Raw genomic sequence first — 56,919 nt, 5'->3', positions numbered from 1 at the left:
GGCCGTGGCCTACCACTTCCATCCCAAGGACCGGCTGGCCGCCGAGCTCACCGCGCCCGCCGGCGACGACGTCCTGGTCCTGCTGGACACCGACTTCGCGGGCGACAGGCAGGCATTCGTCGAGGCACTGGCGACCTTCGTGGTACGGCACCGCACGGTGATCCGCCTGCTGATGGAGGACATCGTCGGCGCCGACGACGCGTTGCCGGGCTCGCGGGGCGAGGCCATCAGGCCGTTCAGGGACGAGATCTTCGCCCGGCTCGCCGGTCCTGACCCCGACGCCGCTGCCAGGATCCGTGGCTGGGCCGTGATCGGCGCCCTGCAGTGGGGCGTCGTGCAGACGATGGACCTGCCCGAGGAGACGGTACGCGACCTGCTGGTCCGCACCGCCCTGGCCATTTAGCGGCCCGTCACTCGCTTTCTCCCGCATCCTCGGCGGCCTGCGCCGCCTGCTCCCTGACGGCGATCGCTTCCTCCGCGTGCGCGGGTTCCCCGGCCTGCCGGGACCACATCTGCAGCGTGTCACTGAGGTAGATCAGGTACGTGACCCGGTCGGGGTCGTCGGCGGTGGCGGCCTGCACCGCCTGCCTTCCGGCGGCGACCGCCTCCTCCAGATCCGCCAGTTCCAGCGTGTCCCCGAACCGCAGCAACAGCGCGACCCTGAGGTTGTTCAGTGCCGAGGCCCGGTTGAGGTCGTCGGCGGGCATGACGGCCTCGATGCGTCGCCACGCGTCCACGGCCTGGTCGGCGAGGAGCGGATCGTCGGAGGTCACTGTCCGTTGCAAAAGGTCGGTGGCCAGATCCATGGCCTCGTCGAGCACATGCGGAACGATCCTCTGCGGCAAGGGATTGTCGTCATAGATCTGACAGCGGGCGAACGCCTTGACCGCTATTTCCTTCTCATCGGGGCTCTTCCCGTCGAGCGCGAGATACCGGAACCAGTGGAACCAGCCCACCGTTGAGAGAACCGCGATGTCGGGCTGTCCGTCATCGTGGGCCGCGAACAGGCGGCGGGCGTGTTCGAGCAGCGCCGGATCAAGCGTGCGAGAGACGTCCTGATCGGCACTGACGCGGTCCAGGCACTCGTTCAGCATGGCCAGCGATCCATTTGCCAAGGGTTCTCTCCTTTGTCGGCCGTTATCCCGCTATTTCATGATGCCTCGTTCGATGATCAGCGGCGGGTCACCGGCTAGAGGCCCAGCACCTCGCGTTCGACGTGATCGAGCGCCAGCCGTACCCCGCCAAGAGCGACGGACTCGTCGCCGAACGTCGAGGCGACCACCTCCGGCGCGCTCAGGCAGAGCTCGGCCAGGTGGCGGCGGAGCGGGCCGAGCAGCACGTCGCCCGCCCGCGAGTAGCCGCCGCCGATCACCAGCAGATCGGGATCCACTGCCAGCACGAGCGCCGCAGCGCCGATCGCCAGGTTCTCGGCGTAGCGGTCCACCCGGCGCGCCGCGAGCGCGTCACCCGCGCCCGCCGCCGCGAACACCTCCGCCGCGCCGCCCTCCTTGGCCAGCTCCGCCGCGGCGTCCTCCCAGCCGACCTGGCGCAGCGTGCCGATCTCCCCCGCGGCGCCCGACCGACCCCGATGCAGGCGCCCGCCGATGAGGATGCCCGCGCCCGGCCGGTGGCCGACGAGGATGTAGACGACGTCGGAGGCGTGCTGGGCGCTGCCCCGCCAGTGCTCGGCGAGCGCCGCCAGGTTCGCGTCGTTGGCGGCCAGCGCCGGGCAGCCGAACCACCGCCCGGCCACTCCCGCCAGGTCCACGCCCGTCCACCCCGGCAGCGTGATCGACAGCGACACTCGCCCCGAGCGGTCGACGATGCCCGGTGTGCCCACCGACACGGCCAGCACCCGCGCCCGCGAGACGCCCGCGCCGTCGACGCAGGCCAGCGCGGCGCGGCGGGCCGCCGCCAGCCGCTCGGGCGCGGCGGCCTCCTCGGAGACGGCGGCCCGCTCACAGGCGACGACCTCGCCGTTGAGGTCGGCCACCGAGACGACGATCCGCTCGCCGCCCACGTCGACGCCCACCACATAGCCGGCGTCCGCCCGGAACTCGAACCGGCGGGCGGGCCGTCCCATGACCCCCTCGTCGGGCGGCACCTCCCTGACCCAGCCCCGATCCTTCAGCTCCTCGAGCACCGTCTCGACGGTCTGCCTGGACAGCCCGGTGATCCGGCCGAGCCGGGTCAGCGTGGACACGCCCTCGCGCCGCAGGGCGCTGAGCGTCGCCTGGGTGTTGACCTTGCGCAACAGCGAAGCGTCTCCCGGCCGGAGCTCGGTCAACTTTCGTGACCCTCTCTCATAACTTCCCTATTGACGACCGAATCCGCGGATCCTAGCATCGGCCGACATGCGGTAACTAGTTACATAAGTGGAGGCGTACATGGTGACTCTCGCCATCGTCGGCGCGGGTTCTCGGGGCACCTCCTACGCTCGCCATGCCGTCGAGTCCGGCGGGGCGCGGGTGGTCGCGGTGGCCGATCCGGTCGAGAGCCGCCGGGCCAGGCACCCCGGCGCGACGCCGTACGCGGACTGGCGCGAGCTGGCGGCGCTCCCTCGGCAGGCGGACGCCGTGATCATCGCGACGCAGGACGCCGATCATGTCGAGCCCGCGGTGCGGTTCGCCGAGCTGGGCTACGACATCCTGCTGGAGAAGCCGATGGCCGTCTCCGAGGAGGATTGCCGGGCGATCGTGGCCGCCGCCGAGCGTTCCGACGCGATCTTCGCGGTCTGCCACGTACTGCGCTACACGCCGTACACCCGCGCGCTGAAGGCGCTGCTCGACGCCGGCCGGATCGGCGAGATCGTCAGCATCCAGCACCTGGAGCCGGTCGGGTGGTGGCATCAGGCGCACTCGTACGTACGCGGCAACTGGCGCAGGTCCGATGAGTCGACGTTCATGCTGCTCGCCAAGTCCTGCCACGACCTCGACTGGCTCGTACACCTCACGGGCAGGCAGGTCACCAAGGTGTCGTCGTTCGGCGGTCTCCAGCACTTCCGGCCGGAGCACCGGCCCGAGGGAGCGGCCGACCGCTGCCTCGACTGCACCGTCGAGGACACCTGCCCCTACTCGGCCAAGCGCATCTACCTGCCGCTGGCGGGCAAGGATGCCTGGCCGCTGAACGTGGTCACCGACGACGTCTCCGAGCGCGGCGTCCTCGAAGCGCTCAGGACCGGCCCCTACGGCAGGTGCGTGTACGCCTGCGACAACGACGTGGTCGACCACCAGGTGGTGAACCTGGAGTTCGAGGGCGGCGTCACCGTCGCGTTCACCATGACTGCCTTCACCCCGGCCGCGCACCGGCAGACCCGGATCTTCGGCACCCGCGGCTCGATCGAGGGCGACGGCGACCGCCTCACCGTCACCGACTTCCTCACCGGCGGCACCGATACCGTCGACACCCGCCCCACGGGCGACGGCACCGCCGGCGGTGGGCACGGCGGCGGTGACGAGGCGCTGGTGGAGGCGTTCCTGACGGCGGTACGCACCCGCGACCGCGCCCAGATCCTCTCCTCACCGAGCGAGAGCCTGCACAGCCATCTCATCGCCTGGGCGGCCGAGCGATCCCGCCTGCGGGGCGAGATCGCGGTAGTCACACCCGAGGCCGTCAGTCCGGCGGCGGGGTCTCCACGGTGACCGTCGGTGTGGGCTCGGTCGGATCGGGACCGCCCTGGCCTTCGACGCCGACGGTCACGACCACGGCGGCCCCCGCCTTGGCGCAGCTCCCGGCCGCGACGCTCTGCGAGAGTGCCACGTCCACCTGAGCGTCGTCCGTGACCACCTGCGTCTTGAAGCTCACGGCGAACCCGGCCCCCCGCAACGCCGCCCGAGCCGCCGCCTTGGACTGCCCGACGACGGACGGCACCGTCGCTCCGTTGCGGGCGACGACCAGCGTCACCTTCGTACCGCCCGAGACCCGCGTCCCCGCTCCTGGCTCGCTGGACAGCACCTGCCCCTCCGGCCGATCGGAGCAGGTGCTCTTCGTCCCGCCGACCACCAGCCCGGCATTGACCAGCGCCGCCTCAGCCTGCTCGCGCTCCACCCCGACGACCGCCGGCACCGCCAGCCCCGCCGACACCTGAAGCGAGACCGTGCTCCCCCGCGCCACCGTGGCCCCTCCGCTGGGACTGCTGCCCAGCACCTGGCCGATCTTCCGCCGCGAGTCGACCTGCGTGACCTCCCCCACCACGAACCCGGCCCGCTTGATCGCCGCGACCGCCGCCGACCGCCCCATCCCGGCCACCACCGGGACCCGCACCCCGGCGACGCCGACGGACGGTCCCTGGGTGGAGGGCACATGGCTCTCCCCCGCCTGCTCTCCCCGCTTGGTCGCCGCCCGGGTGGGCGGGGACGTGGTCGCGGGCGGCTCGGTCGTCACGACCGACGGCTGGACGGCCGCTGCCTGCGGACGGGCCTCCTTCTCGTCCCTGAACGTCGGCACCAGCACGCTGACCAGCACGGCGCCACTCACCAGGAGCGCGGCGGTGACCGCGAGCGCCGCCCGGCCCACCGCCTGACGGGTACCCTTCCGCCGCTCACCCGACAGCCCCACGGGACCGCCACCGGAAGAGACAGCGCCGTCATCGGGAGAGATGGCGCCGTCGTGGGGCGGACCGGCTTCCCCGGCACCATTCCGCCGGGCGTCCGACTCCCCGGCACCGTGCGGCCGGACGTCCGGTTCCCCGGCACCGTTCGGCTGGGCGTCCGGTTCCCCGGCACCGTTCGGCTGGGCGTCCGGTTCACCGGCACCGTTCGGCTGGGCGTCCGGTTCACCGGCGCCCTGCCGCGGGACCGTCGGCGACCAGGACGCGACGCCCTCCGACGCGACACCTTCCGCCGAGGCGCCCGGCCACCGGTAACCACCGGCCGCCCCCGTCGCCTCCGGTTCGGCCATCGGGTAGGGCGGCGGCAGCCGGTCCGGCACCCCGTTCGCCACCGACGGGGCGGGCGTCACCCGCAGAATGTGCGACGGCGGCGAGCGCAGCACCTCCGGCGGCGCGGAGCCGGCGTCACCCAGCAGCGCCAGCAGCAACTCCCGGCTGGTCGGCCGGTTCTTGGCGTCCTTGTCCAGGCACGCCACCACCAGCTCCCGCAACGACCCGTCCAGCCGTCCGAGCTCCGGCGGCGCGGTCAGGATGCGGTGCAGCACCGGCGCCACCGAGTCCTGCCCGAACGGCGCCGACGCGTTGGCCGCGAAGCACATCGTGGCGGCCCACGAGAACACGTCCGCCGCTCCCGTGAGCGCCGACGCGGTGATCTGCTCCGGCGCCATGTACGCGGGCGTGCCCACTCCCCGCCCGCTCACCGTGGCCGCCGCGTCCAGCGCCCTGGCCAGCCCGAAGTCGATCACCCGTGGCCCGTCCGGACCGAGCAGCACGTTCTGCGGCTTGAAGTCGCGGTGCACGATGCCCGCCCGGTGAATCGCCGCCAGCGCGGTGACCGTGCCCACGGCGAGCCGTTCGAGCGCCGATCCACGGCGCGGCCCGGTGAGCGCGACCTCACGCTGCAGCGACGGCCCGTCCACGTACTCGCTCACGATGTACGGCCGGCCGTCGTCGAACCCGGCGTCCATCACCTGGGCCGTGCAGAACCGCGCCACGTGCTTGGCCAGCTCCACCTCCCGCAGGAACGCCACCTTCTCGTCCCCCACGGGCCCGTGCAGCAGCTTGACCGCGTAGACGTCCTCGGCCCTCGTCCCGAGGTACACCACGCCCTGGCCGCCCTCGCCCAGACGCCCGGACAGCTCGTAGGCGCCGAGCCGCCGCGGATCCCCCGTTCTGAGTGGCTGTGCCGTTGGCACGGGGTTGCCTCCCCTCGCCGCCACCCACCTTCTGCATCCACTCTGCATCCAACTGAAGGCAACGGACGCCGGACAGTCAACGGTGATCGACGCAATGCCGCCTGACCGTGACACAGCCGGTCAAGAATGTCGTGAGAGCGTGCCTGAATAGGTAATGTCCGTGTCACCCTGACGTGTCATCTTGATGACCACCTGGTCGGGCTCCGGCGTCGGGAACACCCGCAGCGTCCCCGGAACACACCCTTCGCCCTTGACCCGATCGAGCGTGAACACGAGCCGGCCCCTGATCGGACTCAACCGCCCCGAACAACGCAGCCCCACACCCCATCGCAGGGCCGAGCCATCGTCCGCCAGCTCCATCGCCACCGGGAAGACCGGCCCCGTCCCGGCCGTCCCCGCGCGGACTGACGCCGTGCCGGCCGACCCGGTCCACTCTCCCACCAGCCCTGGGCTCTGCGCCCCCCGCAGCCAGAGCACGAACCCGGCCACCCCCATGACCAGCCCGGCACCGGCCACGGCCACCTGCCACACCCGTGCCCGCCGCATCGCCTCGACCTTGTTTGGGAGCCCCTGAGATTACGGCAGTCTCCGATCAACTGCCACCGGCTGAAGCCGGTGGTTCGCCCGACGAATCCGGGGCGCGAGGTGCGGTGGAGCTGTGGGATCGTGGAGGCTTTGACGCCACGTCCTGTCCGCCGTACCCGGGGATTTGTCATGGAATTTCGGATTATGGGGGCATTGTCGGTACGCGACGGCGCCGAGGATCGCACCCCTACTGCTCCGAAGCACCGTGACCTGCTGGCGATGTTCGTGCTCAACGCCCGCCGCCCGCTCACCGTCGAGCGACTGCGAAAGCTGCTGTGGCCGCTGGAGGAGGGCGACCGGTCAGACTCGCTGATCCGCGGCTACATCGGCCAGCTCCGGCAGCTGATCGGCAAGGACGTCATCACCACCGTGTCCGGCACATACACGCTGGCCATCAACGACGATCAGCTCGACGTCGGTCGCTTCCGCCGGCTCATACAGGAGGGGCTGGCCGGGCGTGACTACCGGAAGCTGCGAGAGGCGCTGGGCCTGTGGCGCGGGCCGGTTCTGGCGGACGTGGATCCTGACGCGAGGCGCTGGGCCGAGACCGGGCGGCTGCGCGAGGAGCTCGAAGAGCTTCGCCTGCTCGCCCTGGAGCGCCGGATCGAGCTCGACCTGGACGCGGGCCGGCACCGCGAGCTGCTGTCCGAGGTGCGGAGGCTGGTCGCGCAGCACCCGCTCTGGCAGGGTTTCCGCGGCCAGTTCATGCTGGCGCTCTATCGCAGCGGGCGGCGCGTGGAGGCGCTGGCCGCGTACACGGCGCTGCGCGACGAGCTCGACAGCGGGCACGCCATCGAGCCCGACGCCGAGCTGCAGCTGCTCTATCACCGCATGCTGCACGACGACGTCATGCTGCACGTCTCCGCGGGCCCGCCGGTGCTGTTGCCGCGGGACGTCGCCCACTTCACCGGCCGCGCCAACCTGCTCGACCAGGTGTTCTCCGGCCTGGTGGTCGTGCACGGCCCGGCCGGGGTGGGCAAGTCGGCGCTCGCCGTACGCGCCGCCTGGCGGCACAGAGAGCGCTTCCCCGACGGGATCCTGTACGCGGACCTGCGCGAGTCCACCCGGCCCGGCGCGATCCTGGAGGACTTCCTGCGCTGGCTCGGCTGCCCGGCCCAGGCGGTACCGGCATCGGAGGGCCAGCGGCAGCGGCTGCTGCGCACGTACACCGCCAACCGCCGCATGCTCGTCGTGCTGGACGACGCCGCCGACGAGTCCCAGGTACGGCCGCTGCTCACCTCATGCCCCACCGTGATCACCAGCCGGTCGGCGCTCGGCGGGCTGACCGGCGCCGTACGGCTACCGCTGGGCATCCTGGACGACGACGAGGCCCGTGAGCTGCTCGTCAAGCTCATCGGCGAGGAACGGGCGGACGACGGCGGGGTGCGGGAGCTGATGCGGTTCTGCGGCGGGCTGCCCATCGCGCTGCGCATCGCCGGCTCCCGCCTGGCCACCAGACCAGGCTGGACCCCTGGCTACCTCGCGGGCCTGCTGGAGGACGAGTGCGAGCGACTGGACCGCCTTCACTCGGGCGACCAGACGGTCCGCAGCGTGTACGCGGTCGGCTACGAGGGTCTGCCCACGCCGGCGCGCCGCATGCTGCGGCTGCTGGGCGCGCTGTCGGCCCCCGACGTCGGCGACTGGGCCGCCCAGGTCTTCGGCGACCAGGCCGACACGCTCGTGGACGCCGGCCTTCTGGAGGCGCACACCGTGGACGTGGCGGGCCAGGTCCGCTACCGCATGCACGACCTTACCCGGCTCTACGCCCGCGAGCGGCTGGTGGAGGAGGAGGGCGTGCATGCGGTACGGGACGCGCTCGCGCGGCTCCAGGCCGTGGTGATCGCCCGGGCGCAGGCGTCCCGGTTCCCGCTGGTCTCCGGTGAGCCGACCATGCGCAGCTTCGTGACCAGGGACATCAAGGAATCGGTCGAGTGGCTCGTCGCCGAGCGCGCGTTCCTCGTCGCCCTGGTCGAGGACCTGTACGGGGCCGGGCTCGACGAGGGCGCATGGCGGCTCGCGCATCTGCTGGGCCCGTTCTTGGAACGGCGGCGCTTCCTGGACGACTGGCGACCGGTCACCGAGACCGGCCTCGCGGCGGCGCGGCGCACGGGTGACGCTCGCGCCGAGGCCCTGCTCTTGCGCGACCAGGGCGACCTGTGCCGGGCCGAGGGCCGGTGGCCAGAGGCGCTGGATCTGCTCACCCAGGCGCTCGGGGCGTTCACGAGCCTCGGTACGTCCAGCGGCAAGGAGGCCGCGCAGATCCGGCGCAGGATCGGCCAGGTGTACCTGGAACAGGGCCGTCTGGACGAGGCAGAACGCCAGCTGACCTCCTCTCTGCACGCCTTCAGCGGTGGGAGGGCCGGCGCCGAGGCGCAGCAGGCGCTTGGCGCGGTGCTGCGGCGGGCCGATCGCCCCGACGAGGCAGCCGACCGGCTCGCCGCCGCCGCGGGCTTCTTCGATGCTCTGGGCGACCGGCACCGGCACGCCGATACCCTGCTGGAGCTGGCCGCGGCACGGCTGGCGCAGCGGCGGGTGCCCGACGCCAGGGACTGCGCGCAGCGGGCCAGGTCCATCGCCGTACGGCTCGGCGACCGGCTGCTGGACGCGCACGCGCTGCTGGCGCTGGCCCGGGTCAACCGGGCTGAGGGCGACCGCGACGCGGCGCGCAAGCTGGCCGAGGACGCGTTCAAGATCTTCGACGGCATCGCCGACGAAGCCGGCAGGGCGACCGCGCTGGACCTACTCGCCGCCCTGGTGCGAAGAACTGGTGTGACGCCCTGATGTGACGGCTTGCTCCGGCGGCTCAACACCGCCTCAACATCACCCGCACCAGACGTCTCACACTTGGTCGAGCGGATCAGTACCGTATGGAGCATGCTTGCCCCTCTGGCCCCTGAGGATCCTCCACGTCTGGGTGATTTCGAGCTGCTGGGCCGGCTCGGTGAGGGCGGCCAGGGGATCGTCTACCTGGCCCGCGATCCAGTTGGGCAGCGGGTGGCGGTGAAGGTGCTGATCAGGGCCGACGCCGAGGCCCGCGCCCGTCTGGCCCGCGAGCTGGCCGCGGTGGAGAGCGTGGCGCCTTTCTGCACCGCACGCGTGCTCACGGCCGTGCCGGACGGGCCGCGGCCGTACGTGGTGAGCGAGTTCGTGGACGGGCCGACGCTGGCGGAACGGGTGCACGAGCACGGCCCCCTGCACGGCGGCGAGCTGGAACGGCTGGCCGTCGGCACCACGACGGCCCTGGCCGCCATCCACGCGGCCGACGTCGTGCACCGCGACTTCAAACCGAGCAACGTGCTGCTCGGCCCGGACGGTCCCCGGGTGGTCGACTTCGGCATCGCCCGAGCGGACGGTGTCACGACCATGACCAGCGGACTCATCGGTACCCCTGCCTACCTCGCGCCCGAACAACTGAGCGGCGCCCCCGCCGCACCCGCCTCGGACGTCTTCGCCTGGGCAGGCACCATGGTCTTCGCCGCCACCGGCACCTCCCCGTTCGCCGCCGCGAGCATCGCGGACGTGCTGAACCGCATCGTCACCCACGAACCGGATCTGTCAGCGGTCCCGCCGCCGTTGCGCGACTCGATCGCCGCCGCCTTGGAGAAGGACCCTTCGCACCGGCCGGCGGCGGGCGAGCTGCTGTCCCACCTGATCGACCCGGTCTCCGGTGGCCGCGGCCGGTCGATCGTGGAGCTCACCAGCCTGGGCAGCCGCCTCGCCGCCGAACCGGCCGACGATCGGGGAACGTCGGCCGCGACCGGCGGTCGGGATCTTGCCGGGGCGGCCGGTCGTGGGGGCACCGCGGAACCCACCGGTCGTGGGGGCACCACGGGACCGGCTGGCCGTGAGGGCACCGCGGGACCGACCGGGGAGCCGGCGGCCCCGCCCTCCTCGCGGGCTCCGGTGCTCATGGGGTGGACCACTGGGCGGGGCCGCCGTGCCGCGCTCGCCGTGGCGGCGGCGCTGGTCGTGGTCGTGGTGGGGGCGCTCGCCTGGTTGCGGCCGGTCGGCGGGACGGGGTCTCAGGCGTCTTCAGGTACCGGTGAGCCGCGCTCCTCGGCCGCCTCACATCCCGACGCTTCCGCCCCCACCTCCGCCGAGCCCTCATCGGCCGCACCGTCGGGCTCACGGGAGGTCTCGCCCAGCGGGTCGGCGAGTCCGGGTGTGTCGGCGGTCCCGGGCGGGGGGCTGCGGGTGTCCGACACGTTCGGGCGCACGGTCAGCACCGGATTCGGTACGACGGACGACGGGGAGCGTCACTGGTCGGTCGGCGTTCCGGCGAGCGGCTACTCGGTGGACGGCAAGAAGGGCCGGATCACGATGCCCCCCGGAGCCGGCTCCAGCGCGTACCTGGACGGAGTGAAGGAGACCAGAACCGACCTCGGCTTCACCTTCGCCTGCGACAAGCCCCCCACCGGCGGCGGGATCTACGTGTCCGCCGTGGGACGCAGGATCCCGACAGTCGGGGGGTACCGGGCGCACGTGAGCCTGCGGCCCACCGGCAAGGTCCTGTTCCAGCTGATCCGCTCCGAGGCGGGCCGCAGTGAGATCGACCTCGCACAGCCGCTGCGGGTCCCCGGGCTGACCGCGGGCGCGGGCATCGCGATGCGGGTACGCGTCCAGGTCACCGGCACGTCGCCGACCACAATCCGCGGCAAGGTCTGGGCCATCGGCGCGCCCGAGCCGGACTGGCTGCTCTCCGTCACGGACGCGACCTCCGGGCTCCAGGTCCCGGGTGGGGCCGGCGTCCTGACCTACTTGTCCCGTACGGCCACCGACACCCCCGTCACGGTGACCGTGGACGACCTCTCCCTGACCGCAACCCCGGGGTGACGTGCCTGGTGACCTCCTGGCGCTTCCTCCCGCCCCTGAAGGATCGGGTTTCCGCGCCGCGATTCAGATGAGCCGGGCGTACTGGTCGAGCAGCGGCAGGATCTCGTCGGCCGATCCGCTGGGCAGGCTGGCCACCGACTCCTCGATGCCCAGTTCGGCGTAGTAGTCGAGCTTCTCCCTGGTCGGCAACGTCCCGAAGGGGATGACCTTGGCCATCGGCCGCCCGGCCTTGTCGCAGGCTTCGCGCAGGGCGGGCAGCGCGGCCTTGATCCCCTTGCCGCCGATCGGGATCCAGCCGTCGGCCCACTCGGCGACGTGCGCGAACAGCTTCGGGCCCGCCGCGCCGCCGATGTAGACGGGCGGCTCGGAGATCGGCTTGGGCCACGACCACGACGGCTCGAACCCCTCGAACTCGGCCACCTCGTCCCGCCACAGCTTCCGCATCGCCAGGACGTTGGCCCGCGCGACCTCGCGCCGCTGGTCGTACGGCACGCCGTGGTTCTCGATCTCCTCCACGTTCCAGCCGAAGCCGACGCCGACCACCACGCGCCCGCCGGAGAGCTGGTCGAGGGTGGCGATCGCCTTGGCGGTCACGATGGGGTCGCGCTGGGCGGCGAGCAGGATGCCGGTGCCGACGACCAGCCGCTCGGTGACGGCGGCGGCGAACGACAGCGCGACGAGCGGGTCCAGCACCCGCTTGTACTCGTCGGGCAGTTCGTCCATCCCCATCGGGTGCGGTGTGCGCCGCGAGATGGGGATATGGGTGTGCTCCGGTACGTAGAGCGAGTGGAACCCGCGTTCCTCGGCAGCCTTGGCCAGATCCACGACCGGCATGCCCAGATCCGTGGTGAACATGGTGACACCAAGCCGCATACGTCTCTCCTTGACGTCAACCAAGCGATTGCTCGGCTAAGATTTCTAGAGTAGCTTGCCGGTCAGAGAAGCGCCCCGCGGAAAGAGGTCTCCCGGTGAAGTTTTCCATCTTCCTGAATCCCCAGATTCCGGGCTCCGGATACGCGGCCGAGGAGAACGCCAAGGCCAAGCGGCCCATCGGACGTGACACGGAGTCGTACCAGAAGCTGCTGCACGAGGTACGGGAGATAGCCGTCCACGCCGACCAGATCGGCTTCGACGCGCTGATGATGACCGAGCACCACTTCCACTCGGAAGGCATGGAGTTCTCGGTCAATCCCCTGATGTTCCTCACCGACCTCGCGGCCAGGACCGAACGCATCCTGCTCGCCCCGCTCGGCATGGTGCTGCCGGCCTGGGACCCCATCCGGGCGGCGGAGGACGTGGCGCTGCTCGACCAGTTCTGCAAGGGACGGCTCCGGCTGGGCGTGGCCAGGGGCTACCAGAACCGGTGGATGAACGTACTGGGCCAGCGCTGGCACGCGGCGGCCGCCCGCTCCGACGGCTCGGCCTCCGACACGCGGAACTTCGACGTCTTCGGCGAGGTGCTGAAGATCATGAAGATGGCGTGGACCCAGGAGACAATCCGCTACAAGTCCGACGTACTTGACTACGAGGTGCCCTATCCGTTCGACGGCATCGAGGGCTGGCCCGCCTTGGAGTGGACCAAGACGTTCGGCGCCCCGGGTGAGATCTCGGACGACGACAAGGTGCAGGCCGTCTCGGTCTGCCCGCGGCCGTACCAGAACCCGCATCCCGAGCTGTGGCAGCCGTTCACGATCTCCGACCGCTCGGTCATCAGGGCCGCGCAGGAGAACATCCTGCCGTGGATGTTCACCCCGAACCCCGACGACCACGCCGCCAAGGCCAAGCTCTACCAGGAGGAGTCCGCCCGGCAGGGCCGTGACTACAAGCTGGGCGAGCACACCGGCATCCTCAAGATCGTCGGTATCGCGGACACGACCGAGGAGGCGATCAACACCTTCGGCCGGAGCATCCCCAAGGACTTCGCCGCCTTCTTCGGCCCGTTCGGCTACCTGGAGGTGCTGCGGAAGAAGGAGGACGAGAAGCACAAGCCCATCTCCCCCGAGAAGGGCGACGCCAAGCGCATGAACGACGTCGAGATGGCGCTGTTCGGCACCCCCGACGACGTCAAGCGCGGCATCCAGCGGATGCTCGACCGGATGCCCGACCTGGAGTGGTTCGGCCTCTACATGCAGGGACAGCAGGGCGTGCTGCCGCTCGACACGGTCAAGCGGAACCTGGAGATGTTCGCCACCAAGGTCATTCCGGAGTTCCAGTGAGATTCTGGCTGGGAGCCTCATTCGCGGACACCGACCAGTTCCTGGAGCTGGCCAGGACGGCTGAAAGGTGTGGGTTCGACACGCTCACCCTGTCGGACCACCTCTTCTACGCCGACTTCGCGACGCCGTACCCCTATTCCAAGTCCGGCCGGCCGCGCTGGACCGCCGAGACACACTGGCCGGACGTGTGGGTGACGATCGGCGCGATGTCCGCGGTGACCACCACGCTGCGCTTCGCCCCCAACGTCTACATCGCCCCGGCGCGCGACCTGTTCACCGTGGCCAAGCAGGTGTCCACGGCGGCGGTGCTGTCGCGGGACCGCGTCACGTTCGGGGTGGGCGTCGGGTGGTGCGCGGAGGAGTTCGCCGCCACCGGCCAGGACTTCCACACGCGTGGACGGCGGCTCAACGAGATGATCCCGGTGCTCCGGGACCTCTGGACCGGCGGTACCGTCACGATCGACGGCCTGCCCGAGCTGTCCATCTCACCCACCCCCGCCGAGCCGATCCCGGTCATGGTGGGCGGCGACAGCGAGGCGGCGCTGCGCCGGGCGGCCAAGCTGGGCGACGGCTGGATCGGCAACCGCATCTACACGGAGGAGCAGCTCGACACCGTGCTCGACTCCTTACGACGGTTGCTGGACGAGAACGGCAGGACCGGGCCGTTCGAGATCATCGCCCCGCTGGCGGTGCTGCCGGACGCCGACACGTACCGGCACTTCGCCGCCAAGGGCGTCACCGGGACGATGGCCGCCCCGTGGTGGCTGGCCACCCCTGAGGAGAAGCAGCGGTACGGCGAGGGCACCCTGGAGCTCAAGATCGCCACCATGGAACGCTTCGCGGAGGAGGTCATCGCGAAGATGTGACCCCTGCCGCGGCCGGCTGTCTGTGAAAGCAAGGCCCGGCCTGCTGGAGATCTCCGAAACGGGTGAGTCGCGGTGGGGGCATCAGGGGTGAACGAGAGGGCCGCGAGGTCGAGGTCACGACCCTCTCCGGTGGTCTGCCGGCTTAGCCGACCGTCGTCTGTGCTGCTCGAAGGAGTGCCGGATCCACATCGGGAACGGCGAGCCTCGGGTTGTGACCCGCCGCGACGACCCTCATGACGAATCCGGCGGCCTCCTCCAACTGCCGGGCGCAGTTGAGTCCACCGACCACCGCGGGCCGGGCACCAAGATCTTGGATAAGCGCCGCAGCGCGATCGAGAGCACCCGAGTCGTCGCCGCAGATCGCCACGACCGGTGCTGACTCCTGCGGACCCACGTACGGCCACGAGGCTCCCGCGAACAGGTGGAGCGCTTTCACCACGTGCGTCCCGGGAGCGGTGTGCGCCACGAGCGCCGCTGCCGAGCCGGATGTCGGCTTCAGCTCACAGGTTGAGTAGTCGACGGGGTTGGTGCAGTCGATTACGGCCTTGCCGGCCAGTGACCCCTCGGGGGCGCCGACGAGAGATAGCGCCGCCTCCAGCCCTTCCCATGGGACCGCAACCACGAGCGCGTCGACCCGGGTTGCGAGGTCCGTGGGATCGACAGCCTTCGCCGGAGGGCCGATCTGGTCGGCGGCCGCCTTGGCGTGCAGGGAGTTGCGCCCTGTCACCAGCAGCGAGTGACCGGCCGGAGCCCAGGCCCGGCCAAGCGTCACGGCCAGGTTTCCGGTCCCCAAGATTCCTATGTTCACAGCGATCTCCTCTGTCTCGAAGCTGTGCTCTTGGGACGCTACGAATGGAGCTCCTACCATTTGGTAGGAGAACGAGGCGATACTGGGTTTCGTGCTCAAGGGGTCCTGCCAGACATTCATCTCCGACTGCCAGGTGCGCGCGGCGGCCGAACTTATCAGCCACGCTTGGGATCCTGTCGTGCTCTCGGCGCTGCGCCTGGGGCCAACGCGACGCAAGGACCTGCTCACGAGGATCGCGGGAGTCAGCGACAAGGTGCTGACTCAGGCGCTAGATCGTCTCCTGGCACGCGGGCTCGTCGTGAGAGGCAGCAGCGCCGACCCAGCGTCAGCGCACACAGGCACGGTCTACCGGCTCTCCACGCTGGGGGAATCGTTCGCCAATGGGCCCCTCGCGCACCTCGCACAGTGGGCCGCCGACAACCAAGACGATCTCGTCGGCCGATCACCAACGTCATGACCATGGCGGCTTCCACCTGGTCGCATCCGCCCGGGGAACAGCCACAGGGTCGGCCGGGAGCAGTCCGCTCACTATTTTGCGACGCTGGCGGTCAAGCCGGGCTGACCCAGCCGTGGGCCGGCCGAGATGGCCGTGTCTCCGAATGGCCAAGTGGAGCGCTGTGCCGGCCCGACCCCCACTAACTTCGCTGGGCCGTCATGAGGGGGCGGCCGGGGGCAGGCCCAGCTCGGCCATGGCCAGGTCGACCAGGGACCCCGGCACCTCGTCGACCGCCCCGATGCGCACGAGGGCGGCCAGCCCGAGGTAACCGCTGTAAGCCGCCAGCACCCGCCTGCGCGCCTCCTCCTCCGGCTGGCCGAGCTCCCGCAGTACGTCCTGCATGAAGTCCAGGCGGCGTCGGCTCACCCGCCGCACCACCTCGCCGACCAGCGGATCGTCCACCTCGCTGATCAGCCGGAACGAGATCGCCGCGTTCTCCGCGTCACCGAAGGCCAGGTCCAGCAGGGTCCGCATGCGCGCCACGGGCTCGTCGAGCGACTCCAGCCGGGCGATGACCCGCTCGGTCCCGGCCTCCCAGTGCGCCAGGGCCGCCTCGACCAGTGCCCGGCGGTTGGCGAAGTGCCAGTAGAAGCTGCCCTTCGAGACGCCGAGGCGTACCGCGACGGGCTCCACCGCCACGGCGCCCAGGCCACCCTCCGCGAGCGCCGCCAGCGCGGCCCTCGCCCAGTCGTCGGGCCCCAACCGCTCCGCCACCGCACGTTTTCCTCGCTCAGCCACCCCACACCTCCCCTCGCTCGACCGCACCCCGCCGACGGACACCGTCCCGCTCCGACAGCCTGCCATACGGCGGCGTATAGTCGCCTCCATACGCAACCGTATGGAGGCCGCGAGCAGGCCCCGTGCACGAGGAGCCCCCCATGCCGACGCTGGTAGACGACTTCATCCCCCGCCCGGACGCGGCGGAACTGCACTCGATCGTGATCAACGCCTCCCGTGACCGCGTCTGGCAGGCACTCATCCACCTGGACTCGCGGGACATCCGCCTGGCCAAGCCGTTGTTCGCCATCCGGCGCCTGTTCTCCCGCTCCTCCGGTGACCGGCCGAAGCAGGAAGCGCCCCCCTTCACCCTGCTGGCCGTGGACCCGATGCGGGAGATCGTCCTGGGAACGATCGGGCAGTGGTGGCGTCTGGGCCGCGCCGAGCACGCCCCGGCGATCGGCGACGAGGACGACTTTCGCGCCTTCGACCGGCCCGGTTACGCCAAAGGGACGTTCAGCTTTCTGCTGGACGACGCGGGGCCGGGGCGCATCCGCCTGGTCACCGAGACCAGGGTGCTCGCCACCAGCCCCGACGCCCGCCGCGCATTCCTCCGCTACTGGATCGTCATCCGCCTCGGCAGCGGCCTGATCCGCCACATCATCCTGTTCGCCATCCGGGCCCGCTCCTGATCCGCCGCACCATCCGGCGCGTGTGACGGCGGGAGGCGGAAGTGCTCTGATCGGGCGATAGCCTCGTGTCGTGCTGGATAAGATCGCGGCGACCCGATATGTGACGCCGTTGCGCGAGGGCGGATCGTTGCCGGGCGTGGTCGAGGCGGATGATCTCGGCACCTACGTGGTGAAGTTCCGGGGAGCGGGCCAGGGCCGCCGCGTGCTCGTGGCGGAGATCATCTCGGGCGAGCTGGCCAGGCGGCTCGGACTTCGTACTCCCGAGATCAAGCTGATCGACCTCGACCCGCAGATCGCCATCCGGGAGCCCGACGAGGAGGTGCAGGACCTGCTCAAGGCGAGCACCGGCCTCAACCTGGCGATCGACTTCCTGCCCGGCTCCCTCGGGTTCGAGCCGCTGACGTGGACGCCCGACCGGATGTTCGCCTCGCGGGTGGTCTGGTTCGACGGCCTGATCCACAACGTCGACCGCAGCTGGCGCAACCCCAACCTGCTCGTCTGGCACCGCGACATCTGGCTGATCGACCATGGCGCAGCGCTCTGGTTCCACCACAACTGGCGGACCGCCGACCCGCGACGGCCGTTCGACGTGGGAGACCATGTGCTGGCGCCGTTCGCGACTCACCTTGAGGCCGCAGCGGCCGAGCTGTCCGCGAAGATCACTCCCGAGCTCCTGGAAACCGTCACCGCGCTGGTGCCCGACGAATGGCTCGACGACGAACCCGGCTTCGACTCGGCGCAGGCCGTCCGCGACGTCTATGTCGACCACCTGCTCCAGCGCGCGCGGGCACCGTACGAGTGGCTGAGACCGCCCGCCACCCCGGTCGGCGAACCCACGGGCCCGGCCTCCGTCGGCGAGTTCTGGCGGGGAGGCGACCGATGAGCAGGGACGTCTACGAGTACGCGGTGATCCGCGTGATGCCGCGCGTCGAGCGCGGCGAGCTGATCAACGCGGGCGTGCTGCTCTACTGCCAGCCGCGCTCCTACCTCTGCGCGCGGGTCGATCTCGACGCGACCCGGCTGCGCGCCCTCGACCCGGCGGTGGACATCGACGGTGTACGACAGGCGCTCAGTGCCTACGAGCTGGCCTGCGGCGAGGAGGCCGGACCGCTGGCCAAGGAGTCGCTCGGCGGCAGGTTCCGCTGGCTGACGGCACCGCGCAGCACGATCGTGCAGACCGGGCCGGTCCACGCCGGTCTCACCGCCGACCCGGACACCGAGCTGGCCAGACTCTTCGACAAACTGGTTCGGCCCTGACCCCAGACGGCCCTGACCCCAGACAGCCCTGACCCCAGACAGCCCTGACCCCAGACAGCCCTGACCCCAGACGGCCGCACCAGCAAGGTACACCGGACCGATATCCGTGCCTCACCGGATTTCGGGAGTGCGGCGTCGAGAATGGGCTCCGGCCGCGGTCAGGCTGGGTCGGGGGCGCAGGCGGTTTCGTGTGGCCGTCCGTCCTCGACCCTCGCGATGGGCTCGCCGACGAGATGTTGTAGCGCGCTCTGCAGAGAGTTCCGCGCCGAGGGGGCGAGGTCGGCCAAGAGCCGGTCCTCGATCGCCTCTATGTCGGCGCGGGCGGCTTTGAGGGCGTGGCTGCCTTCGGTGGTGACCTCGATGATGCGGGCCCTGCGGTCGGCGGGGTCCGGCCGGCGGCGCACCAGGCCAGCGCTTTCCAGTTCGTCGAGGATAAGGACCAGCTTGCTCTTGTCGACCGATACGGCCTGGGCGAGAGCGAGCTGGGAGCTGGCAGGGGCTTCAACGATGGCCATCAAGACCGTGTAGCCCCACAGGGTCATGCCGTGCTCACGTACGGCCGCGCTCTCGGCTGTGGCCAGACCCTGCTTGAGCCGCGCGAACAGCCAGTGCAGGTCCTGGTGCAACCAGCTGCCGGGCGAGCCTTCCGGGGCGGGAGCGTTGGCCATGCCCAGCATAATACCAAACTCATATGTTCTTGACTTGCAACTATCTTGCTCTATATTGATTGCGATTCCAGACCATCTTGAATGTGAGGCAATTTTGTGACGCATCTCCTGCATCTGGACGCCAGCGGACGCAGCGACTCGTTCTCGCGCAGGCTCGGCAGGACCTTCGTGACCGGGTGGCGGGCCACCCATCCCGACGGCATCTACACCTACCGCGACCTCGTGGCGGACCCGGTGCCACCCATCGACGAGAACCGGGTCCACCTCGCCACCCAGTCATCCGTGAACGGGGTGCGCGACATCGAGGCCATGGACAAGGTGGCCGCGACCGCCCCCGAACTGGCCAGGAGCTGGGCGGCCACCCGTCCGCTGGTGGAACAGCTCCTCGCGGCCGACGTCCTGCTGCTGGGCGTGCCGATGTACAACTTCACGGTGCCCGCCGCGCTCAAGGCGTGGATCGACCGCGTGACCCTGCCCTGGCTGCCGCTCAAGGGCAAGTCGGCCGTGGTGCTGAGCGCGCGCGGCGGGGGCTATGGGCCGGGCACACCCCGCGAGCAGTTCGACTTCCAGGAGCCCTACCTGCGCGCCTATTTCTCCGTGCTCGGGCTGGACGACGTGGAGTTCGTCCATGCCGAGCTCACCCACGCCACGGTCATGCCCTTCCTCGCCCAGTTCCGCGACCAGCACGAGGCCTCCCATGCCGCGGCGCTCGACGCGGTGCACGCCCTGGCGACCCGAGCCCGCGCCGAGATCCCGTCCGCAACCTGACTCGAGAGGAAATCGCATCATGAACACAGATCTCAACGGCCGCGTGGTCCTGATCACCGGCGCGTCGACCGGCATCGGAGCCGCGACCGCCCGCGCCTTCGGGCGCGAAGGCGCCCGGGTGGCGATCACCTACCGCAACAACCCCGACAGCGCCGAGAAGGTGGCCGCTGACGTGGAGTCCTCCGGCGGGCAGGCGCACGTCGTCCGACTCGACCTCGAAGACCTGCCCACCATCGACCAAGCTGTCGCGAGCGTCATAGAGCGCTGGGGAGGCATCGACGTCCTCATCGCCAATGCCGTGCGCTGGGGCGGCGACGGCCCGCCCGACCCCAGCCTTCGCTTCGAGGACGTCCCGCTGCAGGAGTGGGACGCGATGATCGGCGCCAACCTGATCGGAACCGCGGCCACGGTCCGCGCGGTCCTGTCCAGCATGCGCGCCAAGGGCTGGGGCCGTATCGTGCTGATCTCCTCGAGCGTCGCCGAGGAGGGCCTGCCCGGCCCGGGCCCCTACGGCACCGCCAAATCGGGCCTGTACGGGCTCGCCCGTAGCCTGGCCTGGAACGGCGGCCCGGACGGGATCCTGGTCAACGTCGTGGCACCGGGCTTCACCCTGACCGACAGCCGCCCCGACATCCCGGCTTTCGTCACCGACGCCCTCGCCGCCGCCACCCCCACCCGCAGGCTCTCCCACTCCGACGACGTGGCCAACCTCATCGTCTTCCTGGGCTCGGGAGCCAACGGCAACCTCACCGGCGAGGTGATCCGGGACGGCTCCGCCGCCGCACGCGCACCGCACATCGGCGGATAGCAGCCCCAACCCGCACCACACGAACGTGCTCCCCGCCCGGCCGGGCGGGCGGGGACTACCAGACGGCGGGGCGAGCTGGTTGGCCACATGCGCGCCGAGGTCACGGCGGACCAGGTGCGGGCACAGGTCGAGCCCGCCGCCGAGTCCCGCGGCGGCAAGGGCGAACGCGCCATTGCACTGACCGAGTCACCGTCACCCGCGGTCACACCTTGACCAGCGACTCCCAGATCCCCATCACCAAGATCATGGCTAGAACAGGACGGACATGAACGTGTCGACCTCGTGGAAGCCCACCTTCCGGTAGACCGCCCGGGCCGAGTGGTTGAAGTCGTTGACGTACAGCGAGACCACAGGGGCGAAGCAGTCCAGGGCGGCGTCCACGACCGCGGCCATCCCGGCCACCGCGTGTCCCTGGCCGCGCAACGCGGGGTCGACCCACACCCCCTGGATCTGGCAGGCATGGGGAGTGACCGCGCCGACCTCGGCCTTGAACACCACGCGGCCGTCGTCGATGCGCGCGTAGGACCTGCCGATGCGGATCAGCTCGGCAACCCTGGTCCGGTAGAGGGCGCCGCCGTCGCCGAGGTTGGGTGAGACCCCCACTTCCTCGGTGAACATCGAGACGCAGGCCGGCAGCAGCGTCTCGAACTGGTCCGGGCGGACCCGCCGGACCAGCGGGTCGGCGGGCACGGGCGACCTGCGCGAGGTGGCCATGACCGGCTGTGCCCAGCGGATCGTGCGGGCCCGGCCCCAGTACGGCTCCAGGCGTTCCCACAGCAGCGAGACCGCGTCGGCGGGACCCACGATGGACGAGCAGCGGCGGCCCTGCTTGCGGGCGCGGTCGGCGAAGGCGTGCACGGCTTCGGGACCGGCGTTGACCGGCACCATGTTTGCCCCCGCGTAGCAGAGCGAGACAAGCCCGCCGCGCGGCCCGAAGCCCCACATCTGCCCGCCCAGCCGCGCCGGATTGAGTCCGACGGTCCGCACCCGGGAGGAGACGAAGACGTTGGCGACCGGATCGAAGTCGAGCAAGGCAAGGGCTTCGTCCCGGTCGCTGTCATCGAGCACACGCGACGCCGATGTACGCAGCATCACATGGTCAGACTACGCGAACGACCACCGAATAGCTCATCTGGTGAGGAGCTCGGTGCGCCTTTCGTGACCAAGAGGACTAACGGCCGCCATATGGGCCGTGGGCTTGGGCGCCGGCAGCTTGTCACAGTTGGCGGTGTGCCGCGGCACCGTGCCGTCGACCAGGTACGCGATCAGGTGGCGGTCCACACACTGGTTCCCCGACAGCGAAGACCCGTGGTTGCCGCCCGCGTCGACGACCATGCGGGCGCTCGGGAACAGTTTGCGCATGTTCAGGGCGCCTTGGTACGGAGTCGCGGCGTCGTCCTTCGACTGGATCATCAGGATCGGAGGCAGCCGCTTGGACGCGTCGATCTTGACCGGAGTGCCGCCCGGCACGGACCAGAACGCGCACGGGGCGTTGTACCAGGCGTTGGACCAGGTGAGGAACGGCGCCTGCCGGTACACCCGGGTCATGTCCGTCCGCCACTTGTCCCAGGACCTGGGCCACTGGGCGTCGCGGCACTGCACGCTCAGGTAGATGGCGTAGCCGTTCTCCTCGTCGGCGTCCGGCTTGCCGTACTTGTTGTAGACGTCGACCAGGGCCTTCCCGTCGCCCTGCCGCACGTACCTGGACCAGGCGGCGGCCAGGTCGGGCCAGATCCGGTCGCTGTAGCCGGCCACGGTGAACGTGTCGTCGAGCTCGCTCGGGCCGACCACCCCGGCGGCCGGGCGGTCGTGCAGCCTGGAGCGCATCGCGTACCAGGCGAACGAGCTCTGGGTGAGCGAGCCGCCGAGCTTGTAGACGGCGTTGTTCTTGGCGGTCCAGGCCAGGAAGGCGCGGTGCCTGCGCTCGAAGGCGCGGTCCTGGGCCAGGTTGGCCTTGTACCAGACGCCGTCCGGGTCGACCGTGCTGTCCAGGACGAGGTGCTTGACCCGGTCGGGGAAGAGCGTGGCGTAGACGGCGCCGATGTAAGTGCCGTAGGAGTAGCCGAGGAAGCTGATCTGCGACTCGCCGAGGGCCGCGCGGATGCTGTCCATGTCGCGGGCGGTGTTCTCAGTGGTGAGGTGGGGCAGCAGCCAGGCGTACAGGTCGCCGCATCGGCTGGCGTATTCGCTGGCCCTGCCGAGCAGCACCTTCTCGTCTGCCTCATCGCGCGGCACCGCGTCGGGCCTGGGCGGGGCGTAGTAGACGGCGGGGTCGACGCAGTGCATGGCGGGCTCGCTGTTGCCCACGCCGCGCGGGTCGAAGCCGATGATGTCGTAACGGTCGGCGGCCTTCTGCGAGAGCGTCGCCGACACGTACTCGGCCAGCGACCGGCCCGAGGCGCCCGGCCCGCCGGGGTTGACCAGCAGCGGGCCCAGATAGTCGCCGCCGTCGCGCGACACTTTGGCCTTGATCCGGTTGAGCGCCAGCGTGATCGACTGCCCTGTCGGCTCGTTGTAGTCGAGCGGCACCCGCACGGAGGCGCACTCGACCCCGCTCACCCGAGGCGCGGACCGTCTGATGACCGTCCCAGAATCGGCCTCGTCCGTCTCCGTCTTCGATGATGACGACGCCACTGGACAGGCCCCCCAGTCCAGTCCCGAACTCACGGCGCGCCCGGCGGCCACGGCGCTGCTCGCTCCCCCGACCACCGGCACCAGCATCGCCATCCCGACGATCACTCTTACGACCCGCTTCACACGGCCTCCCATTCGATTGGCAGACCGATGGTCTCTGAGTAACCGAGTCATGACGCTGGGTATGGAAGAACGCTTACCATTCTGTAATCGCCCAATTGCCCGCCGTAATCCACTCCCGGGCGGCCGGGGTGCCCGGTTTGCCCCGCCACTGGCCAAGAGTGCGCACGTCACGGCGGCGCGCCACCTCCACCGGAGGAGCGTGCCCCTGGACAGAGCTCAGCCCGGTCGGCGTCTGGGGCCAACCGGGCTGAGCCGTAAAAAATATGAGTTTTAAATCAGCCGACGACAACCTCAGGCTCGCCGTCGAGCGCGATGCCCATCGAGTCGGCGATGCGCAGGGCCTCGTCGATCAGGGTCTCGACGATCTGCGACTCCGGGACCGTCTTGACGACCTCGCCCTTGACGAAGATCTGCCCCTTGCCGTTGCCCGAGGCCACGCCCAGGTCGGCCTCGCGGGCCTCCCCCGGCCCGTTGACGACACAGCCCATCACGGCCACCCGCAGCGGCACCTTCAGCCCCTCGAGCCCCGCCTGCACCTGCTCCGCCAGCGTGTAGACGTCGACCTGCGCCCGCCCGCACGACGGGCACGAGACGATCTCCAGCCCGCGCTCCCGCAGCCCGAGCGACTCCAGGATCTGCGTGCCGACCTTGACCTCCTCGACCGGCGGCGCCGACAGCGAGACGCGGATGGTGTCGCCGATGCCCTCCGCCAGCAGCGCGCCGAACGCGACCGCCGACTTGATGGTGCCCTGGAAGGCCGGACCCGCCTCGGTCACGCCCAGGTGCAGCGGGTAGTCGCACTGGGCGGCCAGCAGCCGGTACGCGTTGATCATGACGACGGGGTCGTTGTGCTTGACCGAGATCTTGATGTCGCGGAACCCGTGCTCCTCGAACAGCGAGCACTCCCACAGCGCCGACTCGGTCAGCGCCTCCGGGGTCGCCTTGCCGTACTTCTGCAGCAACCGGGGGTCGAGCGAGCCGGCGTTGACGCCGATGCGGATCGGCACGCCGTGATCGGCCGCGGCCCGCGCAATCTCGCCCACCTTGTCATCAAATTTCTTGATGTTGCCGGGGTTGACGCGCACCGCCGCGCAGCCCGCCTCGATGGCCGCGAACACGTACTTCGGCTGGAAGTGAATGTCGGCGATGACCGGGATCTGCGACTTGCGGGCAATGACGGGCAGCGCGTCGGCGTCGTCCTGCGACGGCACGGCCACCCGCACGATCTGGCACCCCGACGCGGTCAGCTCGGCGATCTGCTGCAAAGTGGCGTTGATGTCGGCGGTCACCGTGGTGGTCATCGACTGCACGGAGACCGGCGCGTCGCCACCGACCGGGACGCCGCCGACCATGATCTGGCGGGAGTGCCGGCGTTGGGCGAGCGGCTTGGGACGGACCGTGGGGATGCCGAGTGCTACAGAAGACATTTCAACCCTTGAGTTTCGGTAACGGTATCCAGTGTAGGTAGCCCGTGGGACTGCCGGGCTGTGAGCTCCGTCCCAGGTCTCATCCGCCGGCCGCGCCCCGTACGAACTCGCTCGCGCGGGTGCGAGCCCAGGCGTCGGCGGCGAGCACCTCCTCGACCGAGTCCGCGGGGGTCACCCGGTGCTCTTCGACGACCTTGGCGACCGTGTCGACGATAGCCGGGAACCGCAGGCCGCCGCCGATGAACGCCTCCAGGCACGCCTCGTTGGCCGCGTTGTAGACGGCGGGCGCGGTGCCGCCCTCGGTGCCGACGTGCCTGGCCAGCGCGACGGCGGGGAAGGCATCGTCGTCGAGCGGCTCGAAGGTCCACTCCTGGGCCCGGGTCCAGTCGATGGGGGCCGCGGCGCCCGCGATCCGCTCGGGGTGGCCGAGCGCGAGCGCGATGGGCAGCCGCATGTCGGGCGGGCTGGCCTGGGCGATGGTGGAGCCGTCGATGTACTCGACCATGGAGTGGATGATCGACTGAGGGTGCACCACGACCTCGATCCGGTCGAAGCCGATGTCGAACAGCAGGTGCGCCTCAATGACCTCCAGCCCCTTGTTGACCAGGGTGGCCGAGTTGATGGTGATCATGGGACCCATGGACCAGGTGGGGTGCGCGAGGGCCATTTCAGGCGTGACGTCGAACAGGTCGGTGCGCTTGCGCCCCCTGAACGGCCCGCCGCTCGCGGTGATGACCAGCCGCTTGACCGCCTCGGGCCGGTGACCGTCGGGACCACTGGCCCACAGGCACTGCTGGACGGCCGAGTGCTCGGAGTCGACGGGCAGGATCTGCCCCGGCGCGGCCAGCCGCTTGACCAGCGGCCCGCCGATGATCAGTGACTCCTTGTTGGCCAGGGCGAGTGTCCGGCCCGCCTTCAGCGCGACCAGCGTGGAGGTCAGGCCGAGCGCGCCGGTGATGCCGTTGAGCACCGTGTCGCACGGCCACGCCGCCGCCTCCGCGACCCCTTCGGGGCCGGCGAGCACCACCGGGCTCGCGCCGCGCGCCGCGAGCGCCTCCTTCAGCGCCGGTACGGCGTCGGCATCGGCCACGGCCACCACCTCGGCGCCGTGCTCGGCCGCCTGCTCGGCCAGCAGCTCGACCTTCCCGCCACCGGCCGCGAGCCCGGCGACCCTGAACCTGCCCGGATCGGTGCCGATGACATCTAGTGCCTGGGTGCCGACCGAGCCGGTGGAGCCGAGGACGACGACGGAGCGGAGGGTGTCTGCGTGCACCCGTCCATTGTCCCCGCTGCCGGAAGCGACCCGGCACGCGGCTCCCCCGTCCCTGAATATGGCAACGCCTGTGACTCCAGATATTCCAGTACATTAACGCCCAAATATCCCCATATCCGTATGCGCAAATCCCGAGAAATCGGGATATTGGGGCCGCTACCTTCCAACCTCAGATCCGGGATTTGGGAGGTACGTAATGCACCGCAGAGTCGCTCTGCTTTCCATCCTCGCCCTCACCGCCGGGGGCGCCCTGCTCCCGGCCGGGCTCGCGCAGGCCCAGTCGGGACCCAAGCCCGCCCAGAAGGCGGCCGCCGACTCCACCTCCGAGCAGCAGACCGTCCTGCGGTACTGGACCCCGCAGAAGATGGAGGCGGCCCAGCCGCTCGACGCCCCCGCGCCCAAGAAGCAGGCCAAACTGGCCATGAGCACCCCCGGCGAGCCCACCACGATCCCGCCCACCAGCGCGCCGGGCAATGCCGCACAGGCCGCCAACAGCGGCGGCTCCGCCTGGACCCGCGGCGGCGCGATCACGAAGACGACCGGCCGAGTCTTCTTCACCTACCAGGGACGCAACGCCTCCTGCTCCGGCTCGGCCGTGACCAGCGCCAACAAGAGCGTGGTGCTCACCGCGGGCCACTGCGTCAAGATGGGCGGCGCCTTCCACACCAACTGGGTGTTCGTCCCCGGATACGACAACGGCAGCCGCCCGAACGGCACCTGGGCGGCCACCAAGCTGCTGACCACCCCGCAGTGGAACGCCGGCGAGGACATCGACTTCGATGTCGCCGCCGCCGTGGTGGCGCCGCTGCAGGGCAAGGCGCTGACCGACGTCGTGGGCGGCCAGGGCGTGGCGTTCAACCAGGCGCGGCGCCAGCAGATGTACGCCTTCGGCTACCCGGCGGCGGCCCCGTACGACGGCTCGAAGCTGACCTACTGCAGCGGCCGCGCGTTCGACGATTTCCTGATGTCCAAGGATCAGGGTTTGACCTGCGACATGACTGGTGGTTCGAGCGGCGGTCCATGGTTCCAGAATTTCAATGAAACGACCGGCCTCGGCACGCAAAACTCCGTCAACAGCTTCAAATACAACTTCGCCGCTAAATGGATGTTCGGCCCTTATTTCGGGTCAGAGGCCCAAGCCGTCTACCAAGCCGCCCAGAGCACCAACGCCCTCTGAAGCCGTTCACCGAAAGTAGTCACAAGAACACATCTTGTGGTGCAGACTCGGGGGTCATGAGCCTGAGCATCCCCTTGCTGACAGCCGTACCGCTCGTCACGGGGCTGATGGGCCCCGCGCTCATCGGCGCCATGCCCGCCCAGCACCATGACCCCGCCCATCGCGTCGCCAAGCAGGTCGTGCACACGGCCAAGCGGACGGAGGTGGTCGAGCACGTGGCCGCCCGCAGCCCCGCCGAGCAGCGGCGCGTGCTCGACTACTGGACCCCGGCCCGGATGGCCGACGCCCTGCCGATCGACATGCTCGGCATCGTGACCAAGCGTGACGGCCTGCTGGGCGGCCTCGCCAAGAAGACGGGGATCGCCGCCGCACCCGGCCTGACCGGCGAGAAAGTGACCCGCGAGAGCGAGAAGGCCAGGATCCCCGTCCCCCGCCTCCAGTCGGCCCGGCCCCTGACCACCACGTCCGGCTCCCGCTGGCTGACCGGCGGCGCGGTCACCCGCACCACCGGCCGCGTCTTCCTGACCGTCAGCGGCATCGACTTCGTGTGCTCGGCGAGCACGGTCAAGAGCGCGAGCAGGGACCTCGTGGTCACCGCCGGCCACTGCGTCAAGGACGGCACCGGCGAGTGGGCGGCCAACTGGCAATTCGTGCCCGGCTACCGCGACGGCGGCGGCCACCCCTACGGCCAGTACGCCGCCCGCCGCATGTTCGTCACCGGCCCGTGGGCGCATTCCGCCGACGACAGCTACGACGTGGGCATGGTGGCCCTGACGACCGCGGAGAGCCAGCACGTCACCGACGTGGTCGGCGGCCAGCAGATCGCCTTCAACGGCGCGCGCGGCGGCCAGACGTTCGGCTTCGGCTTCCCGGCCGACCCGCCCTACGACGGCGAGCACCTGGTCTACTGCGCGGGCCGCCTGCACGGCGACCCCTACAAGCAGACCCGCGACCAGGGCCTGGGCTGCGACATGACGGCGGGCTCCAGCGGCGGCCCGTGGCTGTCCGGCTTCGACCCCGCCACGGGCACCGGCGAGATCACGTCGCTGAGCAGCTTCAAGTACAGCGACGACCAGCGCACCATGTACGGCCCGTACTTCGGCGACGCCGCCAAGGCCCTGTTCGACACGGCCCAGCGGGCGTAGCTAGAGCGACAGGCCAGTCAGCACCATGACCTTCTCGTAGGTGTAGTCCTGCATCGCCGAGTGCAGACCCTCGCGGCCGACGCCGGAGTCCTTCACGCCGCCGTACGGCATCTGGTCGGCCCGGTACGACGGCACGTCGCCGATGATCACGCCACCCACCTCCAGCTCCCGGTTGGCCCGGAAGGCCGCGTCCAGCGACCGCGTGAACACTCCGGCCTGGAGGCCGTACCTGGAGTCGTTGACCATCGCGTACGCCTCGTCGATGTTCGCGGCCGGCTGCAGGACCATGACCGGCCCGAAGACCTCCTCGCGCAGGACCTTGGCGTCGGAGGGCACGTCGGCCAGGACGGTGGGCGCGTACGTGGCGCCCTCGCGGGCGCCGCCCGCGAGCACGCGGGCGCCCCCGTAGACCGCCTCCTGGACCCACTGCTCGACGCGTTCGGCGGCGTGGACCGAGACCAGCGGTCCGACCTGCGTCTTCTCGTCGGCCGGATCGCCGGTCACGAGCCCGCCGACGGCCGGGAGCAGGCGCTCGACGAAGGCGTCGTAGACGGGCTGCTCGACGATCACCCGCTGCACGGCGATGCAGCTCTGACCGGCCTGGTAGTTGGAGAACAGGGCGACGCGCTGGGCCGCCCAGTCGAGGTCGGCGTCGCTCAGCACGACGGCCGCGGCGTTGCCGCCGAGTTCGAGCGTCACGTGCTTGCGCGGGATCTGGTCGGCGATCGCGTAGCCGACCGGCGCGGAGCCGGTGAACGACACCACCGGCAGCCTGGGATCCTCCACCAGAACGGAGGCGCGCTCGTTCTCGACCGGCAGCACGGAGAACATCCCGGCGGGCAGGTCGGTCTCGGCCAGGAGCTCGCCGAGCAGGAGCGAGGTGAGCGGCGTGGCGGGCGCCGGCTTGACGATGATGGGCGCGCCGACTGCGATGGCGGGCGCGACCTTGTGAGCGACCAGGTTCAGCGGGAAGTTGAACGGCGTGATCGCGAGCACCGGCCCGTACGGCAGACGGGAGACGTACGCCAGGCGCCCGGCGGCGGCGGGCTCGGTGTCGAGCCGCTGCACACCGCCCGACCAGCGGCGGGTCTCCTCGGCGGCGAAGCGGAAGGTGGCGATCGCGCGGGTGACCTCGCCACGAGCCCAGAAGATCGGCTTGCCGTTCTCGGCGGTGATCAGGTGGGCGATCTCATCGGCCCGCTCCGCGATGCGGCGCGAGACATGGGCCAGCGCCTCGGCGCGTACGTGCGCGGGGAGCGCGGCGGCCTGTCCGGCGACCGCGTGGGCGGCCGCGACGGCCTCCTCGACCTGGGCGTCGGTCGGCACGGAATAGCGGCCGACGTCGCGACCGTCGTGGGGATTGGTCACGGTGAGCTGGGAGTCGCCGGTGGCTGGCCGGCCCGCGAGCCAGAAGGTACGCACGTCCATGTTCTCGACGTTATGCCAAGGCCACGATCGGGGACGTACACCACCGTGCACAAGACCCCCACCAGACCTCACCGTTAAGTACAACCTCCCTTGCCTACCCAGGATGTAACAGAAGTAGACCTAATTCGGGATGTTTACCATGCAGGGCGGTTTGAACTTTCTCCCGGCTGGCTAAGTCATCGTGTGCGGGTCCTCAGCGCGGCGGGCCCCCGACGCAGAAAGGCGTGGCCCCATGACCTCCTCGGCGCCTCTCGGGCTCCAAGGCGCCTACTTGCTCGGTGAGCGGGCCACCCATGACGAACTGCGTTCCCGGCTTCTCGACGTCGCGGTCAACCTGCTGCTCAGCGACGGCCCCGAGAGCTTGACCATGCGCAGGATCGCCACGGAGGCCGGCTGCACGACGACGGTCATCTACACGATGTTCGGCAACAGGGAAGGGCTGGCGGAGGCCCTCTACCTGGAGGGATTCGAGCGCTTCCGGCGCTTTCTGGACGCGGTCCCGCAGCGGCGGGACGCCCTCGAGAACCTCACCGCGCTCGGCCCCGCCTACCGTCAGGCGTGTCTGGCCGAGCCCGGCTACTACAGCTTGATGTTCGAGCGGGCGATCCCCGGTTTCGAACCCAGCGAGCGGGCCAGGACATTGGCCCGCGCGGCGCTCAACATCCTCGACCGGGTGATCGCCGACTGCATCTCCGCCGGGTACCTCGTCCCGACCCAGCCCCGCAAGATCGCCGACGCGCTGTGGGCCGCCGCCCAGGGCGCGATCAGCCTGGAGCGGGCCGGTCACCTGCGCGACGGCCGCACCTACGAGGCGGTCACGACGGCGACGATCTGCTGCTACCTGGTGGACAGGCAGAAGAAGTAGCCGCCAGCGCGATCCAGAGCTCGGCACGCACTCCGGGATCGTCCAGGTCCCGGCCCAGCAGTTCGGTGACCCGCTTCATGCGGTAGCGGAGCGTGTGGCGGTGGATGCCGAGCCGCTGGGCCGCCGCGTCCCAGTGGCCATTGCTGCCGATGTAGGCGCGCAGCGACTCGACCAGGTCGGCCCGCGAGCCGTACCTGGCGAGGGGCGCGAGCAGCGCCGCCGCGAACGCCTGGGCGGCGGCGGGGTCGAGCAGGGTCAGCAGCCCCTGGCCGGCGAGGTCGGCGAACCTGACGAGGCCGTCACGGCCGCTCTCGAACGCCCGCCGGGCCTGGTCGAGCGCGCCGGGCAGCTCACCGTACGCGCTGGGCGCGCTCATCCCGACGGTCCCCTCGGCGAGCGCGGCCACCTTCTCGGCCTCCGCCGCGGCCACCAGCACCACGACCGGCGACTCGAGCGGAGCGGCATCAGGGAGGCGGGCGGCTTCGTTAGTGCGGGCGACTTCGGGAATGCGGGCGGCTTCGTTAGTGCGGGCGGCTTCAGGAAAGCGGGCGGTTTCAGGGACGTGGGCGGTTTCAGGGACGTGGGCGGTGAAGGCGTGCGGCTCCACCGCGTCGAGCGCGTCGCCCGCCACCGCCAGCACGACCACCGGTTCCTCCGGCAGCCGCCCACCGAGCGGCGCCAGCACCGCGCGCGCCCGCTCCACACAGGCCGGCCCCGCGCGCCCCTCCCCCATACCTCCGTCCAGCAGGAGCCCCAGTACGGCCGAGCGCACCCGGCGCTCGGCCTCCCGCTGGGCGCCGCCCTGCTCGACGGCCAGCGTGAGCAGCGATCCGGCCGCGTTGATGACCGTCTGCGTGACGGGCGAGAACGCCCGGGACGCCCCGACCACGAAGAACCCGCGCGGCCTCGGCCCCCCGCCCAGCGGCTGCAGGACGACGTGCTCGTCCGGCCCGGACAGCGCCAGGCTCGCGGGCGGCCGCCCGTTGGCCCCGCCGCCCCGCCAGACACCGTGCTCGCCGCGCAGCCGGGCCAGTTCGCGGGCCGCCGCCTCGGCCTTGGCGGCGCGGGTGGCGTGGCGTACCTCGCCGTGCTCGTCCAGCAGCGCGGCCCAGCCACCGACCTCCTTGGCCAGCCGGTCGATGACCGCGTACGGGCCCTCGGTCCGCAGGGCGGCCCGCGTGAGGCGGCCCTGGGCGGCGAAGGCGCGGGTGATCTCGTCGTACTGCTCGGCGGCCAGCAGGTCGCTGACCGCCTTGCCGACCGCGATGAACGGCGTCTCGCGCGGCACCTCCAGCAGCGGCAACCCGGCCGCCGTGGCCGCCGCCAGCAGCGCGGGCGGCACCTCTTCGTGCGAGAGCCCGACGCCGAGGGCGAGCCCGGCCACGCCACGTGCCACGAGGCGGGCGACATATTGCGAAAAGTCGCCTTCCAGGCGCATACCCGTGGTCAGGAGGAGCTCGTCGCCCTCCAGGTAGGGTGTCGGATCCTCCAGCTCGCTGACGGCCACCCAGCGCACGACCGAGTCCAAGGTGCCGGCCAGCGGCCGCAGCCCTGTCCGTCGCACCACGGTCCGCAGCGAAGGCGCCATACGAGTTGTCCATTCCGGCAAAGACGGGCACTCCAGTGTGACATATCGACGCATCGGACCAGGTGGGCGCCCGGCGTAGCGTCGGGCGCATGAGCATTCCGCAGGAGCGTCGTCTCGTCACCGCGATCCCAGGCCCGAAATCGCAGGAGTTGCTGGCCCGTAAGCAGGCCGCCGTGCCCCCGGGCATCGGCACCGCGCTGCCGGTGTTCGTGACGCGCGCCGGCGGCGGCGTCGTCCAGGACGCCGACGGCAACTCGCTGATCGACTTCGGCTCCGGCATCGCCGTGACCAGCGTCGGCAACGCCGCGCCCAAGGTGGTCGAGCGGGTCCAGGAGCAGGTCGCCGACTTCACCCACACCTGTTTCATGGTCACCCCGTACGAGTCGTACGTGGAGGTATGCGAGAAGCTCAACGAGCTGACCCCCGGTGACCACGAGAAGCGCACGGTCCTGCTGAACACCGGCGCCGAGGCCGTCGAGAACGCCGTCAAGATCGCCAGGCACGCCACGGGCCGCCCGGCGATCATCGTGTTCGACCACGGCTACCACGGCCGCACGCTGCTGACCATGACGCTGACGGCCAAGAACCTGCCCTACAAGCAGGGCTTCGGCCCGTTCGCGCCGGAGGTGTACCGGGTGCCGCTGGCCTACCCGTTCCGCTGGCCGACGGGCCCGGAGAACTGCGCCGAGGAGGCCGCCGCGCAGGCCATCGACATGATCGTCAAGCAGATCGGCGCCGAGAACGTCGCCGCCGTGGTGATCGAGCCGATCGCCGGGGAAGGCGGGTTCATCGAGCCGGCCAAGGGCTTCCTGCCGAGGATCGCCGAGTTCTGCCGGGACAACGGCATCGTGTTCGTCGCCGACGAGGTGCAGACCGGCTTCGCCCGTACCGGGCAGATGTTCGCCTGCGAGGACGAGGGCATCGTGCCCGACCTCATCACCACCGCCAAGGGCATCGCGGGCGGCCTCCCACTCGCCGCCGTCACCGGCCGCGCGGAGATCATGGACAAGGTGCACTCCGGCGGCCTGGGCGGCACGTACGGCGGCAACCCGGTCGCCTGCGCGGCCGCGCTGGGCGTGCTGGAGACCATCGCCGAGGAGGACCTGGTCGCCAAGGCCCGCCGCATCGGCGAGATCATGCTCCCCCGCCTCCACGCGCTGCGCGAGCGCTTCGACGTGATCGGCGATGTGCGCGGCCGAGGGGCGATGATCGCCGTCGAGCTGGTCCAGCCGGGCACGAAGGAGCCGAACCCGGCCGCGCTCGCCGAGGTCGTCCGGCGCTGCCACGCGGAGGGCCTGCTGGTGCTCACCGCGGGCACGTACGGCAACGTGCTGCGCTTCCTGCCGCCGCTGGTCATGCCCGAGCACCTGCTTGAGGAGGGTCTCGGCATCCTGGAGAAAGCTTTCGCTGAACTGTAGGAAACGCGCGAAACGGGCATCCAGCTTGTGGCTGGATGCCCGTTTTTGTAGGTGTAAGGCGTGCGAGCCGGGTAGAGAATTCACCCGGGCTTGACGCTGCCCTAGACGATCAGGAGCGCCCCCGGGCTTATAACGGATCCGGTATACGAGTGGCCGACCGCTGCTGGGAGCATGATGAACTGGGGTCCGACAGGAACGGCACAGAGAATGTTGACGTTCGACCCTGATGGTTTGAGCCGGGCACAGCTCGAGGGCGAAGCCTGCGTGGTCTGCCACAAGAGGTGGCCCAGGCCGCGCGTCCGCGTCGGGCGCTTCCCCGACGACTCTCCCGTGCTGGCCTGCGGCGACTGCGCCGAAGCGCTCATCCCGGCGCCGATGGCCACAGTGGTCGCCTTCCCAGCGCGCTAGAGCCTTTCCGCGCGACAGAGCCTTTTCCGCGCGCTGGAGACGGCGTCAGGCGGCCGCCTCGCGGATCCGCCAGGGCGAGCCGTACTCGGTCAGCAGGTCGAGGAACGGCACCGCGTCGAATGCCTCCGGCCCCAGCACGCCCGTGCCCTTCCAGGCACCGCGGGCCAGCAGCTCCAGCGCGACCACGGGGTGGACGGCGGTCTGCCAGACGACGGCCTGCGAGCCGTACTCGCGCATCGACCAGGCGTTGTCGACCACGTGATAGAGGTACACCTCGCGGGGCCCGCCGTCCTTGCCGGTGCCCTTCACCCAGGTGCCCGCGCACGTCTTGCCGTGCATCCGGTCACCGAGGGTCGCCGGGTCGGGCAGGCTCGCCGCCACCAGGTCACGCGGCGCCACGTCGGCACCGCCCACCCTGATCTTGTCGGCGCTGTCCAGCCCGAGCTTGTGCAGGGTCTTGAGCACGCCGATGAACTCCTCGCCCAGCCCGTACTTGAACGTCACCCGCTTCGCCGGGATCCAGCGGGGCACGAGCAGCACCTCCTCGTGCTCGACGTTCACGCACTCCACGGGGCCGATGCCCTCGGGGAAGTCGAACACCTCGGGCTCGCTGAACGGCTCGGTCGTGTGCCACCGCCCGTCCTCCCAGACGACGGGCGGATTGAGGCACTCCTCGATCGTCGTCCAGATGGAGAACGTCGGCGCGAAGTCGTAGCCGTCCACGACCAGGTTCGAGCCGTCCCTGACGCCGATCTCGTCGATGCCGTCGAACAGGTGGTCGGCGGCGTAGCGGGCGAACACGTCGGCCAGCCCCGGCTCCACGCCCATCCCGACGAGCGCGAGCCGGTCCCGCGCCCGCCACTCCTCGTCGCGCGCGAACTGCTCGTCGCCCAGCTTCACCCCCGGCATCTCGTACGGCCGGCTGGAGTGCGGTCTGGACAGCGACATCGCCATGTCCAGGTAGTCCGCCCCGGCCGCCAGCGCCGCCTCGAACAGCGGCATCGTGAACCGCGGATCGACGGCGTTGAACAGCACGTCGCACCGGTGCTCCCGGAGCGCCGCCGCCACCGCCGCCCGATCGGCGGCGTCGAGGCTGATCGCGCTGAAGCGGGGATCGTCCACGCCGGCGACGGCTCGCGCCGCCCGGCTCTGTTGGGAGTCGGCGACCACGATGTGTTCGAAGAAATCTCGGCGCGCGGCGATGGGCACGACAGCGGAGCCGACGCCGCCGGCGCCGACCAGAAGGATTCTCATGACCAGAACATACTCACTGACTGGTCATTCAGTCGAATTCTCGGCCAGTCCTCCGGAAAAGCGAGACGCCCCGGAGCGGGGGGAGGCCCGGGGCGTCTCTGCAGGCACGGCCCAGCGGGGGGACGGGGCGAGCCTGCGGCGAAAGTCATGTGTGGGTAAAGCAGCCCCCGCTCAATTCACCAGTGTGCCCCACTGTTTGCTCCATGTGGCGTAATCAGTGCATTCCCCCTCAGATCCCCGGCAACCCCCTGGCGGCCGAGCGGCGAAGGCGACCCGGTCGAGCCACTTCGGCTTGTCGGCTCCGTACGCGTCGCACATCTGCTTGGCCCGCCCTTTGCACGCCTTGGGGTTGGCCGGCGCCAGACCGACCCAGGCGGCCGCGTCACGCTGGGCCGACGGCGCCGCCATCCAGCTCAGCCAGCGGTAGGCGCAGTCGGTGTTGGGGATGTTCGCGCCGAGCATCCAGGAGTCGAGCCAGCCGGTCATCTTGCGCGCGCTGACCGCCTTGATCGGCTTGCCGGCCTTCTGCAGGAGCAGGCGGTAGTACGGCGTGGCCTGGGCGTAGTCGAGCGAGCCCGTGGCGAAGCCCTTGACCAGTTCGAGCGGGTTCTTCCAGTAAGTGCGGCCCTTGCGCTCGCTCAGCAGCGCCATCGCCCGGTCCAGCTGGCTCTTGGTCAGCTCGAAGGGGTCGTCCACGCTGCCGTCGGTGAGCGCCGCGTCGGCGATGGTCAGCGGGCCCTCCTTGAGCGACACCCGGTCCGACTGGAAGACCTGCTTGAGGCCGCCGTCCTTGACCGTGGTCGAGTCGTAAAGGAACTCGTGGAACCCCCACAGGTACGGCACGCCGTAGACCTTGCCCGACACCTTGGTCATGTCGCGAAAACGCTTGGTCAGGTCGTCGTAACCGGTGACCTTGGCCGGATCGATGGGCTGCGCCTGCCTGCGCTCGATCATCGAGGCGGCCAGCACCGGGCCGGCCGAGATCACGTCGTAGGAGCGCTGGTCGACGTACGTCGCCATGTCGTCGGCGGTCTGCACGGTGTCGAGGCGGGCGATGCGGCAGCCGGTCGTCTTCTCGAAGTCGCCCACCCAGTTGACCCTGGGGCTGGTGCCGCCGTATTCGGCGTAGCCGCGGTAGGTGAGGATCTGCAGCGTGCCGTCGCCCTGCGTCGGACTCGCCGACGGGGTGGGGGTCGGGGACGGGGTCTGCTTCGGCGATGGGACCGCCGCCCCCATGCTGGCGATCAGAGCCGTCATGGCCAGCGCCATGGCAGGTATGCGGCGATCCACGTTCCTCCCTCGTCCGTGTGCTGGAGTTTATCGGGCACACGACAGGGAGGGACGCCTGGCGCGTCCCTCCCCGGTGGAGATCGCTCACCCGTTGGTGGGGAAGCCCAGGTTCACGCCGCCGTGCGACGGGTCGAGCCAGCGCGAGGTGACGACCTTGCCGCGGGTGTAGAAGTGGACGCCCTCGGTGCCGTGCACGTGCGTGTCACCGAACAGCGACGCCTTCCAGCCGCCGAAGCTGTAGAACGCCATCGGCACCGGGATCGGCACGTTGATGCCGATCATGCCGACCTCGACCTCGTTCTGGAAGCGCCGGGCCGCGCCGCCGTCGTTGGTGAAGATCGCGGTGCCGTTGCCGTACGCGCCGCCGTTGATGAGCTGCAGGCCCTCCTCGTACGAGCCGACGCGGACGATCGTCAGGACCGGGCCGAAGATCTCCTCGGTGTGCACCCGCGAGCCGGCCGGCACGTGGTCGAGCACGGTCGGGCCGAGCCAGAAGCCGGGCGTCTCCGACGCCTTGCCGCCGCCTTCGACACGCGTGTCCCGGCCGTCCACGACCAGCTTGGCGCCCTCCTCGACGCCGAGGTCGAGGTAGGAGGCGACCTTGTCGCGGTGCGCCTCGGTGACCAGCGGCCCCATCTCGGACCTGGGGTCGGAGCCGGGGCCGATCACCAGCTTGTCGACGCGCTCGACGATCTTCTGGACGAGCTCGTCGCCCACCGGGTCGACGGCCAGCACGACGGAGATCGCCATGCACCGCTCGCCGGCCGAGCCGAAGCCCGCCGACACGGCCGAGTCGGCGACCAGGTCGAGGTCGGCGTCGGGCAGGACGAGCATGTGGTTCTTGGCCCCGCCGAGCGCCTGCACCCGCTTGCCGTGGCTGGTGCCGGTCTCGTAGACGTACTTGGCGATGGGGGTCGAGCCGACGAAGGAGACGCCGCGCACGTCGGGGTGCTCCAGCAGCCGGTCGACGGCGACCTTGTCGCCCTGGACGACGTTGAAGACGCCGTCGGGCAGCCCGGCCTCCTGCCAGAGCCGCGCCATGAGCAGCGACGCGGACGGGTCCTTCTCCGACGGCTTGAGCACGAACGCGTTGCCGCAGGCGATCGCGATCGGGTACATCCACATCGGCACCATGGCCGGGAAGTTGAACGGCGTGATGCCGGCCACCACCCCGAGCGGCTGGCGCAGCGAATAGGAGTCGACCCGGGTCGAGACGCCCTCGGAGAAGCCGCCCTTGAGCAGGTGCGGGATCCCGCAGGCGAACTCCACGACCTCCAGGCCGCGAGCGACCTCGCCGAGCGCGTCGGAGTGCACCTTCCCGTGCTCGGCCGAGATGAGCGCGGCCAGTTCGTCGCGGTGGGCGTACATCAGCTCGCGGAAGCGGAACAGCACCTGCGCCCGCTTGGTCAGCGAGGCGTCCCGCCAGGCGGGGAAGGCCGCCACGGCGGCGGCCACGGCCGCGTCGACGTCGGCGGCCGAGGCCAGCGCGACGTGCCCGCTGACCTCGCCGGTCGACGGGTCGAAGATCTCCTGGGTACGGCTGTCGCCGTCCGTCAGAGCTCCGTTGATCCAGTGCTTGACAAACTTCACTGCGTCGCTGCCTCTGCGTTGATGACTTCCAGTGCGTGCACAATGATGCTCAAGCCCTCCGCGGCCTCGTCCACTGTGAGGGTGAGCGGCGGGGCCATGCGGATGGCGGTGCCGTACAGGCCGCCCTTGCCCGCGAGCAGGCCCGACTTCTTGGTCTCCTCCATGAACCGCGCGGCCTGCGCGGGGCTCTCCAGCTCGACGGCGAACATCAGGCCCTTGCCGCGCACGGCCTTGATGATCGGCAGCCGCTCGGCCGCCGCCCGCAGGCCATCGGCGATGATCTTGCCGGTCCTGGCGGCGTTGGCCTGGAGATCGTGGTCGAGCACGTAGTCGAGCGTGGCGTTGGCGGCGGCCATGGAGATCGGATTGCCGCCGAACGTGGCCAGGCCCACGGCGGGCAGGCTGTCCATCAGGTCGCCGCGGGCCACGACGCCACCGACCGCGAATCCGTTGCCCAGGCCCTTGGCGAAGGTCATCATGTCGGGCGTCACGCCGTGGTTCTGGATGCCGAAGAACGCGCTGCCGGTGCGTCCCCAGCCCGTCTGCACCTCGTCGGAGATGAACAGGATGCCCTGCTCGTCCAGGACCTCCTTGTAGGCGGCGAACAGCCCGTCGGGGGCCATCGTGAACCCGCCCACACCCTGGATGGGCTCGGCGATCAGCGCCGCCACGTCGTTGGAGACGGCCGTGGCCAGCACGTGGCGCAGGTCGTCGACGCAGGCCGCGATGTAGTCGGCGTCCGACAGACCCTTGAACTGGGTCAGGTGCCGGTCGGCCCCGTGCAGGAAGTGCACGTTCAGCGGGGAGAGCGAGTTGTTCTTCCACGTCCGGTTGGAGGTGACGCTGATCGCGCCGAAGCTGCGGCCGTGGTAGCTCTGCCGCATGGCGAGCACCTGGTCGCTCTTGCGCGCGTAGGTGGCCAGCAGCAGCGCGGTCTCGTTCGCCTCGGTGCCGGAGTTGGTGAAGAAGACCTTGGCATCGGGGATGCCGGAGAGCCTGGCGATCTTCTCCGCCAGCTCGATCTGGCCGCGCAGCAGGTAGACCGTACTGGTGTGGACGACTCCCGTGGCGAGCTGACGCTCGACGGCCTCGCGCACCTCGGGCACGTCGTACCCGATCATGTTGGTGAGGATGCCGGCGAAGAAGTCGAGGTAGCTCTTGCCATCGGCGTCGACGACGCGATTGCCCTTGCCACTGACGATCTCGATCGGCTCGTTGTAGTTGAGTGCCACCCAGTTGGGGATCACTGCCCGGTGGCGGGCGAGAAGCTCCGACATGCTTCGAGTATCCCGGCTCGTCATCGCCACACCCACCTCCAACGTGTCCACAGGACACCAAATCCCCTTACATGATGTCATGCAGACCCCTGCGCCAACTTCGACCATATGTCAGGACATAAGGACTTACAACTCCCGAGAACTCATATCGCGGTATCGGGTGAAAGGGGCTGACAGTATCGGCGACGGGAGTACCGGGTGGTTGTGGAAACAGAGTCGGCCGACGGCGGCGCGGTGTTGAGCGGCATGGACGACGCCGAGGTGATCCGGCGCTCCCACAGCGATCCGGGCGCTTTCGCCGCGCTGTTCGACCGGCACGCGCCCGCCTTACATCGCTACGTCACCCGCCGTCTGGGGGACTCGCTGGCCGACGACATCGTCGCGGAGACGTTCCTGGCCGCGTTCAGGCGGCGCGAACACTACGACCCCGGGCGCGCCGATGCCCGCCCCTGGCTGTACGGCATGGCCGCCAACCTCATCGGCCACCATCGCCGCCGGGAGGTCAGGTCCTACCTGGCGCTGGCCAGGACCGGGATCGACGAGGTGGCGGAGGGTTACACGGACCGGGTGGAGGCCCGCGTGTCGGCCTCGGCCGTGCACCGGGAGCTGGCCGAGGCGCTGGCCGCGCTCTCCGCCGACGACCGGGAGGTGCTCCTGCTGGTCGCCTGGGCGCAGCTCAGCTACGAGGAGGTCGCCAGGGCGCTCGACATCCCCCTCGGAACCGTCCGCTCCCGGCTGCACCGGGCCAGGAAACGCACCCGCGCCGCGCTGGGCGGCGTCGACCCCACCGCGATCACCGACGAGGAGGCCGACCGTGGATGACCTGAACCTGCTCCAGGGGCTACGCGCGGACGCGCCGGAGCCCGACGCGGCCCGGCTCGCGGCCCTGCGCGACCGCCTCACCTCGGCCACGACCGCGACGGTCTCGCCTCCTGAGCGGCGCCGGCTGTGGCGGCCCCTCGCCAGGCGCGCGCTGCTCGCCGGGACCCTGGCGGCCGGGCTGGTGGTCGCGCTGACATTCGCCGGGCCCGCCCACGAGAGCCGTCCCACGCGTCCGGCGCCCAGCATGCGCCCGGGCAGCCTCCTGCTGCTGGAGCAGGCGGCCACGGCGGTCGAGAACAAGACCTCCTCGACTCCGCGCCCCGACCAGTGGGTTTACACCAAGTCCAAGGTCGTGCAGCCCGGCGACGGCCGCGTGACCACCCAAGAGAGCTGGTTCAGATACGACGGAAAGCGCCGCGCCGACTTCTTGGACGGCGAGCTGAAGGTCTCCGATGTCCCGCCGGACCCGGACGACGACGACCTTTCGCCGCAGAAGTACCACGACAGGCTGACGGCCCTGCCGACCGAGCCCGACAAGCTGCTCGCGAAGGTCTCGCGCGACAGGCATTGGAGCGACCTGCCGAAAGAGGACCCAGGCGCCGGCGAGCCGGCCGACGACCGGGCGTATCGGGTCCTCTCGGTCTACCTGGAGCAGCAGGCCGTCATGCCGCCGAAGCTCGAGGCCGCGATCTTCCGGGCCATGGCGAGGATCCCCGGCGTCAAGATCGCCGTGGACGTCCCCGACGCGGAGGACCGGCTGGGCATCGGCGTCTACTACGAGCCGAAGGGGCAGCAGGTCACCACGGAGTACCTCGTCCTCGATCCGGCGACCTACCACCTGCTCGGCCGTCGCACGATCTGGAACCGCGACGAGTGGATCACCATGCCGGGCAAGGCACCGGAGCCGGCCTTCGAGGCGGGCAGCTTCTGGGCGTCCGCCGAGCTGAGGTCCGGCATCGTCGACAAGCCCGGGCAGATCCCCTAGGGGATCTCCCGTCCGCCCGCGGGCGTACGACCGCCTTGATCGCTACGCCCGCGAGGGCACCACGATTGCCCACCGGCGGCCGACGACCGGCCACCCCCCGCTCCCCCACCATCGAGTCATCACCGAAGAAGACTCAGGGAGAGCGGACATGACCATCACCGTGGACCACCGGCCCGACGTGCACCCCGGCCCGCCGAAGCTCGACCGCGAGCAGTTGCTCCGCGCCGAGCGGGACACGCTCGACACCCCGCGCATGAAGTACAGCCTGCTGGCCAAGATGATGTTCAAGCCCGTCGACCTCATGTACGGCAAGCAGGGCTCTTTCACCAAGTTCGCCATGCTGGAGATCATCGCCCGCGTGCCGTACCAGGCGTGGGAGCGCATGGGCTACTGGGCGGTGCACCGCCACGCGGGCCGCTCGGGCCTGGCCAGGCGGGTCTTCGAGCGCATCGTGGAGGCCCGCACCGATCAGGACAACGAGCAGTGGCACCTGCTGATCATGCAGGACCTCGTCCAGCGGCACGGCCTCAAGCAGAACTGGCTGCTGCACAAGGCGGCGCCGTGGCTGATCTCGTTCTTCTACTACCACGTGTCGTGGGTGCTGTTCCTGGTCCGGCCCGACTGGAGTTACCGGTTGAACGCGGAGTTCGAGGACCACGCGGAGCACGAGTACATGACGTTCGTGGCGGACAACCCCGGCCTGGACTTCGTCCCCGACCCGGGCACCTACGCCGCCGAGTACGGCCGCTACCACTCGGTGGCCGACCTGCTGCGACAGGTCGGCCACGACGAGCGGACACACAAACTGGACAGCCTGGAGGCCATGCGCGAGCCCCGCATCCGCTAGACCGGGGCGGACTGGGTGGTGTCGGCGGTGACTGCGGGAGCGGCCGGCCGCAGCACCGCGAGGGCGAGCAGCGCGGCCGCCACGCAGAACCCGGCCCCGACCCAGGAGCCGAAGTGCATCGCGTCGGTGAAGGCCGCGCGGGCGGGCTCCACGATGCCCAGGTTGAAGGCGCCGCCGATCGACTCCCTGGCCGCCTCGGGCGCGTCGGCGGGCATCGCCGAGGTGAACACCCCGGCCAGCACGCTGCCCAGGATGGCGATGCTCATGGCCATGCCGACCTGCTGCACGGTGTCGTTCAGCGCGGAGCCGACCCCCGCGTGCTCCATGGGGATGGCCCCCATCAGCGACGCGTAGGCCGCGGGCCCGGCGAGGCCGCCACCGACGCCCATGATCAGCAGCGCGGTGAGCACCGCGACGTAGCCGGTGGTCGTGGCGAGCACCACGAAACCGCCGCACATGACCACCAGCCCTGTGGAGATCAGCACCCGGTTGCTGGCCTTCTTGCCCAGTCCGGCGCCGACCACGTTGAACACGGTCGCGGCGATGGCGTACGGCAGCAGCGCCAGACCGGCCTGCATGGGCCCGTACCCGAGCACGAACTGCAGATACTGCGTCAGCATCAGCATCACGGCGCCGGCCCCGAACGACATCAGCAGGATCGAGAACGACGCCCCGCTGAAGTTGCGGTTCCTGAACAGTTCGAGCGGCAGCATCGGGTGGTCCGACCGTCGCTCCCAGATCACGAACGCGCCGAGCGCGACCACGGCGATGGCGATGCCGACCGGGTTCCACTCGCGCTCGATGATGACGTAGACGGCCGAGGTCAGGCCGATGATCGACAGCACCACGCCCACCGGGTCGATCTTCCGGCCCGCGCTGCGGGTCTCCGGCATCAGTGTCACGGCGGCGACGACCGCGATCAGCGCGATGGGGATGTTCAGCAGGAAGACCGAGCCCCACCAGTAGTGGTCGAGCAGGAAGCCGCCCAGCGTGGGGCCCGCGATCACCCCCACCATGGCGACGGCGCTCCACGCGGCCATGGCCTTGCGCCGCTCCTCCTCGTCGAAGACGGTCATCAGGATGGACAGTGTCGAGGGCATCAGCAGCGACCCGCCGATGCCCATGAGGGCCCGCGACCCGATCACCTGCCACGGCTCGGACGACAGCACCGCCAGCAGCGACGCGCCGCCGAAGAAGAGCAGGCCGATGATCAGGAACCGCCGGCGCCCGAACCGGTCGGACAGACTGCCCGCGGTTAACAGCAGACCGGCGTAGGCCAGCACGTAGGCGTCAATGATCCATTGGATGTCGCCGGGGCTCGCGCCCAGATCCTTGATCAGTTTGGGGATGGCCAGGTTGAGGACAGTGTTGTCGACGACCAGGACCAGGAGTGACAGACAGAGGACGCCGAGAATCCACCAACGACGGGGATCTCGCACAGTGTTCGATTCCACTCGCACACTGTACGACAAGCCTCGTACAGTGTGCGAGTGGAATTATCCTGGAGGCGTGACCAGCAAGCAGTACAACTCCGTGTGGTTCCGCGAGCCGCGCAAGCCGGCCAGCCCCGGCCCCGGTCGCAGCCGCGCAGAGATCGTCGCGGCCGCCATAGAGCTGCTCGACGACGAGGGCCTGGCCGGGCTGAGCATGCGCAAGCTGGGGGCGAAGCTCGGCGCGGGGGCGACCAGCCTCTACTGGTACGTGGCCAACAAGGACGAGCTGCTGGAGCTGGTCTACGACGAGATCTGGGGCGAGATGATGGCGCCTGACCCCGAGGAGGTGGGCTGGCGGGACGCCGCCTCGGTCATGGCCCACAGCATGCGCCAGGTGATCCTGCGGCATCGGTGGTCGGCCGACCTTATCGGCCGTCTGCCGGCGCTGGGGCCCAACGCGCTCATGATCTCCGACCAGACGCGCAAGACGTTCAAGCTGGCCGGATTCACCGGAGCGGACATCGACTACGCCAACGCGACGCTCACCGCCTTCGTGTTCGGCATGACGATCCCCGAGGTCGCCTGGGACACCGCGATGGCGGGCTACGACTACGACGGGGACGAGCTCCGCCAGACCGTCGCCAAGGCCGCGGCCGACTACCCCGACCTCTCGGACGCGATCAACACCGCCAACTACGAGGATCCCCGCGCGATGCGCGAGCTGTGCTTCGACTTCGGCCTCGTGTCGGTGCTCGACGGCCTTGAGAGGCGGCTGGTGACGTAGCAGGATCCCGAACATGAGCGATTTCCGTGCCGCACGTGACCTCCTCCTCGAAGCCGACTATCCGACGGCTCGCCGCGAGTTCCGCTGGCCGGAGCTGACGGACTTCAACTGGGCGCTCGACTGGTTCGACGGCGTCCTGGCCGCCGAGACCCCCGACGCGGTCGCGCTGAAGATCGTCGGCAAGGTCACCTACACCTTCGCCGAGCTGTCCGCCCGCTCCAACCAGGTGGCCAACTGGCTGCGCGAGCAGGGCGTACGACGGGGCGACCGGATCCTGCTCATGCTGGGCAACCAGGCCGAGCTATGGGAGTCGCTGCTGGCGGCCATGAAGCTGGGCGCGGTGATCATCCCGGCCACGACACTGCTGACCGCCAAGGACATAGTCGAGCGCGTCGAACGCGGCGGCGTCTCCCATGTGATCGCGAACGCCTCAGACGCGGGCAAGTTCGACGACGGCGGCTACACCAGGATCGCGGTCGGCGACGCCTACGGCTGGCTGCCCTACGCCGAGACCCGCGAGGCGGCCGCGGACTTCTCCCCCGACGGGCCGACCCGGGCCGGCGACACGCTGCTGCTCTACTTCACCTCGGGCACGACCTCGCAGCCCAAGCTGGTCGAGCACACGCACGCCTCCTATCCGGCGGGCCACCTGTCGACCATGTTCTGGATCGGGCTCAGGCCCGGCGACGTGCACCTCAACGTGTCCTCGCCCGGCTGGGCCAAGCACGCGTGGAGCAACGTGTTCGCGCCGTGGAACGCGGGCGCCACCGTGCTGATCCACGACTACCAGCGCTTCTCCGCCGTCGCCCTGCTGGAGGTGCTGCGCGACGAGCGGGTCACCACGTTCTGCGCGCCGCCCACCGTGTGGCGGATGCTCATCCAGGAGGACCTGGCTTCCTGGCGGCTGCCACTGCGTACGGCCGTCGCGGCGGGCGAGCCGCTCAACCCGGAGATCATCGACCAGGTCGCCAAGGCATGGGGGCTGACGATCAGGGACGGCTACGGCCAGACCGAGACCACCGCCCAGGTGGGCAACGTACCCGATGAGCCGGTCAAGCCGGGGTCGATGGGCCGGCCGCTGCCCGGCTACGACGTCGTGCTGCTCGACCCGATCACCGGCGAGGTGGGCGACGACGGCGAGATCTGCCTGCCGCTGACCGACCGCCCCCTCGGCCTCATGTCCGGATATGTCGGTGGATCTAGTGAGGCGATGCGGGGCGGCTACTACCACACGGGCGACGTCGCGACCCGTGACGGAGACGGCTACATCACCTACGTCGGCAGGACCGACGACGTCTTCAAGGCCTCCGACTACCGCATCTCACCCTTCGAGCTGGAGAGCGTCCTCCTGGAGCATGAGGCCGTCGCGGAGGCGGCCGTGGTGCCCGCGCCCGATCCGGTGCGGCTGGCCGTACCCAAGGCTTACGTGACGCTGGCGCCCGGGTTCGAGGCGGACGAGGCGACGGCCCGCTCCATCTTCGAGCACTCGCGGCGCGAACTGGCGCCGTACAAGCGCGTGCGCAGGCTGGAGTTCGGTGAGTTGCCCAAGACCATCTCCGGCAAGATCCGGAGAGTGGAGTTGCGGGAGCGGGCGGCCGCCCAGGAGTTCAGAGAGGACGAACTGGGCTCGTGACCGGCACTCTGTAAATGGTACCTATCCGATCTTACAGGCTGATCGGCTAGGCTCGGGCGCGTGCTGCCCACCATCGCCGACGTCCTCGCCCTGGACACCGTCCGCCGCGGTAACCCGCGCGTGGTCGCGGGCGGCGACCGGCTGGACACCAAGGTGCGGTGGGTGCACGTCGGCGAGATCGTCGACATCGCCCACCTGCTCCGTGGCGGGGAGCTGGTGCTCACCACGGGAGTGGCGCTGCCCGACGACCCGGAGAAGCTCGCCGACTACATCGGCGAGCTGTCCGCCGTCGGCGCCTCCGGGCTGATCGTCGAGCTGGGCCGCCGGTTCGTCCGCGAACTGCCCCGCGCGGTGGTCAAGACGGCGGAGGAGCACGGGCTGCCGCTGATCGTGCTGACCCGCGAGACGCCGTTCGTGCAGATCACCGAGTCCGTACACGAGCGGATCATCGACATCCAGCTGGAGGAGCTGCGCGCCTCCGAGCAGCTGCACGAGGTCTTCACCGAGCTGTCCGTGGAGGGCGCCTCGCCCGCCGAGGTGCTCGTCCAGGTGGCCCGGTTGTCCAGCCGCCCGGTCCTGCTGGAGAACCTCGCCCACCAGGTGCTGGCCTGCGAGTCCGCGGGCCGCGACGCCGGCGCGCTGCTGGCCGGCTGGGAGAGCAGGTCACGCGCGGTCGCACCGGCCGAGCGGACCGCCTACGACGCCGCCTCCGGCTGGCTGGTCACCACGGTCGGCGCGCGCGGACAGGACTGGGGGCGGCTGATCCTGATCTGCGAGAGGCCGCCGTCGCCCCGCGACCTGGTGCTCGCCGAGCGCGCCGCCACCACGCTCGCCCTGGGCCGCCTGCTCGAACGCCACCAGGAGTCCCTCGAACGCCAGGCGCACGGCACGATCATCACCGGCATCCTCACCCACGCCTACGCCGATCCGGACGAGGCCGCCGCCCGCGCCCGCGCCGTGGGCGTGCCGCTCACCGGGCGCAAGCTGGTCAGCGTCGTCATCCGGCCGACCGAGCCCGTCGAGCAGGCGCTCGACGGGCAGGCGCAGCTCGGCGAGCTGGCCGAGGCCACCGCCGCCGCCTGCCGCGACGCCCGGCTGCCCGCCCTCGTGGGCGCGCTCGACCAGGACCGCGTCGGCGTCCTGCTCCCCCTGCCCCCACGCTCGGGCGCCGAGCCCGCGCTGACGGCGCTCGCCGATCGGCTGCGCGTCCTGTGGAAGCCCGGCGCCGCGTTCGTCCTGGCCTCGGGCTCGGTGGTGGAGTCGATCAGGGACGTACGCCGCAGCTTCCTCGAAGCCGAGCAGGTGGCCGACGTGGCCGTCCGGCAGCCCGACGGCCGGGCCTTCTACCGGCTGCCCGACCTGCGCCTGCGCGGGCTGCTCCACCTGCTGCGCGACGACGCCAGGCTGCAGACGTTCGCCGAGCGGGAGCTCGGACCGCTGCTGGCGCACGACGCGCAGCGGGGCGGCGACCTGGCCCGCATCCTGCGCATCTACCTGGACGCGGGGCGCAACAAGGCGGTGGCCGCCCAGAAGGCCCACCTGTCCAGGCCCGCCTTCTACGACCGGCTGCGCCGCCTCGAACGCATCCTCGACACCGACCTGGACGACGTCGAGTCGTGCCTGTCCCTGCACGTGGCGCTGCTGGCGCTGGAGTCGTTCCGCCGGGACAGCAGATAACATTTCGGCTTACCGTCGCGATGTGCCCTTATTCGGTAATCCCCTGGAAGCGGCGGCGCACCGCCTGTCGATCCTGCCCCCGATGCTCGACTACTTCGGCGTCATGGGCCTGCACGCGCTGATCGCGGGGATGCGGCTCGGCCTCTTCGACGCCCTGCGCGGCGGCCCCGCGACCGCCGCCGACCTCGCGGGCTCGCTCGGCCTGAACCCGCACGCGACGGACGTGCTGCTGCGCGGGCTGGCCGGCCTCGGCTACCTGCGCGCCAGACGCGGCCGCTACCGGCTGACCCGCACGGCGCGCGTCTGGCTCACCGCCGACTCCCCCGCCTGCCTGGTCGAGGGCCTGTACTTCTGGGAGCGTACCGCCTGCGTGATCTGGCCCCAGCTCGAACGGACCGTACGTGACGGATCGCCCATCACCTCGCTGTACGCGCTGACGGAGAGCGAGCCCGAGCTGTCGCGCTCGTTCCAGGCGTGGACCGCCGCCGTAGCCGGCCGCCAGGCTCCCGCCATCGCGGCCGCCATCCCGGTCCCCGCGGGCGCCACGCGGATGCTGGACGTGGGCGGCGGCCATGCCCTTTACAGCGTAGAGCTGCTGCGACGGCACCCGGGACTGCGTGGCACGGTGATCGACCTGCCCGAGGCCCTCGCCTCGGCGGCGGCCCACCCCCGGCTGACGCTGCGGGCCGGCTCGTTCCTCGACGAGGACCTGGGTGGCGGGTACGACGTGATCCTGCTGTTCAACGTCATGCACTGTCTGAACGACCAGGAGGTGGGCACCCTGCTGGGGCGGCTTGCCAAGGCGCTCAACCCCGGCGGCACAATCGCGATCGGCGACCAGTTCGGTGACAGCCTCATGCCGGGCCGGGCCAGCCGCACCCTGCTCCACCTGCTCCACCTCAACTACCTGGTGGCGGGCGGCGGCCGGATACGTGACTACAAGGAAGTGGCCCGCCTGCTCAGGGAGGCCGGATTCACCAGACCGCGGCACCGCCGCCCCCTGAGATCCCCGGCCACCGAACTGGCCATCGCCAGAGGGCCGCGCTAAAAACCACGCTAAACCCCTCGCCTAGAAGCCCATCGCCGCTCGTACCTCCCCGAGGGTGACGATCGCCCGCTCACGGGCGCGCTCGTTGCCGTCCATCAGCACCTGCCTGGCATCGGCCGCCGAGTGCTCAAGGCGACGCTTCCTCATCGGGCGCAGGAACTCGTTGACCGCCTCCGTGACCAGCCGTTTCAGCGCGGCAGCCCCGCCGTTCCCGATCTCGTCGGCGATGGACTCGGGCGCGCGGCCGAGGCAGAGGCCGGCCAAGGTGAGCAGGTTCGCCACCTCCGGCCGGTTCGCCTCGTCGAAGGTGATGAGCCGCTCGGAGTCGGTACGGGCCGCGCGGATCAGCGCCGCCGTCTCGTCCTCGGTGGCGGACAGGGCTATCGCGTTGCCCCGGCTCTTGCTCATCTTGCCGCCGTCGAGGCCCTTGAGCAGCGGCCGCGCGCCCATCATCGCCTCCGGCACCGGGAAGACGGGCCCGTAGCGCTCGTTGAAGCGCCGCGCCACCAGCCGTGTCACCTCGACGTGCGGCAGCTGGTCCTTGCCGACCGGCACCAGCGTGCCCTTGCAGAACAGGATGTCGGCCGCCTGATGCACCGGGTAGGTGAACATCAGGCCGTTGACCGCCTGCTGCGTACTGTGCGCGATCTCGTCCTTGACGGTGGGGTTGCGGCTCAATTCGGCCACGGACACCAGGCTGAGGAAGGGCAGCAGCAGCTGGTTCAGCTCAGGGATCGCGCTGTGCTGGAAGATCGTCACCTTCGCGGGGTCGAGCCCGATGGCGAGATAGTCGAGGACCAAGCTGGTGATGTTCTGCTGGATCGCGCCGGGAAGATCCCGATCGGTGATCACCTGATAGTCGGCGACCAGCACGTACATCGGGTGGACGTCCTGCAGGGCGACGCGGTTGGCCAGCGTGCCGAAGTAGTGGCCCAGGTGGAGCGGCCCTGTCGGGCGGTCTCCGGTGAGCACGACGTGGTCCATCATGGGTTCCTTTCTTCAGGTCATGCCGTCCTGAAGAAGAACCCACGCGCCGGGCCCGTCCTGAGGACGGCCCGAGCATGCGGAGATCAGCGGCCGTCTGTCGGCCGCCACCACATGCTGATGCGTGTCATGCGCTCCATTGTAGTTGCAGGGGTAGGCGCAAGCCGCACAGAACCCAGAAGCTGTGCGGCTTGCGCCGGCTCGTAGTCACTCGTGAGGATCGCGCGTCACGACGGGGCGGGTCCGGTCGTCGGGATACATCACCCATCCGCGCGGACGGGTGACGAACGCGCCCAGGATGAACCCCAGAACCACGCTCGCGATGATCACAAGGAGGATGTTCAGCCCCATCACGGCTGCCTCTCGGACTGGTACGCCGCTCGGTCGCGGCCTACCGCACGGTAACGCCGCGCCCACAGTGCGCGCAGGAAAATCCCCCGAGGGATGTCAATCTTGTAACCTCTCAGACCGTTTAGCGTGTTTCCCCGCCTCCGCCACCATGATCTCGCCAGGATGGGTCGGTCCCTTTGCCCGCCCTCTGGAGTTTTCATGTCTCGACGCACCCTCGCCGTCGGCTTCTCGCTAGCCACGGTCCTCACGGCGACGGCTGTCCCCAGCGCAGCCGCCGAGCAGGTTTCGGTCTCGTTCCCCTCGGCCAAGTTCCCGCTGGGCGTGCCGGCCGTACCGGCCAAGACGATGACCAGCGTGGCGCCGGGCATCGACCTCTGGAACGTGAAGGCGGGCAAGGCGACCGACGGCTTCACCGTCACGGTCCTGATGCCGAGCGGCCGCGACTACGGCATGCAGCAGACGGCCGAGGCCAAGGTCGCCGAGGTCGAGGCCACGGGCGAGACGGCCAGCCTGCAGAAGGTCGTCCGGCCGAAGGTCGCCGACGCCGACGCCCAGACCGTCTACATGGTGCGGGTCGGCCTCTGGAAGTTTGAGGAGAAGGACAAGGCCGCCGAGACGGCCAAGAAGCTCAAGGACGCCGGTCTGAAGGTCAGGGTCGACTACGTCGGCGACGACGGCATGAAGACCACCGGGCCCTGGGACGTCAAGGTGGTCATGATCGACGCCAGGAAGTTCCGCGGCTCGTACAGCTCCACGCTCGGCACCAGCGTCGCCGCCCGCGAGACCGTCTCCTCGATGGCCAAGGCCAACAAGGCACTCGCGGCCGTGAACGGCGGCTTCTTCAACATCCACACCGCCAAGAACCTGCGCGGCGAGCCGGTCGGCATCTCGGTGGTCGGCGGCAGACTGCTCAGCGAGGCCGTACCGGGCCGCTCGGCCGTCGTGCTCAAGGGCCGTACGGCCCGCATCACCGAGCTCAAGTCGACCGTGACCGCGATCGCGCAGGACGGCCAGAAACTGGTGGTCAACGGCGTCAACCGCGCCGCGGCAGCGGACGAGCTGATCCTCTACACCGCGGAGTACGGCGCCAAGACCCCCACGGACAACGGCGCCGACGCCGTACTCGACGCCAACGACAAGGTCGTGGCACTACGCGCGCCGGGCGCCGAGGTACCGGCCGGCTCCCGGGTCCTGCACGGCTCCGCCGGAATCGCCGCCGAATGGCTGAACGCGCACGCGGCGGAAGGCGGAACCGTCAAGATCGACACCAAGGTCGTGGACGTACGGGCGGGCAAGGCACTCAAGCTGACCCCCGACCTCAGCGTGATCGGCGGAAACGTCGGCCTGGTCAGGAACGGGCACGTCAAGATCACCGCCAAGCGTGACGGCCACGACTCCGTGAACATGATCCTCCGCCGCCACCCGCGCACGCTGCTGGGCACCACCCGCAACGGCAGCCTGATCCTGGCGACCATCGACGGCCGGCAGCCCGGCGTGTCGGTGGGGGCCAACTTCATCGAGGCGGCCCAGTTCATGCGCTGGCTGGGCGCCAACCAGGCGGTCAACCTGGATGGTGGTGGCTCCACCGCGATGGTGGTGGGCAACAAGCTGGTCAACCGCCCGTCCGACGGGGTGGAGCGCGGCGTCGGCGACGCCCTACTGATCCTGCCGAAGTAACCACCCGCTCGCCCCCGAACGGGACCCCTTCCGGGACGGACCGCCCACCCCCCGGAAGGGGATATCCCACCCAGGGACCCCAACCACCACGGACCGCCCCTTCCGCTCCCCCGGAAGGGGAATCCCTCCCCAGGGCCCCACCCACGACGGACCGTCCTCCTCCGCCCCCCGGAAGCGGGAATCCCACCTGAGGGCCCCAACCACGACGGACCGTCTCTTCCATTCCCCGAAGGGGGTATTCCTCCGAGGGACCCCAGCCACGACGAACGGCCACAGGGCTCGAGACGGTCGCGTGACGGACCACCCGGCGAACCAGTGGTCACCGGCACCAGCCAGGCAAACGCGACCCGGCCAGGTGAGCGCGAGCTAAGCCGCGCCCACCCAGATCACCAGCGAGCCAGGCAACGGCCCTTCAGCGTCCTGCGACCCATCAACCCGCCGCGCGCTCCACCAGCGGCCGCCGACGCCGAGCGGGGTCCGACAGCGTCGCCGGGGTCCAAGCGCCGTCCGGGTGGTAGACGTTGGTCCCCGGCGGCACAATCTCGTCGATCCGGTCAAGAACCGCGTCGTCGAGCGTAAGCGAGGCCCCCTTCAGCAACGACTCCAGCTGCTCCATGGTCCTCGGCCCAGTGATCACCGACGTGACCCCAGGATGCGCCGCACAGAAGGCCACGGCAAGCTCAGGGAGCGAGCACCCGAGACCGTCCGCGACCTCGGCCAGCTCCTCCACCGCGTCGAACTTGGCCACGTTCCCGGGGATGGAGGGGTCGAACCGGGCCGGCGTGAGCGAGGCACGGCCGGTGGTGAGATCGACGGCCTGCCCCTTCCTGTACTTGCCGCTCAGGAAGCCGGACGCGAGCGGGCTCCAGGTCAGCACCCCCATCCCGAGGCGCTGGCAGACCGGCAGCACCGAGGCCTCGATCCCCCGGGCGAGCAGCGAATAGGGCGGCTGCTCGGTCCTGAACCTCTGAAGGCCCCGGCGCTCGGCGACGTGATACGCCTCGACGATCTCGTCGGCCGGAAAGGTCGAGCAGCCGAAGGCGCGGATCTTCCCCGCGCGTACCAGGTCGGTCAGCGCGGAGAGCGTCTCTTCGATGTCGGTCGTGTGGTCGGGACGATGCACCTGGTAGAGGTCGATCCAGTCGGTCCGGAGACGCCGCAGGCTCTCCTCGACCTCCTTGACGATCCAGCGCCGCGAATTGCCGCCCCGGTTGCGGCCCTCCCCCATGGGAAAGTGCACCTTGGTGGCGAGCACGACCTCGTCGCGGCGTCCCTCGAGCGCCTTGCCGACGATCTCCTCGGACTCACCCGCGGAGTACATGTCCGCGGTGTCGATGAAGTTGATCCCCCGGTCGAGCGCGGCATGAATGATGCGGACACACTCATCGTGGTCCTTGTTGCCGACAGCCCCGAACATCATCGCGCCGAGACAGTGGACGCTTACTTCTATGCCGGTGCCGCCCAGAGTGCGGTAACGCATGGTCATGCGCGGCATCCTAGGATCTGGAGTCGACTCTAGATCAAGCCCTAACCTGTACGACATGCCGGATATTTTGAGCATTGGGCAGGTCGCGGAGCGGACCGGGTTGAGCATCCACACGCTGCGCTTCTACGAGCGCGAGGGCATCCTGCACAGTCCGGTGCGCCGCGGGGCCGGCGGGAACCGCGTCTACAGCGAGCAGGACATCGAGTGGCTGACCTTGTGCATGGTCCTGCGCGCCTCCGACATGCCGCTGGCGGCGATCCGCCGCTACACCGAGCTAGTCAGGGAGGGCGCGGGGAACGAGGCGGAACGACTCGCCCTGCTGAGACGGCACCGCGAGTATCTGATCACCCAGATGGCGAACCTCAACGAGTGCATGGACCTGATCAACTACAAGGTCGGGGTGTACGAGGACCTCATCGACGAGGGCGCGGCCGACCACTCGTGCAACAGGGAAACTCTCCCGGCGGACGAAGGGCCAGGCTAGGGCACTATTGAGGAATCTCGGCACCCGACGGCAGGCCGTCCGCGACATAGGCGTCGTAGTGCTCACGCCACGACTCGGCGCTCTTGCCGTGCGGCCCGTCGGCCGACTGCCCGGCCACGACCTTGTCCAGCTCGGCCAGGCAGACCGCCCATCCCGCCGCGTTGCGCGCCGCCGCGTCCTGCGCCTGGATCACGTTGACCAGCGTGAACGTACACCCACCAGCACCGTCCGGCGCCAACTCCAGCCGCAACTCGTCACCGCCCCACGTGAAAGCGAAGCGCCGCGGCGGATCCCAGGCCAGGATGGTGCCGGTGATGCTGTCCATATGCGGGTCGCCAGAGAACTCGATCTTCCCGCCTTCCCGCGCGTCCATCGTCACGTTCTGCGGGAACCAGTGAGTCAGCTCGCCCGGCTCGGTCACCGCCCGCCACACCCGCTCGATCGGGTGGGGGTACGTGCGCTGGAAGCGTACGGCCGGCCGGCCGTCGATCTCGACGTATGTTCCGCGGTCCATCATGACTCCTTGCCTATGTCTGCGCCTGTGCCCATCTCATCGAGGTGGCGCCCGAGGGTGTCGAGCCGGTCGTTCCAGAGCCGCCGGTACGGGGCCAGCCACTGATCGAGCTCGGCGATCGGCTCCAGATCAATCGCGTAGATGCGACGCTGCGCGTCCTTGCGCACCCGGACCAGCCCCGCCGCCCGGAGCACCCGGAGATGCTTGGACGCGGTCGGCTGGGTGACACCTAGCTCGTCGACCAGCTCCGTGACCGACCGATCACGCTCACGCAGCAGATCGAGCACCGCTCGCCGATGGGGATCCACGAGAGCCGCCCAGATCACATCGCTCATACCACCCAACATACCTCAAGGCGTATGTACGCATCAAGGCATGTAGCACTAACGCGGGTCGGGGAGGCTCTTCCTACCCACGTCCAGAAACCGAGCGACCAGCGGATTCGCATCATCCGGCCGCCAGCACATGGCCACCGTGGTCCGCGCGCTGTCCGGCTCGATCCGGCGATAGGCCACCCCCTTGAGCCTGATCCGCCGCACGCTCGCCGGGGCAAGGGACACCCCGAGCCCCGCCTCGACCAGCGCGGAGACGGTCGCCCACTCCACCGCGTACTGACCGATACGCGGCTCGAACCCCACCGACCGGCACAGACCCACGATCCGATCGTGAACCGTCGGCCCCGCGTCCCGGTTCAGCAGCACGAACGGCTCCTCCGCCAGCGCCGCGACAGGAACCACCCGCCGATCGGCAAGAACATGACCAACCGGCAGAACCACCACGAACTCCTCCGAGAGCACAACCTCGGCGGCCAGCCCCGGATCGTCAGGCGGCTCCCGCAGGAGCCCGACGTCGATCGAACGCTCAAGGAGCGCGGCCACCTGCGGCGCCGTCGTCATCTCCCTGATCTCCATCTCGACCCCGGGATAGCGATCCCGATAGGCCCGCAGCATCCCCGGCAGGATCGTCAACGCCAGCGACGCCGCGAACCCGACCCGAATGCGCCCGGCCTCTCCCCCACCGACGCGCCGCGCCGCCTCCAGCCCGTCCGCTATCTCGCCGAGCGCACGCCGAGCGGCAGGCAGCAGTTCGTGCCCCGCCGACGTCAGAACGACCCCACTAGCCCTTCGCTCGAACAGCGGATGCCCCACTCTCTCCTCCAGCCGCCTGATCTGCTGGCTCAAGGGCGGCTGCGCGACACCCAGTCGTACGGCGGCCCGCCCGAAGTGCAGTTCCTCGGCCAGAACGGCGAACGCGTAGAGCTGATGCAGCGCAAGTTGAGGGCGTTCCATACGCGCAGAGATATCACATCATTCGCTGAAACGACTTAGACGTATCACAGCAGTTCCCCTACGGTTCGGCGTATGACAGAAGCAAGACGCGCGATCTTCAGCGGCTCCACCTTCGAGGAGCAGATCGGATATGCCCGAGCCGTGGTGGACGGCGACTGGGTCCACGTCTCGGGGACCACCGGGTTCGACTATGCAACCATGACGATCTCCGACGACGTGGTCGAACAGGCCGAACAGTGCCTGCGCAACGTCGGGACCGCGCTGACGGAAGCAGGCTGTACGTTCGCCGACGTCGTCCGGGTCCGCTACCTGCTGCCCGACCGGGAGGACTTCGAGCCGTGCTGGCCGACCCTCCGCCGCTACTTCGGCGAGATCCGCCCGTCGGCGACGATGCTCGTGTGCGGCCTGTCCGATCCCCGCATACGCTTCGAGATCGAGGTGTACGCACGACTCCGCCGAGCGGTTTCGGTGTGAGCGGGCACAACTCCGCCTAGCAGTTGCGGTATGAGCGGGCACGACTCCGCGGCGCGGTACCAGTGCGGGCCACACGGTTCCGCCAGTCCGGTACCAGCGTGAGCGAACACGTGGCTCCACCAGGTCGGTTTCAGCGTGCGGCTACGTCGGGCCCGAAACCCGTGAGAGCGCACACGCGGCTCCGCCAAGCTGGTTCCCATAGGAGCGCATGCGCGAATCCCCGCGCTTGATCACCACCCCCAGCGCCGCTCCCTTCCACTATTTCCCTTATTTCCCTGCACCCGCGAAACCGCGTCCGAGTCGCCCGAGCACGGCACCCCGGGACCGCACAAGGGGAGGCCACGAGGGGCGGCCACACGTGTGGAGAAGGAAAAGGCGGGACACATTGGCGGCAGCTGGCCATAGCGTGGCCGCCACTGCCGCAAGCTTGCGGACAAGCCGTACAAGCCGTACATGTAGGCGTGCAGGCAGCCGTACAAGCAGAGGGGCCGACCCGGATGTACCAGGTCGGCCCTCTCAGTCGCACATTCACACCACGGCGCATCTCAAAGCACGACCAGCTCACAGCACGGGCGCAGTTCACAGCACGGCACACCTGATCCGGACAGGGACGCGAGCCGACCAGCGCCCCGACATCGTGTCGTACGCGTACGCGTCGGCGTTGTGGCGTACGCGTCGGCGTTGGCGTAGGCCGGCTTGCCGGGGCCGGAGCAGTCGAACCTACCGGTCTTCTAGCCGAAGCTGCCCCCGCGGAATCGCTGTTGGAGTTGGCGGTCGACGCTGCCGTTCCAGTACACCGCGTCAACGCGAAAAGAGGCCCAACGCACAACGCGCAAAACCCCGCAGCGCGCAAGGCCCCGCAACGCGTGAGGCCCCTGAAACGCGGAAAAGGGCCCCACGCGTGTGCGTGGAGCCCTTCCCCGTCTTCAAAGATTGTCCGGCGGTGACCTACTCTCCCACACCCTCCCGAGTGCAGTACCATCGGCGCTGGGAAGCTTAACTTCCGGGTTCGGAA

General features: G+C 70.0%; 52 protein-coding genes and 1 rRNA gene (1 of these 53 only partly in view). 27 read left to right on the top strand and 26 right to left on the bottom strand.

What is annotated here, in order from left to right:
- Nucleotides 1-403, top strand: the 3' portion of a protein-coding gene (locus AB0C30_RS21495) for a TetR family transcriptional regulator (protein WP_357946503.1). Its footprint begins 125 nt before the window's first position; only the last 403 of its 528 coding nucleotides appear in the window; its start codon lies beyond the left edge, outside the window; its stop codon occupies nt 401-403.
- A gap of 7 nt (nt 404-410) precedes the next feature.
- On the opposite strand, the gene AB0C30_RS21490 is transcribed toward AB0C30_RS21495, so the two are convergent.
- Both AB0C30_RS21490 and AB0C30_RS21485 read right to left on the bottom strand, forming a co-directional pair.
- The gene (locus AB0C30_RS21490; protein ID WP_357946501.1) at nt 411-1,115 is read right to left on the bottom strand and encodes a hypothetical protein; all 705 of its coding nucleotides are present in this window, start codon (nt 1,113-1,115) and stop codon (nt 411-413) included.
- A gap of 74 nt (nt 1,116-1,189) precedes the next feature.
- Entirely contained in the window at nt 1,190-2,287 is a 1,098-nt protein-coding gene (locus AB0C30_RS21485; protein ID WP_357946500.1) for an ROK family transcriptional regulator, read from the bottom strand.
- A 100-nt stretch (nt 2,288-2,387) separates the two neighbouring features.
- On the opposite strand from AB0C30_RS21485, the gene AB0C30_RS21480 reads away from it, so the two are divergent.
- The gene (locus tag AB0C30_RS21480) at nt 2,388-3,641 is read left to right on the top strand and encodes a Gfo/Idh/MocA family oxidoreductase (protein ID WP_357946497.1); all 1,254 of its coding nucleotides are present in this window, start codon (nt 2,388-2,390) and stop codon (nt 3,639-3,641) included.
- Here AB0C30_RS21480 and AB0C30_RS21475 read toward each other — a convergent pair.
- Complete coding sequence (locus AB0C30_RS21475) at nt 3,613-5,805, bottom strand: PASTA domain-containing protein (protein ID WP_357946494.1); 2,193 nt, start codon at nt 5,803-5,805, stop codon at nt 3,613-3,615. The two genes, AB0C30_RS21480 and AB0C30_RS21475, sit on opposite strands and share 29 nt — an antisense overlap.
- 120 nt (nt 5,806-5,925) lie before the next feature.
- Complete coding sequence (locus AB0C30_RS21470) at nt 5,926-6,351, bottom strand: hypothetical protein (protein ID WP_357946491.1); 426 nt, start codon at nt 6,349-6,351, stop codon at nt 5,926-5,928.
- Nucleotides 6,352-6,519: 168 nt separating this feature from the next.
- Here AB0C30_RS21470 and AB0C30_RS21465 point away from each other — a divergent pair, with 168 nt between their 5' ends.
- Together AB0C30_RS21465 and AB0C30_RS21460 are read left to right on the top strand one after the other, a co-directional pair.
- On the top strand, nt 6,520-9,171 hold the full coding sequence (locus AB0C30_RS21465; RefSeq protein ID WP_357946489.1) for a BTAD domain-containing putative transcriptional regulator: 2,652 nt from the start codon (nt 6,520-6,522) through the stop codon (nt 9,169-9,171).
- 93 nt (nt 9,172-9,264) lie between these two features.
- The gene (locus AB0C30_RS21460; protein ID WP_357946486.1) at nt 9,265-11,223 is read left to right on the top strand and encodes a protein kinase; all 1,959 of its coding nucleotides are present in this window, start codon (nt 9,265-9,267) and stop codon (nt 11,221-11,223) included.
- A 63-nt stretch (nt 11,224-11,286) separates the two neighbouring features.
- Here AB0C30_RS21460 and AB0C30_RS21455 read toward each other — a convergent pair whose 3' ends face one another.
- Nucleotides 11,287-12,096: a TIGR03619 family F420-dependent LLM class oxidoreductase gene (locus AB0C30_RS21455; protein ID WP_357946483.1), complete on the bottom strand. Its 810-nt coding sequence runs from the start codon at nt 12,094-12,096 to the stop codon at nt 11,287-11,289.
- 95 nt (nt 12,097-12,191) lie between these two features.
- On the opposite strand from AB0C30_RS21455, the gene AB0C30_RS21450 reads away from it, so the two are divergent.
- The gene (locus AB0C30_RS21450; RefSeq protein WP_357946481.1) at nt 12,192-13,439 is read left to right on the top strand and encodes an LLM class flavin-dependent oxidoreductase; all 1,248 of its coding nucleotides are present in this window, start codon (nt 12,192-12,194) and stop codon (nt 13,437-13,439) included.
- On the top strand, nt 13,436-14,305 hold the full coding sequence (locus AB0C30_RS21445; RefSeq protein ID WP_357946479.1) for a TIGR03619 family F420-dependent LLM class oxidoreductase: 870 nt from the start codon (nt 13,436-13,438) through the stop codon (nt 14,303-14,305). The genes AB0C30_RS21450 and AB0C30_RS21445 overlap by 4 nt, the downstream gene beginning before the upstream one ends.
- Before the next feature lie 142 nt (nt 14,306-14,447).
- Here the strand turns inward: AB0C30_RS21445 and AB0C30_RS21440 are convergent, their stop codons facing one another.
- Nucleotides 14,448-15,113 (bottom strand): NAD(P)-binding domain-containing protein, encoded by a 666-nt coding sequence (locus AB0C30_RS21440; protein ID WP_357946477.1) that lies wholly within the window; start codon nt 15,111-15,113, stop codon nt 14,448-14,450.
- Between the two features lie 91 nt (nt 15,114-15,204).
- Between AB0C30_RS21440 and AB0C30_RS21435 the strand changes: the two genes are divergently transcribed.
- Nucleotides 15,205-15,570, top strand: a complete 366-nt coding sequence (locus AB0C30_RS21435; protein WP_357946474.1) for a helix-turn-helix domain-containing protein — start codon at nt 15,205-15,207, stop codon at nt 15,568-15,570.
- A gap of 195 nt (nt 15,571-15,765) precedes the next feature.
- Here the strand turns inward: AB0C30_RS21435 and AB0C30_RS21430 are convergent, their stop codons facing one another.
- Nucleotides 15,766-16,347: a TetR/AcrR family transcriptional regulator gene (locus AB0C30_RS21430; RefSeq protein ID WP_357946471.1), complete on the bottom strand. Its 582-nt coding sequence runs from the start codon at nt 16,345-16,347 to the stop codon at nt 15,766-15,768.
- A 140-nt stretch (nt 16,348-16,487) separates the two neighbouring features.
- On the opposite strand from AB0C30_RS21430, the gene AB0C30_RS21425 reads away from it, so the two are divergent.
- The 3 genes from AB0C30_RS21425 to AB0C30_RS21415 all read left to right on the top strand — a co-directional run bounded on the left by AB0C30_RS21425 (nt 16,488) and on the right by AB0C30_RS21415 (nt 18,275).
- Entirely contained in the window at nt 16,488-17,018 is a 531-nt protein-coding gene (locus AB0C30_RS21425) for a hypothetical protein (protein ID WP_357946469.1), read from the top strand.
- Between the two features lie 70 nt (nt 17,019-17,088).
- Nucleotides 17,089-17,901, top strand: a complete 813-nt coding sequence (locus AB0C30_RS21420) for a HipA family kinase (RefSeq protein ID WP_357946466.1) — start codon at nt 17,089-17,091, stop codon at nt 17,899-17,901.
- Nucleotides 17,898-18,275 carry a DUF3037 domain-containing protein gene (locus AB0C30_RS21415; RefSeq protein WP_357946464.1) on the top strand — a complete coding sequence of 126 codons (378 nt, stop codon included), beginning with the start codon at nt 17,898-17,900 and terminating at the stop codon, nt 18,273-18,275. Before AB0C30_RS21420 ends, AB0C30_RS21415 begins: the two co-directional genes overlap by 4 nt.
- Before the next feature lie 158 nt (nt 18,276-18,433).
- Here AB0C30_RS21415 and AB0C30_RS21410 read toward each other — a convergent pair whose 3' ends face one another.
- On the bottom strand, nt 18,434-18,943 hold the full coding sequence (locus tag AB0C30_RS21410; protein WP_357946461.1) for a MarR family winged helix-turn-helix transcriptional regulator: 510 nt from the start codon (nt 18,941-18,943) through the stop codon (nt 18,434-18,436).
- Between the two features lie 96 nt (nt 18,944-19,039).
- Between AB0C30_RS21410 and AB0C30_RS21405 the strand changes: the two genes are divergently transcribed.
- Nucleotides 19,040-19,711: an NAD(P)H-dependent oxidoreductase gene (locus AB0C30_RS21405; RefSeq protein WP_357946458.1), complete on the top strand. Its 672-nt coding sequence runs from the start codon at nt 19,040-19,042 to the stop codon at nt 19,709-19,711.
- Nucleotides 19,712-19,730: 19 nt separating this feature from the next.
- A complete protein-coding gene (locus AB0C30_RS21400; protein WP_357946456.1) occupies nt 19,731-20,519 on the top strand; it encodes an SDR family oxidoreductase in 789 nt (262 codons plus the stop codon).
- 249 nt (nt 20,520-20,768) lie between these two features.
- Here the strand turns inward: AB0C30_RS21400 and AB0C30_RS21395 are convergent, their stop codons facing one another.
- The 4 genes from AB0C30_RS21395 to dxr form a co-directional block, all read right to left on the bottom strand.
- On the bottom strand, nt 20,769-21,611 hold the full coding sequence (locus AB0C30_RS21395; RefSeq protein ID WP_357948106.1) for a GNAT family N-acetyltransferase: 843 nt from the start codon (nt 21,609-21,611) through the stop codon (nt 20,769-20,771).
- Between the two features lie 36 nt (nt 21,612-21,647).
- The gene (locus AB0C30_RS21390) at nt 21,648-23,276 is read right to left on the bottom strand and encodes an alpha/beta hydrolase (RefSeq protein ID WP_357946454.1); all 1,629 of its coding nucleotides are present in this window, start codon (nt 23,274-23,276) and stop codon (nt 21,648-21,650) included.
- Nucleotides 23,277-23,551: 275 nt separating this feature from the next.
- Entirely contained in the window at nt 23,552-24,703 is a 1,152-nt protein-coding gene (gene ispG, locus AB0C30_RS21385) for a flavodoxin-dependent (E)-4-hydroxy-3-methylbut-2-enyl-diphosphate synthase (protein WP_357946451.1), read from the bottom strand.
- 79 nt (nt 24,704-24,782) lie between these two features.
- Nucleotides 24,783-25,976 (bottom strand): 1-deoxy-D-xylulose-5-phosphate reductoisomerase, encoded by a 1,194-nt coding sequence (gene dxr / locus AB0C30_RS21380; protein ID WP_357946449.1) that lies wholly within the window; start codon nt 25,974-25,976, stop codon nt 24,783-24,785.
- Nucleotides 25,977-26,172: 196 nt separating this feature from the next.
- Here dxr and AB0C30_RS21375 point away from each other — a divergent pair, with 196 nt between their 5' ends.
- Both AB0C30_RS21375 and AB0C30_RS21370 read left to right on the top strand, forming a co-directional pair.
- On the top strand, nt 26,173-27,153 hold the full coding sequence (locus AB0C30_RS21375; RefSeq protein ID WP_357946447.1) for a trypsin-like peptidase domain-containing protein: 981 nt from the start codon (nt 26,173-26,175) through the stop codon (nt 27,151-27,153).
- A gap of 56 nt (nt 27,154-27,209) precedes the next feature.
- The gene (locus AB0C30_RS21370) at nt 27,210-28,298 is read left to right on the top strand and encodes a hypothetical protein (protein ID WP_357946444.1); all 1,089 of its coding nucleotides are present in this window, start codon (nt 27,210-27,212) and stop codon (nt 28,296-28,298) included.
- On the opposite strand, the gene AB0C30_RS21365 is transcribed toward AB0C30_RS21370, so the two are convergent.
- The gene (locus tag AB0C30_RS21365; protein WP_357946441.1) at nt 28,299-29,726 is read right to left on the bottom strand and encodes an aldehyde dehydrogenase family protein; all 1,428 of its coding nucleotides are present in this window, start codon (nt 29,724-29,726) and stop codon (nt 28,299-28,301) included. It lies immediately after the preceding gene.
- A gap of 232 nt (nt 29,727-29,958) precedes the next feature.
- On the opposite strand from AB0C30_RS21365, the gene AB0C30_RS21360 reads away from it, so the two are divergent.
- Nucleotides 29,959-30,591 (top strand): TetR/AcrR family transcriptional regulator, encoded by a 633-nt coding sequence (locus AB0C30_RS21360; RefSeq protein ID WP_357946438.1) that lies wholly within the window; start codon nt 29,959-29,961, stop codon nt 30,589-30,591.
- Here AB0C30_RS21360 and AB0C30_RS21355 read toward each other — a convergent pair.
- A complete protein-coding gene (locus AB0C30_RS21355) occupies nt 30,542-32,179 on the bottom strand; it encodes a PucR family transcriptional regulator (protein ID WP_357946435.1) in 1,638 nt (545 codons plus the stop codon). The genes AB0C30_RS21360 and AB0C30_RS21355 overlap by 50 nt on opposite strands.
- Before the next feature lie 89 nt (nt 32,180-32,268).
- On the opposite strand from AB0C30_RS21355, the gene gabT reads away from it, so the two are divergent.
- Both gabT and AB0C30_RS21345 read left to right on the top strand, forming a co-directional pair.
- The gene (gene gabT, locus AB0C30_RS21350) at nt 32,269-33,597 is read left to right on the top strand and encodes a 4-aminobutyrate--2-oxoglutarate transaminase (RefSeq protein WP_357946432.1); all 1,329 of its coding nucleotides are present in this window, start codon (nt 32,269-32,271) and stop codon (nt 33,595-33,597) included.
- Nucleotides 33,598-33,828: 231 nt separating this feature from the next.
- A complete protein-coding gene (locus tag AB0C30_RS21345; RefSeq protein ID WP_357946430.1) occupies nt 33,829-34,005 on the top strand; it encodes a hypothetical protein in 177 nt (58 codons plus the stop codon).
- A 45-nt stretch (nt 34,006-34,050) separates the two neighbouring features.
- On the opposite strand, the gene AB0C30_RS21340 is transcribed toward AB0C30_RS21345, so the two are convergent.
- From AB0C30_RS21340 to AB0C30_RS21325, 4 genes are all read right to left on the bottom strand, one after another.
- Nucleotides 34,051-35,259 (bottom strand): saccharopine dehydrogenase C-terminal domain-containing protein, encoded by a 1,209-nt coding sequence (locus AB0C30_RS21340; RefSeq protein ID WP_357946428.1) that lies wholly within the window; start codon nt 35,257-35,259, stop codon nt 34,051-34,053.
- A 171-nt stretch (nt 35,260-35,430) separates the two neighbouring features.
- Nucleotides 35,431-36,549, bottom strand: coding sequence for an extracellular solute-binding protein (locus tag AB0C30_RS21335; RefSeq protein ID WP_357946426.1), 1,119 nt, complete (start codon nt 36,547-36,549; stop codon nt 35,431-35,433).
- Nucleotides 36,550-36,633: 84 nt separating this feature from the next.
- Nucleotides 36,634-38,139 (bottom strand): CoA-acylating methylmalonate-semialdehyde dehydrogenase, encoded by a 1,506-nt coding sequence (locus tag AB0C30_RS21330; protein ID WP_357946423.1) that lies wholly within the window; start codon nt 38,137-38,139, stop codon nt 36,634-36,636.
- Nucleotides 38,136-39,416, bottom strand: a complete 1,281-nt coding sequence (locus AB0C30_RS21325) for an aspartate aminotransferase family protein (protein WP_357946421.1) — start codon at nt 39,414-39,416, stop codon at nt 38,136-38,138. The genes AB0C30_RS21330 and AB0C30_RS21325 overlap by 4 nt, the downstream gene beginning before the upstream one ends.
- Nucleotides 39,417-39,614: 198 nt before the next feature.
- Between AB0C30_RS21325 and AB0C30_RS21320 the strand changes: the two genes are divergently transcribed.
- The 3 genes from AB0C30_RS21320 to AB0C30_RS21310 all read left to right on the top strand — a co-directional run bounded on the left by AB0C30_RS21320 (nt 39,615) and on the right by AB0C30_RS21310 (nt 42,070).
- Nucleotides 39,615-40,238: an RNA polymerase sigma factor gene (locus AB0C30_RS21320; RefSeq protein WP_357946418.1), complete on the top strand. Its 624-nt coding sequence runs from the start codon at nt 39,615-39,617 to the stop codon at nt 40,236-40,238.
- Nucleotides 40,231-41,223 carry a CU044_5270 family protein gene (locus tag AB0C30_RS21315; protein ID WP_357946416.1) on the top strand — a complete coding sequence of 331 codons (993 nt, stop codon included), beginning with the start codon at nt 40,231-40,233 and terminating at the stop codon, nt 41,221-41,223. The genes AB0C30_RS21320 and AB0C30_RS21315 overlap by 8 nt, the downstream gene beginning before the upstream one ends.
- Before the next feature lie 148 nt (nt 41,224-41,371).
- A complete protein-coding gene (locus tag AB0C30_RS21310) occupies nt 41,372-42,070 on the top strand; it encodes an alternative oxidase (RefSeq protein ID WP_357946414.1) in 699 nt (232 codons plus the stop codon).
- Here the strand turns inward: AB0C30_RS21310 and AB0C30_RS21305 are convergent.
- Entirely contained in the window at nt 42,067-43,524 is a 1,458-nt protein-coding gene (locus AB0C30_RS21305) for an MFS transporter (RefSeq protein ID WP_357946411.1), read from the bottom strand. The two genes, AB0C30_RS21310 and AB0C30_RS21305, sit on opposite strands and share 4 nt — an antisense overlap.
- 55 nt (nt 43,525-43,579) lie before the next feature.
- Here AB0C30_RS21305 and AB0C30_RS21300 point away from each other — a divergent pair, with 55 nt between their 5' ends.
- Genes AB0C30_RS21300 through AB0C30_RS21285 form a run of 4 tightly spaced genes read left to right on the top strand, consistent with a single transcriptional unit; the run spans nt 43,580 to nt 48,645 of the window.
- On the top strand, nt 43,580-44,287 hold the full coding sequence (locus AB0C30_RS21300; RefSeq protein WP_357946409.1) for a TetR/AcrR family transcriptional regulator: 708 nt from the start codon (nt 43,580-43,582) through the stop codon (nt 44,285-44,287).
- A gap of 13 nt (nt 44,288-44,300) precedes the next feature.
- On the top strand, nt 44,301-45,920 hold the full coding sequence (locus AB0C30_RS21295) for an AMP-binding protein (RefSeq protein ID WP_357946406.1): 1,620 nt from the start codon (nt 44,301-44,303) through the stop codon (nt 45,918-45,920).
- 60 nt (nt 45,921-45,980) lie between these two features.
- Nucleotides 45,981-47,597, top strand: coding sequence for a PucR family transcriptional regulator ligand-binding domain-containing protein (locus AB0C30_RS21290; protein WP_357946404.1), 1,617 nt, complete (start codon nt 45,981-45,983; stop codon nt 47,595-47,597).
- A gap of 22 nt (nt 47,598-47,619) precedes the next feature.
- Nucleotides 47,620-48,645 (top strand): methyltransferase, encoded by a 1,026-nt coding sequence (locus AB0C30_RS21285; protein ID WP_357946402.1) that lies wholly within the window; start codon nt 47,620-47,622, stop codon nt 48,643-48,645.
- Between the two features lie 21 nt (nt 48,646-48,666).
- On the opposite strand, the gene trpS is transcribed toward AB0C30_RS21285, so the two are convergent.
- Both trpS and AB0C30_RS21275 read right to left on the bottom strand, forming a co-directional pair.
- Nucleotides 48,667-49,629: a tryptophan--tRNA ligase gene (gene trpS, locus AB0C30_RS21280; RefSeq protein WP_357948103.1), complete on the bottom strand. Its 963-nt coding sequence runs from the start codon at nt 49,627-49,629 to the stop codon at nt 48,667-48,669.
- Nucleotides 49,630-49,836: 207 nt separating this feature from the next.
- Nucleotides 49,837-49,980 (bottom strand): hypothetical protein, encoded by a 144-nt coding sequence (locus AB0C30_RS21275; protein ID WP_357946400.1) that lies wholly within the window; start codon nt 49,978-49,980, stop codon nt 49,837-49,839.
- A gap of 198 nt (nt 49,981-50,178) precedes the next feature.
- Here AB0C30_RS21275 and AB0C30_RS21270 point away from each other — a divergent pair, with 198 nt between their 5' ends.
- On the top strand, nt 50,179-51,657 hold the full coding sequence (locus tag AB0C30_RS21270; RefSeq protein ID WP_357946398.1) for a phosphodiester glycosidase family protein: 1,479 nt from the start codon (nt 50,179-50,181) through the stop codon (nt 51,655-51,657).
- A gap of 430 nt (nt 51,658-52,087) precedes the next feature.
- On the opposite strand, the gene AB0C30_RS21265 is transcribed toward AB0C30_RS21270, so the two are convergent.
- On the bottom strand, nt 52,088-53,143 hold the full coding sequence (locus AB0C30_RS21265) for an aldo/keto reductase (protein ID WP_357946395.1): 1,056 nt from the start codon (nt 53,141-53,143) through the stop codon (nt 52,088-52,090).
- 55 nt (nt 53,144-53,198) lie between these two features.
- Between AB0C30_RS21265 and AB0C30_RS21260 the strand changes: the two genes are divergently transcribed.
- Nucleotides 53,199-53,627: a MerR family transcriptional regulator gene (locus tag AB0C30_RS21260; protein ID WP_357946392.1), complete on the top strand. Its 429-nt coding sequence runs from the start codon at nt 53,199-53,201 to the stop codon at nt 53,625-53,627.
- 4 nt (nt 53,628-53,631) lie between these two features.
- On the opposite strand, the gene AB0C30_RS21255 is transcribed toward AB0C30_RS21260, so the two are convergent.
- From AB0C30_RS21255 to AB0C30_RS21245, 3 genes are read right to left on the bottom strand one after another with little or no spacing between them, the layout of a single operon-like run.
- Nucleotides 53,632-54,144 carry an SRPBCC family protein gene (locus AB0C30_RS21255; RefSeq protein WP_357946389.1) on the bottom strand — a complete coding sequence of 171 codons (513 nt, stop codon included), beginning with the start codon at nt 54,142-54,144 and terminating at the stop codon, nt 53,632-53,634.
- A complete protein-coding gene (locus tag AB0C30_RS21250) occupies nt 54,141-54,476 on the bottom strand; it encodes a metalloregulator ArsR/SmtB family transcription factor (protein WP_357946386.1) in 336 nt (111 codons plus the stop codon). Before AB0C30_RS21250 ends, AB0C30_RS21255 begins: the two co-directional genes overlap by 4 nt.
- 48 nt (nt 54,477-54,524) lie before the next feature.
- Complete coding sequence (locus AB0C30_RS21245; RefSeq protein WP_357946383.1) at nt 54,525-55,430, bottom strand: LysR family transcriptional regulator; 906 nt, start codon at nt 55,428-55,430, stop codon at nt 54,525-54,527.
- Between the two features lie 72 nt (nt 55,431-55,502).
- On the opposite strand from AB0C30_RS21245, the gene AB0C30_RS21240 reads away from it, so the two are divergent.
- Nucleotides 55,503-55,904, top strand: a complete 402-nt coding sequence (locus AB0C30_RS21240) for a RidA family protein (RefSeq protein ID WP_357946380.1) — start codon at nt 55,503-55,505, stop codon at nt 55,902-55,904.
- A 935-nt stretch (nt 55,905-56,839) separates the two neighbouring features.
- On the opposite strand, the gene rrf is transcribed toward AB0C30_RS21240, so the two are convergent.
- Nucleotides 56,840-56,919 (bottom strand): 5S ribosomal RNA (gene rrf / locus AB0C30_RS21235); the annotation flags it as partial.

Origin of the sequence: Nonomuraea sp. NPDC048901, assembly GCF_040649695.1 — a bacterium.
Classification (GTDB): domain Bacteria; phylum Actinomycetota; class Actinomycetes; order Streptosporangiales; family Streptosporangiaceae; genus Nonomuraea.
This window is presented reverse-complemented; position numbering and strand designations above follow the sequence as displayed.

Bases quoted from the DNA above. Each gene is read 5' to 3' on its own strand.
- AB0C30_RS21480 (WP_357946497.1), top strand. From the start codon at position 2,388: ATGGTGACTCTCGCCATCGTCGGCGCGGGTTCTCGGGGCACCTCCTAC.
- AB0C30_RS21470 (WP_357946491.1), bottom strand. From the start codon at position 6,351: ATGCGGCGGGCACGGGTGTGGCAGGTGGCCGTGGCCGGTGCCGGGCTG.
- AB0C30_RS21465 (WP_357946489.1), top strand. From the start codon at position 6,520: ATGGAATTTCGGATTATGGGGGCATTGTCGGTACGCGACGGCGCCGAG.
- AB0C30_RS21460 (WP_357946486.1), top strand. From the start codon at position 9,265: ATGCTTGCCCCTCTGGCCCCTGAGGATCCTCCACGTCTGGGTGATTTC.
- AB0C30_RS21455 (WP_357946483.1), bottom strand. From the start codon at position 12,096: ATGCGGCTTGGTGTCACCATGTTCACCACGGATCTGGGCATGCCGGTC.
- AB0C30_RS21425 (WP_357946469.1), top strand. From the start codon at position 16,488: ATGCCGACGCTGGTAGACGACTTCATCCCCCGCCCGGACGCGGCGGAA.
- AB0C30_RS21415 (WP_357946464.1), top strand. From the start codon at position 17,898: ATGAGCAGGGACGTCTACGAGTACGCGGTGATCCGCGTGATGCCGCGC.
- AB0C30_RS21410 (WP_357946461.1), bottom strand. From the start codon at position 18,943: ATGGCCAACGCTCCCGCCCCGGAAGGCTCGCCCGGCAGCTGGTTGCAC.
- AB0C30_RS21400 (WP_357946456.1), top strand. From the start codon at position 19,731: ATGAACACAGATCTCAACGGCCGCGTGGTCCTGATCACCGGCGCGTCG.
- AB0C30_RS21395 (WP_357948106.1), bottom strand. From the start codon at position 21,611: ATGCTGCGTACATCGGCGTCGCGTGTGCTCGATGACAGCGACCGGGAC.
- ispG (WP_357946451.1), bottom strand. From the start codon at position 24,703: ATGTCTTCTGTAGCACTCGGCATCCCCACGGTCCGTCCCAAGCCGCTC.
- AB0C30_RS21375 (WP_357946447.1), top strand. From the start codon at position 26,173: ATGCACCGCAGAGTCGCTCTGCTTTCCATCCTCGCCCTCACCGCCGGG.
- AB0C30_RS21370 (WP_357946444.1), top strand. From the start codon at position 27,210: ATGAGCCTGAGCATCCCCTTGCTGACAGCCGTACCGCTCGTCACGGGG.
- AB0C30_RS21365 (WP_357946441.1), bottom strand. From the start codon at position 29,726: ATGGACGTGCGTACCTTCTGGCTCGCGGGCCGGCCAGCCACCGGCGAC.
- AB0C30_RS21360 (WP_357946438.1), top strand. From the start codon at position 29,959: ATGACCTCCTCGGCGCCTCTCGGGCTCCAAGGCGCCTACTTGCTCGGT.
- AB0C30_RS21355 (WP_357946435.1), bottom strand. From the start codon at position 32,179: ATGGCGCCTTCGCTGCGGACCGTGGTGCGACGGACAGGGCTGCGGCCG.
- gabT (WP_357946432.1), top strand. From the start codon at position 32,269: ATGAGCATTCCGCAGGAGCGTCGTCTCGTCACCGCGATCCCAGGCCCG.
- AB0C30_RS21340 (WP_357946428.1), bottom strand. From the start codon at position 35,259: ATGAGAATCCTTCTGGTCGGCGCCGGCGGCGTCGGCTCCGCTGTCGTG.
- AB0C30_RS21325 (WP_357946421.1), bottom strand. From the start codon at position 39,416: ATGTCGGAGCTTCTCGCCCGCCACCGGGCAGTGATCCCCAACTGGGTG.
- AB0C30_RS21310 (WP_357946414.1), top strand. From the start codon at position 41,372: ATGACCATCACCGTGGACCACCGGCCCGACGTGCACCCCGGCCCGCCG.
- AB0C30_RS21295 (WP_357946406.1), top strand. From the start codon at position 44,301: ATGAGCGATTTCCGTGCCGCACGTGACCTCCTCCTCGAAGCCGACTAT.
- trpS (WP_357948103.1), bottom strand. From the start codon at position 49,629: ATGGACCACGTCGTGCTCACCGGAGACCGCCCGACAGGGCCGCTCCAC.
- AB0C30_RS21275 (WP_357946400.1), bottom strand. From the start codon at position 49,980: ATGGGGCTGAACATCCTCCTTGTGATCATCGCGAGCGTGGTTCTGGGG.
- AB0C30_RS21270 (WP_357946398.1), top strand. From the start codon at position 50,179: ATGTCTCGACGCACCCTCGCCGTCGGCTTCTCGCTAGCCACGGTCCTC.
- AB0C30_RS21265 (WP_357946395.1), bottom strand. From the start codon at position 53,143: ATGACCATGCGTTACCGCACTCTGGGCGGCACCGGCATAGAAGTAAGC.
- AB0C30_RS21260 (WP_357946392.1), top strand. From the start codon at position 53,199: ATGCCGGATATTTTGAGCATTGGGCAGGTCGCGGAGCGGACCGGGTTG.
- AB0C30_RS21255 (WP_357946389.1), bottom strand. From the start codon at position 54,144: ATGATGGACCGCGGAACATACGTCGAGATCGACGGCCGGCCGGCCGTA.
- AB0C30_RS21250 (WP_357946386.1), bottom strand. From the start codon at position 54,476: ATGAGCGATGTGATCTGGGCGGCTCTCGTGGATCCCCATCGGCGAGCG.
- AB0C30_RS21245 (WP_357946383.1), bottom strand. From the start codon at position 55,430: ATGGAACGCCCTCAACTTGCGCTGCATCAGCTCTACGCGTTCGCCGTT.
- AB0C30_RS21240 (WP_357946380.1), top strand. From the start codon at position 55,503: ATGACAGAAGCAAGACGCGCGATCTTCAGCGGCTCCACCTTCGAGGAG.